This is a genomic window from Mycobacterium sp. 1274761.0 (assembly GCF_001668615.1).
In the GTDB taxonomy this organism is placed as follows: domain Bacteria; phylum Actinomycetota; class Actinomycetes; order Mycobacteriales; family Mycobacteriaceae; genus Mycobacterium.
The window spans coordinates 1-56,562 of record NZ_LZMC01000111.1; the positions used below are offsets into that span (position 1 = coordinate 1).

A 56,562-nucleotide genomic window follows, 5' to 3' on the forward strand; every position below is an offset into this window, starting at 1 on the left:
CGCCTTTTGCATGGCGGTGAGCCAGTCCGACCGAATGTCATTGTCCACGAATGCCTTGACCTGCTGATCGATCAACTCGCTGGCCACTGCGCGGTCTCCCGCTCCGGTGGTCAGGGTGTTGGAGGCGGCCAGCCAGTCGGGGCGTTGCGCCTCTCGGCGGCCGTCGATCGCGACTGCAGCGGCGACTTTGTCGTCGACCGCCCGCCACAGTTCGTCGCGCAGCGTGGCGAGCGCGTCCACCGCCTTTCGCACCGCTTCCGCTGCGCTGTCCGATGCCACGCCGTGATGATGAAGAAACTCGCGGGACGCGTCGCCGCCGCGTCCCTGCCACGCCCCGGCCAACACGTCGAGCTGCTCGTTCTGGAGTTGCCGAGCGCTGTCGGTAGCCGTTGCGACGGCGTCCAGCGCCGCCCGATCGTCGTCGAGCGCCCGTAAGTCCATGCCGTCTTCGCTTGCGTACCAGTCGCTCACCTGTGCGGCATGCAGGGTGAGGTCCGGGTTCTGGTAGCCGAGCAGACGGCATGCCCGCACATATTCACCGATCGTGTCGACGGCGGGTCTGCCCTCTGCCAGCCGAGCGGCGACATCGAGTGGCTCGGCCATGTCAACCGAGCCGATGGGCGCCGCGGGCGTCGGCCTCGAGGTAGCGATCTGCACTTGAGCGCAGTTCTGCAGCGATTTCCGTTGCGGCGCGCGCCCATTGGTGCAGACGTTGAACGACACCATCGACGGCGATACGCAATGCGTCGCCCTGAGCGGTGTGCACTCGCCCAGCGACGGCGCCGTCGAAGCGCAGCCCCGTCAGATTGGTCCGGATGGCAGTGTCGAGAATGTCGGCCGCGGCATCGTAGCGTCCCGCAGCATAACGCACCGCCGCGACATCGACACGGGTGATATCAGGTTCTCCCACATAGGCTACGACGTCGGCGAAACCCTTCGGGTTCCACCGGGTTCAGCCCTGCTCGCTGACCGACTCCGCGACCCTGATGGCCCACTGGCGAGCCGTGTCCTCGTCGGCTGCTTCCACCATCACCCGCACCATCTGCTCGGTTCCCGAGGGCCGCAACAGAATTCGGCCGGTATCACCCAGCTGGGCTTCGGCTTCTGCCACCGCAGAACGCACCGACGGCGCGTCGGCCACAGTCGCCTTGTCGTCGACCTCGACGTTGATCAGCACCTGGGGCAGCTGCTGCATGCTCGACGCCAGCCTGGCAAGCGGGGTGTGGGTCTGGGCCACCCGGGACATCAGCCGCAACCCGGTGACGATACCGTCCCCGGTGGTGCCCAGTGCGGGCATCACGATGTGACCGGATTGCTCGCCGCCGAGCGAGTACTCACCGGCGCGCAGTTCCTCGAGCACATAGCGGTCGCCGACGCCGGTCGTGCGGACCTCGATGCCCGCGGCACGCATCGCCAGATGCAGTCCCAGGTTGCTCATCACGGTCGCAACCAGTGTGTTGGACGCGAGCTCACCGGCCTCTTGCATGGCCAGAGCCAGGATCACCATGATCGCGTCACCGTCGACGATATTGCCCTCGGCGTCCACCGCCAGGCAGCGGTCGGCGTCGCCGTCATGGGCCAGGCCGAGGTCAGCGCCGTGAGCCAGCACGGCCTTCTGCAAGACCTCGATGTGGGTGGAGCCGCAGCCGTCGTTGATGTTCAGCCCATTGGGTGCGGCGTTGATCGCGATGACGTTGGCGCCTGCGGCGCGGTATGCGCGCGGAGCGGCGGCTGATGCGGCTCCGTTGGCGCAGTCGACCACGACGGTCAGCTCGTCCAGCCGGGTGGTCAGCGCCTTTCCGACGTGGCGGAGGTACCGGTCCAGCGCGTCGCCGGCGTCGACGACCCGTCCGATGGCGGCGCCGGTGGGACGCTCCCCCGACCCGGCTGCGAGCAGTTCTTCGATGCGGTCTTCGGTGGCGTCGTCGAGTTTGTGCCCGCCCGCGCCGAAGATCTTGATGCCGTTGTCGGGCATCGGATTGTGCGACGCCGAGATCATCACCCCGAAGTCGGCGTCGTAGGCGCTGGTCAAATAGGCCACGGCAGGGGTGGGGAGCACGCCAACGCGTAGTGCGTCGACGCCCTCGCTGGTCAGCCCGGCTATGACCGCGGCCTCGAGCATTTCGCCGCTGGCACGAGGATCGCGACCGACCACGGCCACCCGCCGGCGGGCGTGGGAGGAGTTTCCGAGTCGACGCGCCGCCGCTGAGCCCAGCCCAAGCGCCAGCTCAGCGGTCAGATTGCGATTCGCGACCCCACGTACTCCGTCGGTGCCGAACAGCCGACCCATCGCACAAATTTCTCATAAATGCGGTCGAATGACACAACCGTCGACGTCAGAGCGCGTGGTGTCGCCGATTCGGTATCGCCTCGCGACCCGAAAACGCCTCACCGCCCGCATCCAGGTGGGATGCGGGCGGTGAGTGCTAGGGCCGAACGTTACCTCGAGCCGTCGGGCGCCGGGCTGGGGCTCGACGGGCTGCTCGGGCTCGACGGCATGGCGCCGTTCTGCCGAGCAGGGGTATTCTCCGAGTTACCCGGGCTGTTCTGAACGAACGCGAAAGACAGACCCTCCGGGCTGGTGCACAGCGGCACCGGCGTGCCGTTGGCGTCGAGCGCATTCAGCGCCTCTGGGGTGATCCCCACGCCATTGGGGCACGCAGAGGCGACGAGCGTCTGTGCCTTGTCCAGCGTCAGGTTCTGCAGAACGCCGATTTCCTGGTTGTCGGCAGTCACGGTGACGTTGACCTTTTCGTCGTTGACGACGGACTCCGGCTGAGGAGCTGCCTGGGCCAGGCCGAAGCCACCCGCTGCCAGCAGCGCTCCACCAAGAACCGCGCCTGCGGCCGTCTTTTTGATCGTGTTCATACTCGCTCCCTTTCTTCCTGTTCTGGCAGGGATCCAGAGCTGCGCGAGGTCTACACCACACAGCCCCGAAGGGGGCCGGTTGGCCCCCAATCGGTCCGCCCCCCCAATTTCGGGTGGTCGACAACACTGCCAACCGGACGGGCTTGCCGTTTCACGTGCAAACTAAACCCGCAGCAGTGTCGTGTGACCGTTGTTGCCCACAGTGCTGGGGCGGCTGACGGGCATATACCCACTGACCCGTTGAACGGCTTGTGAAGAGGTTCACGGCCGCGCGGCGAGATAGGGAAACGCCCTATTTTTCCGGCGACGGCCGGTCGATAACGTCCCCATCGGCGAAAGGATCCCTATGCGCAGCGACTTGTTTTCCCCGGAGAATGCCGAAGCCCGGATGCCGCAGCCGGGCATGACGTTGCAGAACGGGAAGATGCTTAAGGTCTCGCTCAGTGGGGAGATCCTGGTGCGTCAGGGCGCGATGGTGGCCTATCAGGGCAATGTCCAATTCCAGGGGTTGGGCGCCGGCGGCGTCGGCCAGTTCATCAAGCAGCACGTCACCGGCGACGGTGTGCCGTTGATGAAGTGCAGCGGCGTTGGCGACATCTTCCTGGCCGATCTGGCCTCCGACATCCATCTCATTGATCTCGAGGGCCCGCAAGACGGCCTGACCATCAACGGCAAGAACGTGCTTGCATTCGATCCGGGCCTGTCCTACGACATCCGACGGGTGCAGGGCGCCGGGATGCTGTCCAACGCCGGCCTGTTCAACTGCGTGTTCTCCGGCCGCGGTCGGATCGCGATCACCACCAAGGGCACCCCGGTCGTGTTGCAAGTCGACCAGCCGACCTACGCCGATCCGCAGGCCGCGGTGTGCTGGTCGGCGTCATTGCAGACGGGCTTTCACCGCGCCGATCAGTTGGGGCTGGGCACATTGATCGGACGCACGACGGGCGAGGCGTTCACGATGTCGTTCTCCGGGCGTGGCTTCGTTGTCGTGCAACCGTCGGAAGAGGTGCCCGGATCGTTTGTCAGCGGCACCGGTGGCGGCCAGCAGGCCGGTAGCGCCGGCTCGGCCGCGGCGGGGATCCTCGGAAACTTCCTGGGCCGCTGAAAGGCACCGCGCACGCAAGGAGCAAAAAACCACCGCGCACGCGAGGAGCGAAAAGCAACACCGCGCACGCGAGGAGCACCAAAGCACACCGCCCGGCATGCAGGTCGCATACCGGGCGGTGAGGTAGAGCAGATCAGCGCTTGGAGTACTGAGGCGCCTTGCGGGCCTTCTTCAGTCCGTACTTCTTGCGCTCGATGGCCCGCGGGTCGCGGGTCAGGAAGCCGGCCTTCTTCAGCGCAGGCCGGTCCTCGGGCTGCACCAGGATCAGCGCGCGGGCGATGGCCAGGCGAAGCGCGCCTGCCTGCCCGGACGGCCCGCCACCGTCGAGGTGGGCGTAGATGTCGAAGCTGTCGACCCGGTCCACAGTCACCAGCGGAGCCTTGATCAGCTGCTGATGCACCTTGTTCGGGAAGTAGGCCTCGAGCGAGCGGCCGTCCAGGTTGAACTGGCCGGTGCCGGGAACCAGACGCACCCGCACCACGGCCTCCTTGCGGCGGCCGACGGTCTGGATCGGGCGGTCGATGATGACCGGTTCGCGCGGCTCACGCGGCTCGGCGGCGGCCTCGGTGGACGTGGCTTCCGGAGCGTCCACGGTTTCGGTCGTGTCGGTTGTCTCGGTCACTGGCTCACCTGCTTGATCTCGTACGGCACCGGCTTCTGTGCGGTGTGCGGATGCTCCGGCCCGGCGTAGACCTTCAGCTTCTTCTGCACCTGACGGCCGAGCTTCGTGTGCGGGAGCATGCCGACGATGGCCTTCTCGACCACGCGGTCGGGATGGCGCTGCATCTCGTCGCCGAGCGAACGGCGGTGGAGACCACCCGGGAAACCCGAGTGCCGGTAGCTGAACTTCTTCTGCAGCTTGTCACCTCCGATGGCGACCTTGTCTGCGTTGATGACGATGACGAAATCGCCGCCGTCGACATTCGGCGTGAATGTCGGCTTGTGCTTGCCGCGCAACAGATTTGCTGCCGCGACGGCGAGCCGGCCGAGCACCACGTCGGTGGCGTCGATGACGTACCACGTGCGCGTGGTGTCACCCGCCTTCGGCGTGTACGTAGGCACAGCGCTTACCCTCTCGTTTCGGGGTCTCCGCCCCGGATGGTGGTTCCCGGGGTGAGCCGGGTGCCGGTCAGGCATAACGGCTGGGGTGATCCCGGCGACCGACGTTGACCCGAGACCCGCGTGCTCGAAGGCTTACCGCATGCCAACGGAGCAGCATACCGGCGGCCGTCGCCGCAGGTCAAAACGCGTTCGCCGGAGCTCCTGCGCACTCTCGCCGAGTTTTGCCCTAGGGCTGTCACCGCGGCGTGAAAACGACCCTCTCGCAGAACTCGGCGACACGAGTGCGCTACTGTCCCGAACTGTTTACGACCACGTCAATTTCGAGCCAAAGGCAGGACATGATTCGCGCTCTTCTCGTCGCGGCGGCCATCGGTGCCGCTGCTGTAGGCCTCGCTCCGCTCGCTAGCGCCAGCTCGCCATACGCCAACTGCACGCAGGCCCATAAAGACGGCCGCTGGGACATTCCCAAGGGTGACGACGCCTACTGGGCGGGCGGCGATCGCGATGGTGACGGCATCGCCTGCGAGAGCTGACCCGCTACGTCGAATTCTGCGCCGGGGCTGCGCCCGGCGCGGGAGAACGACCCTCCTGCAGATCTCGGCGACAAAGACGCGGACATAGCGAACAGAACTGTGCGGTCCCGTGGGCTCCCCTCCCGACGGGACCGCACAGTGGTCTGTGACCGCTAGACGCCCCAGGCGCTGGCCGCGCTGCGGTCGGTGGCCGCGACGTCGTCGGCGCCGTCGCGCACCGCGTTGCCGAGGTTGAACAGAATCTCGTTCAGGGCGGCCGCGGCCTGATCCCACTTGGCTTGCTCAATGCGATACGCCTCGGCCGCCTCGCGGGTCCAGATTTCCTGCAGCGGGGCGATCTGTGCCCGCAGGTCGTCGAGTGCGGCGTTGAGACGCGCCGACGTGGAGTGGATCTCCTGCCGGACAGTGTGCTCGATCTGGTCGAAGTTGTACGACAGAACCGGTTCCATGCTCACGCTCCCTCGATGGTGGCGCCGACGGCGCCGATCTGGTGCGAATGGCTGTCGGCGGCCTCACGCAGCGTTCGTTCGTTGAGCCGCATCGTCTCGGCGATCCCCTCCAGGGCGACGTGGAGCCTGTTCGACTCGGCGTTCCAGCGGTCAACGACGTCTCGGAACCGTGTTGCCGCAACGCCTCCCCACACGGACGGCGGCACGCTGCTCATCCGTCCGATGAACGACTGCAACATCGCGCGCAGTTCATCGTTGCGGCTACCGATCTTGCCGGCGACGGCCGTCATGAGGTCGAAGTCGGTGTTGAGCGATCCACCTACAGGTGTCGACATCTGAACCCTTCCTGTTTTCCATCGATATGTGTTTCGACGGAGCCGGGCCGCGTTTGGTTCCGCACGTCAGACAACCGCGTGTGCAGACCGGATGGCTTCGTCGCACGCATAGCTCACGACGTGCTCACCACCGGGCGCGCTCTGGCAGCCGATACCAATGCGCACGATGCCGTCGACGAACACCGCCCAGTCGACCTGGCGGTCCGGCCGGGTCTCTCGATACGTGGCGACGGACCGGTCCGCCCGGCGGCCGTCAGCGACGAAATCGCCGAACACGCCTGGCCGCTGTTCGTCGAGCGCGCCTCGCAGCGCTGCGGCCGTCTCCGCCAGGGATTCTCCGCCGGGGACCTGCGACTGGGTGAGCAAGACGGCCGCCGCTTTATCGGGCCCTGTCACAGCGACCCTGGCTGAACCCGGTCCGGACGTGATGCGCTGCACCGTCCACAGCGCAGGGACCATCAGCGCCACCCTCCCCTCCACGAGCAGCGTCATCGGCAAGGTCGCCTCGGCGGACTGGGACGTTTCGGAAGCCAGACCGACCCCACAGCAGAGCAGCGCGACCGACGCCGCGGCCGCCGCCAGCATCACGCGACGCGGCTGACGGCGCCCGCGTGACGACGGCACGGCACGCCCAGCACATCGCTCCGCCAGCAGCCGGTCCGGCGAAACAGTCGTTACCGCAACGCCGTTCGTCAGAAGACGGGTACCGACTGCGTCTGCCAGTCTGTCAGCCCCCGCAACGCCGATGGGGGCGTCGATCAATACCGTGGCCGCAGAGCCGATGCTGTCGACGGCCGCACTGACGAGGTCTGCCGTTGGACCTTCTCGCGGACAGACACCGACCACGCTGCCTGCCCGCGAGATCGCGACCAGGTCTGCTGCGATCTCCGTAATCGTCGGCACTCCCGGTACGTCACGGGCCAATACGTCCGCACGGAGCAGGACCGAGACGTCCGCCGATCTGCCGGATGCCGCTACCTCTACCCGTTCGACCCACATCGGCGGCCACCATGTGGGGCAGACGAGTACCACGGCGTCAACCTGCTCCGGCACCACGGCGCGAAAGACTTCGCGCCAGATCGCGGTGACGGCTACGGGTTGTTCGTCGAGCAGAGCGATATCGTCATCCAGGCAATCCAAAGCGGCAGACACCAAATCCATTGCCGCAGAACCAGGCCCGCGCACCGTCGCGGGACCTACCTCGACCACACATGCAGTCATACCGGCTCACACCAGGTGATCTGAACGAGTTGTTCCGGATAGGACCGACTGACGAGCGTCGCGCGACCCGGCGGAAGCGGTGATGGACGAACGGAGCCGAGCAGCACACCTTCCTCCGGGCTGGCGCTCATCATCAGGCCCATGCATCCCACGTCTCGCATTCGAGCCAGCACCGGGTCGAACATCGCTCGCGCCGCCCCACCCGAACGCCGCGCCACTACGACATGCAGTCCGAGATCCTTTGCGTGCGGTAGGAAGTCAGCCAGTGGCGCAAGCGCGTTGACACCGCTCGGCGGGGCGATCAGGTCGTAGTCGTCGATGACGACGTAGATCTCGGGGCCCGACCACCATGAGCGTTCGCGCAACTGCTGCTGGGTGACGTTCTCCCCGGGCAGCCGCGCCTGCAGTAACTCCATCAAGGCCCGTAATTGTGGCGCGAGTGCCTGCGCCGATGCGGCGTAGCCCGAAACGTGGTCCGATTCGACGACGCCCAGCAGCGTCCGTCGAACATCGACGAGGAACAGTTGAGCCGCCTCCGGGGTGTTCACCCGAACGATCTCGCGGCACAGCGTCCGCAGCGTCGCCGTCTTGCCGCATTCGCCTTGGCCGAGAACGATGAGATGACCCTCGGCCGCGAAATCCAATGTCAACGGCTGCAGTTCGATTTCGCCGAGGCCCAGCACGATCTCGGTCGCGAGGCCCTTATCCGCGATCACCGCGGTGTAGTCGACCCGCTCCGGCAGAACCAGAATCGGCGGTGCGACGCGTTGCGCATACCGCGCGCTCAGCCTGCTGGCGACGGTACCGTCGGCGGCCGCCGTCGCGACGACGAATTCGCGTCCGTCTCGCGTGATTCCCCGGCCGGGCGGAGAATTCACCAGCTGCCGCGCGCGCTTGCGGTCCATCTCCGACTCCGCAGGATCGCCCAGCCGCAGTTCGATACGGGTACCGGTCTGGTCCTTGAACGCCGGCCGGATTTCGGCCCACCGTGACGCCGATATCACGACGTGGATGCCGTATGAAAGTCCTTGGGATGCCAGCGCGGTGATCGGTGCCTCCAAGCTGTCGAACTCGTGCCGAACCGTGGCCCAACCGTCGATGACGAGAAACACCTCGCCATACACGTCGCCCGCAACTCCCGACGCGCGTTGGGCTTCACGGCTTCGTAGAATCGATTCCAGCTGTGCAACCGTTCGCCGCACCAGGTCGATCTCGCGTCGGGTGGCGACCGACCCGACATGGGGCACCGATCTCAGTGAGGACAATGTGCCGCCGCCGAAGTCGAGGCAGTAGACCTGAACGTCGCGCGGATCGTGAGTCTCGGCCAACGCCAGTATCAGCGTGCGCAGCGCTGTCGACTTGCCCGATTGGGGGCCGCCGACGACGGCGACGTTGCCTGCGGCCCCGGCAAGTTGGGCTACCAACAGCTCACGGCGCTGCTCGAACGGGCAGTCGACGAGACCGACGGGAACGGTGAGACGAAGCTGCGGCCCGGCATGGTGAAGAAGGACTGCGAGATCGGGTGATTCGGCAAGCGGAGGCAGCCATACCTGGTGGGCGCGTGTTCCATGGCCCTGAATCTGATCGACGACCGTGTCCAGTACCGTCCGGGATGCTGCGCTGCGCTTCTCGTCCTCGACCGTGACGCAGCCCGTCCGTGCGGCGGTGAAGAGCTGCGGGGCGGCGATGGTCACCGCTCCCCCGGAGCGGGCTGGCTTTGGTCTGCAGGGGCCGGACACAAACGCCGTCTGGAACCGCACCGGTTCACCGGCACCGGTTTTCAGGAAGGCCGCCCCTGGCGTGCTGGGTAGCTGAAAGGCATCGGATACCCCGAGCACTGAACGTGATTCGCTGGCGGAGAAAGTTTTCAGACAGACCCGGTAGGACAAGTGTGAGTCGAGCCCCCGCAGTCGGCCCTCGTCCACCCGCTGGCTTGCCAGCAGAAGATGCATGCCCAGCGACCGCCCCAGCCTACCGATCGCGATGAACAGATCGATGAAGTCGGGCTGTTGGCTGAGCAACTCCGAGAACTCGTCGACGATGATGAACAAAGTCGGCAACGCAGCCAACCCAGCACCCTGGCTGCAAGCACGGTTGTATTCTCCGATGTTGGCGAATCTGCCTGCTGCCCTGAGCAGTTCCTGCCGACGAGTGACCTCTCCCGACAGCGCTTCCTTCATCCGCGCGACGAGATGCGCTTCATCTGCGAGGTTGGTGATGACCGCTGCCACGTGCGGTGCGCGCTCCAAGCCCAGGAAGGTGGCGCCGCCTTTGAAGTCGACCAGAACAAGGTTCAGCATGTGGGGCGGATGTGCGGCGATCATGCCCAAGGTCAGCGTTCGGAGAAACTCCGATTTACCCGATCCCGTCGCGCCAACGCACAGACCGTGTGGCCCCATGCCGTTCGCGGCGGCCTCCTTGATGTCGAGTTCCGCCGCATCGCCATGTTCGGCGATGCCGATCGGCACGCGCAACACCTGCTCAGGTCGACGGACCGACCGCCAGCGGGTCGTGACGTCGATCGATCCGACGTCATCGAACCCCATCAGCTCCGGCCAGCCAGACGTCGAGGCGATCCTGTCTCCTGCGGCGGATGTGCCGGCGGGCCGAAAAGGTGACAGGCGGCGGGCACACGAAATCGCCTGCCCGACGGTCATCGCGTCCGGACGCGCACGAACTTCGTCGCCGATTACCGCATCATCGCTGACGACCAACGTCAGCTCGGCGCCCCCGTCGCACGCCGCGTCGAGCGCAACAACTGTCAGACTCGCTTGCTCAGAAACGAAGGGGTCGGCGAGTCCGCCGTCGACCAGCAGCACCGTGCGCGCCGTGCGGCAGCCGACGAGATCGGTTTGCGCCGTCGGCAGATCACGGTAGGTTAGCCGCGCAGAGCCGGCGCCATCGGCTTCGGATGGATGCTGGTGGTGCGGCAGCCATTTCAGCCAATCCCAGTTTTCCGCGGTAATGGGGTCGACGACGGCGGCGATGCGTAGGTCGTTGGGGCTGTGCATCACCGCCAGCTGGCAGATCATCGCGCGAAGAAGGCGGCGGGCGGCGACCGTGTCTCCGCTGAGCGAGATCGCGGTGAAGTCAGTCAGCGGGATAGACACAGGCAGATCGGGCACCGTGGAGCGGTGGAGAACCAGCCGTTGTAATTCTGTTGATGTGACGGGATCGCGCTGCTGCAGCGGTTCGAGGTCGGGAGCGATGAGCCGGGTGGACACACGCCGAGGACCGAGGCCGATGCGGACGTGACCGAAATCGGCGTCATCCGGCCTGCGCTCCCACATGCGTCTGCCGCCGATGATCATCCACAGCGCGCAGGGGTCGGGGTGCTGCCACACCAACGAGACGCGTTGTTCATCAGCTGTGTTCAGCATCTTGGCGTCAACCGAAGCGAGGTAATTGAGGTAATCGCGGCGGCTGAGGTTGATTTCGGCGACGCGGCTACCGCCACGTGAGCCCGTGGCCACCGTTCCGAGCATGGAGAGGACCATCATCACCGGGAAGAACAAAAACATCGGGCTACGGGTCGCCGAGGCGCCGGAGGTGAAATAGAGGGTCATCATGCCGATGCTCGCCGCCGCCATCGCCATGGGTAGCACCCTGGTGAGGGGATTGACCGGCGCCTCGCTGCGAATGTCGGGCGGAGGCCTGACAACGACCTCCTCGTCGGCCACCGGTGGGCCGGTCAAGCGCGGCTGAATCGAGAACTCCATCGGGAGATAGACGCCGCAGCAGGTGATCTCGTTCCCTATCCATAGCACGAGAATTGGCGCGCTGAACCATGTCGGACCCCGGTTACGGTGATCGACGGGGGTGGACATGACGGTGGTAAACCTGTGTCGGGTCACAGTGTGCAGGCACGATCGGAGCACGGCAGCGGGAGTCGACCTTGCCGTCCCGGCGTGGATGGAGATCGCGGAGATACTTCCGCGGGTCGTCGCTCTCGCCGGTGTCGCCGATATCGATCTCACCGAGCGATGGATGCTGTCGCGCGTCGACGGCTCCCCGCTCGATGAATCGCTGTCGTTGGCAGACAACGGTATTGGCGATGGCGACATCTTGGTGCTCAGCGCCGAGCCGATCGCCGTTCCGCATCTGAACGACATGAGCCACTATGTGGCCGAGGCGTCGCGCGAGGACGACGTCGGTCGACGACTCGGTCCGCTTGCAGGCGTCTGGTCGCTGGGGACAGGCGCGGCGGTACTGGCCTTTCCCGGTCCGACGGCGCCAGGCATCCGTGCTGTCGTCGCGGCGGTCGCGGCTCTTTCGACCGCGGTCGCCGCCGCCGTCTACGACCGCATCGGCGCCGATTCACTGCCGACGTTGAGCCTCGGGACAGGCGCCGTCGCCCTGGGTGCCGTTGCCGGCTACCTAATGGTGCCGGGTGGTCCCGCCCCGCCGAATTTCTTTCTGGGAGCGACGGTGTGCACCGCGTTGTCGACTATGCTGCTTCACCTGACATCGCGCGGGACGACGTTGTTCGTCGCGATCGCGGCGCTGTCGGCGATCGTCGCGATTGCCGCGGCAGCGGTGACGGTATGGCCGGCGCCAACGGCGTCCCTCGGAGCCGCACTCGCTGCCGGATCCTTGGCCATGCTCGGTGCCGCCGCCAGGCTGTCGGTCATCCTGACCGGGCTGGCGCCGCGAATGCCTGATACAGGCGGCGCACCCGGCACCGAGATGGTCGCACCCGCCGTGGGTGCCGCACGTGCCGTCCGGGGCCATCATACGGCGACAGGACTGATGGCCGGCTTCTCGATATCGACGGCACTCGGCACGGTCCTGGTCGCCTCCGGCCACGGCCGTTGGAGCGGCGTCGCACTCACCGCCGCGGTCTCCGTCGCGCTGCTGTTTCGCGCCGCTCAACAACGCGGAGCGATCCGGACCGCGGTGATCTTCAGCGCCGGGATGATCAGCGCCACAGCAAGTCTCACACTGGCTGGCCTTCTGGCGCCGCAGCAATCCGTCTGGCTCAGCGTCGTCGTGATCGTCGCCGGCCTCGGGGGCTTGTGGGCAACTCTCACCGAGGTCGGCTCACGGCTGAGTCCGTTCGCCCGCCGCGGTTTGGAGGTGGTCGACTACCTCGCGCTGGCGGCGGTTGTTCCGCTGGCGTGTTGGGTCATCGGGGTGTTCGGCTTCGTCCGTGGATTGAGCCTGACATGACGTCGCGGCTGGCGCGGGCGGCCGCGGCCCTGACGCTGGCGTCGATCCCGGTGTGGTCGCCGCCGGCAGCCGCGGCGGTTACACCACCGGCGGTCGATGACTCACTGCTGCCCAAACCACGAACGCCCTCGCCCCCGCAGCCAACTGAGCTCCGGCAGCAGTGTCTGGTCTCCGCTCCGATCCGCGACAGTTCGTCCGCGCGTCAACTCGACGGACTGGACCTGGCGGCGGCCTGGCGGCTCAGCCGGGGCGCCGGCCAGACCGTGGCGGTCGTCGACACCGGCGTGGCGCGGCATCGCTTGCTGCCGCATCTGGTGCCGGGCGGTGACTACGTTTCCACCGGCGACGGCACCGACGACTGCGACGGTCACGGAACGGTGGTCGCCGGCATCGTCGGTGCGGCCGAACAACTCGGCGCCGGAACGCAATTCAGCGGTGTCGCACCCGACGCGACGATCATAGGCATTCGTCAGTCGAGCGTGAAATATGCGCCGGCCGGTCAGAGCGCACCGGGCTTCGGCGACGTCGACACGCTCGCGATGGCGATACGGACCGCCGCCGATATGGGTGCGTCGGTGATCAACGTGTCGTCCATCGCCTGTGTTCCGGCCGCCGCGGCGTTGGACGATCGGGCGTTGGGTGCCGCGCTGGCGTATGCGGTAGATGTCAAAAACGTCGTCGTGGTCGCGGCGGCGGGAAACGTTGGCGGTCTCGGTCAGTGTCCGGATCAGAACCCGCCCGCTGACCCCGCACGACCCGGCAGGCCGGACTGGGATTCGGTGAAAGTCGTTGTGACTCCGGCATGGTACGACGACTACGTGCTCACGGTCGGATCGGTTGATCCCCATGGCGCGCCGTCACGGTTCACCCTTGCCGGTCCCTGGGTGGACGTCGCCGCACCGGGCGAGGGCGTGGTATCGCTCGACGCGGACGGGGAAGGGTTGATCGACTCGTTGCCGGTGCTGGGCGAGGAGATGCCGATCGTGGGAACCAGCTACGCCGCACCGGTGGTGAGCGCGATCGCCGCGCTTGTGCGGGCGAGGTCGCCGCATATGACTGCGCGGCAGGTGATGCAGCGCATCAAGGACACGGCGCATCGACCGCCCGCGGGCTGGGACCCGTTTGTCGGTCACGGTGTCGTCGACGCCGTTGCCGCGGTGAGCGGTGTCAGCGACGCGACGAACATGGTCGTCGTCACAGATGAGGCACCGCAGCACGACGACCCGTCACCCCCCGACCTTGTGGTCACGCCCGACGAGAGTGGACGAAAGGTGGCATTCGGCGGCGCGGGCGTGTGCGTGGCCGTGGTGGCCGCCGCGGTGGCAATGACTGCCTCCATGGGTCGACTACGGCGGCAACGGGATACTGTCACGCGCGAATAGCGCACTGTCCCTGCTCAATTCGGGCCCGCGGGGCAGCCGCGACAACACCGGCCATGGCGCCGCGACCGGATCACCCTCGATACCGAGGACGCGTGCGGTGGCTTCGTCGCGAAGGCCGTAGAGCACACCGTTCTCGGTGATCACGTACAACGGGCCGCCGCCCTGTGCACCCGTGATCGCGGTCGTCCGCACGTATGCGCTTCGACCCGACGGCATCACGATGCCGTCGACGTTGGGGCCCTCACCGTCATGTTGTGCCAGCTCGACCGGATGTCCGTCCACCGGGAGCGAGTCGCCCTGCCATAGGACGGTTGTCGGCCCATCGGGCAGCCACTGTCCGCACAGCACTCCTGGCTCGGCGCCGGTCGTCTGGCCCGCGTGCGACGGAAAGCTTGACACCGCAAGCGGACTGACTGGGGGCGCATCTGCGATGACATCAGGCGTGACGGCCGTGATGCCGTTTCTGTCGTCACCGATACGGATGAGGTTCGCCGCCACTTCGCCGATGCGTTGAATGCCGTTGGCCAGCACAACGAAGTAGTCGTTCCCGTCGACCCGTGTCACGCGGATCACGTCCCCGACCCGAAACCCCGCGATCACGCCGGGTCCGCCTGCACCCGCAATCTTCGGCGAAGCGATCGGCGGAGCCTCGGGGATGGCTTCGAGCAGCGCGAGCGAGACGGGCAGGGGCTCAACACCGTCGAGCCGCAGGGCCCATACGACGCCCGGATTGCGCAGATCGACCTCGGCGCGCCACCCGTTGTACAGCAGATAGGTCGCGGCGGCGCTCTCCGATCGGGCGGTGACGAGGACGCTCGGCTGGCGGTCTCGTCGGTCCAGGTCTACCGCGCCGGCGATCACGGTCATGGTGGTGTCGTCGCACACGGTCCAGCTGGACTCGTGTTCGGACAGCGGTCGGCCGATGACGGCTGGCGCGCCGGGGATGCCGAGCAGTGGCCCGCGGTTGGCCGAGTCCACGTCGGCGCCGCTGACCGTTCGCGGTGTTAGGGCACTTCCGGCCACCAAGCGAGCGGACGACAGGTTCATCACGGGGTGCCACGTGTCACCGACGCGGACGTACAGCGCTCCTGAGTCGCGGGTCATGACGATGGCGGCGTCGCCCAGGCCGGGGCTCGGCCGCAGAAAAGCCAGGATCGCGACCGCCGCGACTACGACGACGGCCAGTACGCAGCCCGCGGTGAACGCCAAGGACTGTGACCGCATCGGGTCGTGCAGCATCCGGAGGTCACCACGCAGCAGCGCGTGTTCCATCCGCCGCAGCAGGAATCGGTAGCCGCTGACGTGCAGCCGCGTGGTCGGTTGACGAGTCATACTCCCCCTGTGCCAAACCTACTGGCGTAGGAGAGGTGGTCCCGTCACGAATTTTTCGTGACGTCTACCGCCACCTGGCCCAGACATACGGCACCAGCGACCGGAGAAAGTCCAGGTCGGGGCCGGGTTCGGCGTCGGCGAAAGCCTCCGCGAAGTATTCCTCCGCCACCAGCAGAATGCCCTCGGCGTACTCGCCGGCGAAGGTGATGCTGCCGTAATCGTCCATCAGGGCGCGGACCCGGGCGACGAGGTCGGGCGACCGCTCGCCGCGCGTCCGGCCCAAATAGTCGCGCACCAGCACCGCATCGGCGCCCTCGGCGTTGTTCAGCAGGTGCATGAGCGGCAGCGTCCGCTTGCCTTCGTAGAGATCGCCGAGGATCTCCTTGCCGTAAGTCCGCTCATTGCCGACCAGGTTGAGCAGGTCATCACGGATCTGGAACGCCGCACCGAAGTGAAACCCGAAGCGCACCAACGGCGCCGGATCGCACGCGCCGTTCGAACCGACGATCGCGCCGACCCGCAGCGGGTGAATCGTCGTGTACCAACACGTCTTGTGCATGATCAGCTCGAGATAGTTGGACGGTCCGAGGCCCTCGACCTCGTCGAGTTGCCAGCCTGCTTCTGTCGCTTGACCTTCCAACGTGCGCAGCGCCATCATGTCGAACTCGGCCCACACGCGGTCGGCGATGTCCTGATCGAACCGCCGGGTGGCCCGCCGCAGCACCTGCCCGGCGATCACCGCCAGGCCGTCGCCGGCATTGAGCGCCGCCGCAGTTCCATGAGTTGCTGACAACGTCGGTCTACCCCTGCGCATTTCGCTGCCGTCGGCGACGTCGTCGTGCACGAGAAAGGCGTTGTGCATCATCTCGATCGCCACGGCGACGCCCAGCAGGTCCTCGGTCTCGCCGCCGAAAGCACGACCGGTCGCCAGGCAGAGCGCCGGCCGCAGCGCCTTACCCGGACGCGAGGGATACTCCCGCATCGGCGCATACAGCCAGCGAGCAGGTTCGCCGTCGGGGATGGCGTCGAGCATCGCCCGTCGGACGATCTTGGCCACCTGCCGCAGTCGATCCTCCACACCCGCGATCGGATCGGCCCGATCTGCAGTGTCGGTCATCAGAGGGCTTCCCGGACCGTGACGATCACCGGAATCGCCAAATCGGGAAACCCTTCCGCCAGCAGCGTTCCGCAGTACCGGGCGGGCGGAACTTCTTGGTCGACAAGCACTTTCACCGATACCCCGCGACTCGACCTGCCGGGCATCGGTACGGCCTGCGGGTCGAACGTGATGGCCGCCGCGCTGATCACGTGGCCGTCGTGGGCAAGCAGCTCGCTGCACCGCAGCCGGATATCGCCGAGATTGCCCAGTCCCCTGTTGTGCAACCAGACCTCGCCCCTGGCGCAACCGGGAGACACCGACTCCAGCTCGAGAGTTCCTTGCGCTTGCACCTTTTCGAGATCGATGGTTGCCGGGCCGTCGCGTTGCTCGTCGACTAAGCGCGTCGAGCCGCGCAGGAACTGATCAGTCAGCGATAGCCAGGACTGCAGCAGCGGTTCGATCACCGCGGGCCCAGGGCTTTCCTTGCCGTCGGGCGCATTGACGGAATGTTTCTTGGAGTGATCCGTACCGTTGCTGGACGGTGTGGCTATACGGATGAAGCGATCAACCAGTTCGCTTGCCGCACGGAAACCTTCGGCCTGGATCGCCGTCAACCGGCGAACGTTCGCTTCGGGATCCAGCAGCGAGGCGAAGAACATGTCGGCGAAGTTGCCGTTATCACCAGTTTCGCGTTCTGGCACGGGTTCCTCCTACACCGACTAAAGACCTGCTGACGTCGATTTATGACGGTATGCTATGCGCAATTCCGCGGCAGGAGGGGAAATGACCTCAAGGGTCGAGTCGCAAATGTCTGCGCCGCTGTCGATGTTGAGTCTCTTCGGCTCACTCGACCTGGCGGTCTCCCAAGCCATCGAGTCCGGCGACGCGGTTACGGCGACCATCATCGAGCAATATCTGCCCGGCGCGATCGAAAATCGCGGTTGGTCCGAACAACTCTACGACCTGTTTCTGCCAGGACAGCAACGTTCGACCGACGTAGGTTTCAACGTCAACGTGGCGCTACGGGATCTCGTGGAGTACGACAAGACCCATGCCGTCAGCGAGTTGACGATTCCCGATCTGGCCAACCTGGTCTATGTCATCGGCGCGCTCAAACACATTCCCGCCATCGCCGACGTTGAAGCCAACACCCCGGTCATGTCGGAAGCCCTCGCGCTCGCCGTGCCCCCGGAAGGCTTGAACGACGAGGAGCGCGTATCCCGCGCGTTGACCTTCCTCAACGGCGATCTGACCGAAAGCTTCACCGGGTGGCAATCGTGGGCCGGCTTCATAAAGAAAGCGGCCGACGACGGCTACGTCCTCGACCTGGTGTCGAAGGTGCCTCAATGTCGCACGTCGGTGGTCACCGTCAACGGACTGACATGCGTCGTCATCGACGCTGACATCGAGTCGGACACACTGACGTTCGACAACGTGATTGCCGTCGTCGATCCCCGTAACTGGCCGAAGGCCTATCCCGGCTTCTTCTGTGGAATGAAGAACTACACCGCCAGGACGCCGCCCGACGGTTGGTACAACATCGTCGAGACAGCCGGACTCTGCAAAGTCATCGGCGGATACAAGCTGGTCCAGCGCCTGAGATTCCTCAAGTCTGACCTACTCAGAGGAGACGCCCGCCTCGATTACGACCTTGCCGAGAACCAAGAGGGCGACGGCTGCACCAAGAAGGTCCTTGTCGACCGCGGGTTTGTGAACGTGAGCTGCACCCGTTCCGACGGTGAGACCAGCAAGCCCGGTGTTCGGATGCAGACCCGCAAGGTCGCCCACGTCACCGATATCAGCCCATACGCGCAGGCGTTCTTACTCTGCAAGATGGGCTACGGGTGGGCGGCGGTGCAGCTCTTCTTCGGGCCCGCGCGCAAACCCCCGCCGGGCTACGTCGGGTGGAAGGAGCCCCCCTGGATGCAGCAACCGAATACTCTGCCGCAGCCGCCGACGGGCGCCTCGGGCGCCACGGGAAAGACCCCCACTCAGGCCGGCGGCAACGCCCCGTCGACCGGTAAACCACAAGTCGCCACCAAGACGGCGAAGGCGTTGGCCGATGTCGCCAACTACCTGACTTCGACCAATCTCGAGATCACCAAGAAGTGGTTGGCCGGCCAGCTCAGCTTTGGCGACCTGGCGAAATATGGCCAGGAGGTCGGCGGACGCCTAGCCAGCGAACCGTGGAAGTGGCTGGCTGACATCACCACCGATACCTCGTCCGGGGGCTCGGGTGGAGGCACGCCGTGACTCAGCCCCCTGCGCCGAACGAGACCTTCGAGAAGTTCTCCAAACAGCTGAAAGAGCACATCGACAAGGCCTTCCAGATGGGCGTCGACGCCGCCAAACGCGCCGACGACGACGATTTCGGGATCGATGCGCGCATCACCGTGGCGCACGACTTCGTCGACCTCGAAGTCAAGGGGCACGCCGAGCTTCTCAAGACGCTCATCGCCGGCCCGTGGTGCACTCCGGGCGGGACTCAGGATTCCCAGACAATCAAGATCCCGGCGGCGGCGTTCAACCGCGAAGTCGCAATCGGCTCGGATTTCCAACGGGTGGGCTGGCCGACCGTGGTCATCGAAGCCGCAAAGTTGACAGTGACGCCCGCGGTCCTGCCCGCGGGGGCGACGGACATCACCATCACACTGCTCGACCTCAACTACATCGGCGCCAATTACCGCGGAAAGGTGAAACTGAAGAAGGCCGCGGCCGCCGATCCGCCCGAAGAAATCCTCGTGACAGCGGGGCTGTGAACGACTCGCAACATCCGCCGGCAGTCGATGAGCTTCTCGATCGCGCGGTACAGGCGATCAACAGTGGGGACCGCGCCACCGCCGATGCACTCGCCGAGCAGGTGCTGGCCGTCGATGACACCAATGCCGACGCCGAGGAGTTGCTTGCAGCACCTCAGGAGAGCGGCGAAATTCGCAGGCTGACAATACTTTTCGCTGATCTCGTTGACTCCACCGCGCTATCCACCCGCATCGAGCCCGAGGTGTACCGCACCGTCGTCGGCAACTACAAGCAGCTCGTGCGCACGATCGTCGACCGCTACGAGGGACACATCGGCTCGACGAAGGGCGACGGTCTGCTGGCGGTCTTCGGCCACCCGCGCGCCCACGAGAACGACGGACAACGCGCCGTGCTGGCCGGGCTCGACATCACCCGCGAAGTGTCTGTGCTCAGCGGCAAGGTGCGGCAGCGCTTCGGCTTCGACATCGACGTCCGGGTGGGCGTGCACCGCGGCGTGGTCTACCTCGACACCGAGCAGGACGACGTATACGGCCTCGGGGCCAACCTCGCCGCCCGCATGTGCAGTCTCGCCGCGCCTGGCAGCGTCGCCGTCTCAGCCACGATCGCCCACATCGTGGGTGACTATTTCGAGCTCAACAGTCTGCCCGCCCGGCCCGTCAAGGGCGTCGAAGGCGAGATCGACCACTATCGCGTCATCGCCGAACGCGACAGCGGAGAGATCTCGCGTGGACCGCTCATCGGGCGCGAGGAGGAGATCCGCTATCTCGAGGACGTCTGGGCGCAGGCAGAACGCGGCGCGCTGACGACTCCCGGCGTGGTGTTCCGGGGCGAGGCCGGTATCGGCAAGAGCCGGTTGGCCGGCGCGGCGATCGAGATGGCCGAACGCTCGCACGCGATCATCCTCGGCTTGTTCGGCTCGCCCTTCCACACCGACATCGGGTTGCGCCCGGTCCGAAGGATGATCGAGCGGCACTGCGGCATCGACCGGGACACCGAGCCCGTCGATCGGCTCCGGCGCCTGGAGAACGAAGTGACGGTGCGCGGCATGGATCCCACCGAGACGGTGCCCTTGCTCGCACCGGTGCTCGGAATCTCTCAGCGGGTCGGGTATCAACCCGCAAAAGCGGAGGGGCCCAAGCTCTTCGGCCAGATCAACGCTGCCGTGCGGGCGTATCTGGCGGCCTGTTTCGGCGAGAGCCCGGGCCTGCTGCTCGTTGACGACATGCACTGGTTCGACGAGGACACCGTCGAACTCATCGCCTCGCTGCTCGACACGCGCCCGGGCAAGCTCCTGGTCGTCGTCACGGCCCGGGAATTGGACCCGGTCCCTCCTGGCGCCCGGGTCTTCGACCTCAGACCGCTCAGTGACGACCAGGCCGACCGGCTGATCGCGGCGCTGGGTCCCGAACTGCACTCCGACGCCCGCACCGCGGTGCGGGCGCGATGCGACGGCATCCCGCTCTACATCGAAGAGGTCGTCACGAAACTCAAGGAGCAGCCGTCGGATGCGGCCGAAGGCGGCGGCGTGCCCGACACCATCTACGAGGCACTCTTCGCCCGTCTCCGATCCAGCGAGAACGCCGTGCGCATCGTCGAGGCGGCGGCCATCTGCGGTGGTCGCTTCGACCGCAATCTGCTGGTGACCGCCTCGGAGATCGACGAGGACAGCGTCGAGCAGGTGATCGCCGAACTCGTCAAGGGCCGCGTCTTCGTCGCGCTGGACGAGAAGAGTTTTCGCTTTCGCCACGAACTCCTGCGTGAGCTCGCCGCGGAGCTGCCCCCACCCAGCCTGCGACGGCGGCTGCACAGCCGAATCGCCGACGCGCTGGCGTCACCGCAGGCGCCCGGCAACCCCGACTGGCCGCTGATCGCCACGCATTACCACGAGGCCGGGCGGTTCGACGACGCCGTCTGGGCCTACCAACGGGCCTCCGCGGACGCCCGCCGGCGCGGTGCCCTCGCCGAAGCGCGCAGCCACCTCAACCGGGCGATCGAACACGTCGAGCGCATCCCCGCCGGTCGATCCCGCGACAAGCGCGAAGTCGCCGTGCGGCTCGAGCGCGGCTTCCTTGCCTCGGCGGCGCAGGGGCACACCAGTCCCGAGGCGCTCGCCGAATTCGAACGGTGTCTCGAGCTGATCGACGGCGAGCCGGGCCCCGCGCTGTACGCGACGTTCAACGCCCTCTGGTTCCACTACTCCTCGCGTGGCGACCTGCGTCGCGGGCAGAAGCTCGTCGAATCCATGAAGCGACGTCCCCTCGGGGCCGCTGATGCGACCAGCGCCGTCAGCGAAGCAGCGCTTGGCGTACTGGCCGCATTCCGTGGCGAATTGGATGTCGCCCGTCGCACGTTCGAGGCGGCCGCCACCGCGCTCGAGACCACCGGCACACCGGAGGTACAAACCTGGTATTCACCCAACGACCCGATTGCAGGCATGTATTCGTTCCTGGCGCTGACCCGGTTCCTGCAAGGCGATCCCGGCGGCGCCGCGGCCGCGCTGACGATTCTCGAAAAGCGTTGCCAGACACTGGAATTCCCGCGCGGCCCCTCGAGTCTGTGCTACGGCCGTGCGCTTGAATCCTGGATACACATCGAAGCCAACCAGTTGGACCGCGCGGCCGACATCGTCGACGAGCTCCGAACACGCAGCGAGCAGGACGGATTCGGCGAATGGGTGATGATCGCGACCAGCAACCAGGCCGTCATCGACAGCAAGCGGGCTCTGGCCGCCGGTGACCGCGACGCCTTGGCGGCCCAGATCCAGGCGCTGACGTCGGTGACCCGGTTGTGGCGTGCTCTCGAGTTGCGGACATGGCTGGCGTTCTACGACGCAGCGCTGGTGCGGGCCCTCATCGGGTCGGGCGATCTGGATGCCGCACATGCGCACGTAAGGCTCTCGCTGCGGATGGCCGATGAAACCGACATCCATTTCTATGACGCCGAACTGATCCGGTTGCGTGCCCAGACCTCCGCTGACCCCGCCGAGCAGAAGGCGGATCTGCTCACCGCGATCGCCCTAGCCCGCCGTCAGGGTGCCCGGTTGTTCGAATTACGGTCAGCCACCGACTATTTCGAGCTCGCCGGCGAATCGGCGCGACAACAATTGGCCGAGGTGACCGACCGCTTGTCGGACTCCGCAGGCTGGCCGGAGCTGGCGCACGCACGAGCGCTGCTCGGGTGAGCCGTTCCAAATCCCGCATCGCCATTTTGGGTGGCGGCGTGGCGGGCCTCGCCGCTGCGTGGCGGCTCAGCGAACCCGGCTGGCAAGACCGCTTCGAGTCGATCACCGTCTACCAACGCGGTTTCCGGCTCGGCGGCAAGGGGGCGTCCAGCCGTGGTGAGCATGGCCGTATCGAAGAGCACGGTCTGCATGTCTGGCTGGGGTCCTACGAGAACGCGTTCGCGCTGCTGCGCGATTGTTATGCCCAACTCGACCGGACGACAACCGATCCCGAGTCGCCGATCCGCACCTGGGATCAGGCGCTGGTCCCGGCCGACAATCTGGGATTGGCGGATCGGTGGGGCAGCGACTGGCTGGTGTGGCCGGGGCGGCTCTCGCGCACAGACGGGCTGCCCGGTGATCCGGACGCCTCCGGCCGGGAGCTGACAGTCGTCGACTTCCTCCGCCGCGCCATGCAGCTGCTGCTGGACTTCGCCGAATCGGTGGACTCCGCAACCGAACTCGGTCTGGTCCTCACAACCTCGCCCGACCCACCGCGCGCCTCGATAGAAGCGGTACAGACCGCGACGCTCGCGGCCGCCGCAGCACTGGCCACCCAGGCGCCGGCCGACGACGTCGTCGCGCTCGTCGACCAGGTCCTCGACGTCGTCAACGACGTGCTCGACGGCGAACAGGCCCCCGATCAGCGACGCTCGTGGTTGTTGTTGTCGATGGTCACCGCAACTGCGCGGGGGCTGATCGCCGACGGACTGGTGTCCGATCCGCGGGGCTTCCGCGCGCTCAACGACGAAGACTTCTGCGACTGGATCAGCCGCCACCGCGCCCATCCCGATGTCGCGCAGTTCCCGTTGGTGCGCGCGATGTACGACATGGTGTTCGGATATACCGACGGGGACCCGGGTCGCCCGGCCTTCGGCGCCGGGGTGGCAATCTTTCTGACCGGAGTGATCCTGTTCGGCTACAAGGGCGCGTTCTTCTGGAAGATGACCGCGGGGATGGGCGATGTCGTCATCGCTCCCCTGTATCAGGCGCTGCGACACCGCGGAGTCGCCTTCGAGTTCTTCCACCGCGTCGACGAGCTCCATCTGGACGCCGATCGACGGGCCGTCGAAGCGATCACCATGGGCAGGCAGGTCCGGCTCGCCGACAGTATCGAGTCCTACGAACCGTTGACCCGCGTGCGTGGTCTGCCGGTGTTTCCTGACCGCCCGCTGGACGAGCAGATCGAATCCGGTGTAACCGATTCGCTCGAAACTTATTTCGGCCCCCGCCACGACGTCGAAACGCGGGTGCTGCGCCGCGGTGTCGACTTCGATCACGTCGTGTTGGCGGTGTCTTTGGGCATGATCCCGTTCGTCGCCAAGGAGCTGATCGAGGACCGGCCGGACTGGCGGGAGATGACAGCCCACGTCCGCACCGTGGCTACGCAGTCGTTCCAGATCTGGTGGCGGCCAGACGATCACGCGCTCGGCTGGCACCACCCCGGCGTCACGACGAGTGCCTACGTCCCGCCGTTCGACACCTGGGCGTCGATGCCTCAGACGCTGTGGGCCGAAGACTGGCCTGACAATGATCGACCTGCCGCAGTCGGATACTTCTGTGGCAGCCTGGAAACCACATGGCCGACAACGATGGATGCCGCCCACTACATCAGCGACTGCCACAACCGGGTACGTGCGGACGTGCTTCGGTTCCTCGACGACCACATCGGCTTGTATCTGCCGCACGCGGTGACCGAGGACGGATTCGCCTGGCACCTGGTCAGTGGGGTGAACGGTGCACGCAGTGCCGCCGCGCTGGCCACTCAGCACGTGAGCGTGAACATCGATCCCTCCGACCGGTATGTGCAGTCGGTGCCCGGATCTGACTGCTACCGCCTGCGCTGCGACGAAAGCGGTTACGACAACGTGGTTCTCGCCGGTGACTGGACCGACTGCGGCATGAATGCCGGCTGCATCGAGGCGGCGGTGATGTCCGGACTGCAAGCAGCGAACGCGCTGCTGGGCCGCAGCAGGTTCCACCGCATCCGCGGCTACTACCTGCCGTGATCAGTCTTCCTGTGCGCGCCGTTCGCGGTAGGCCGCAACATGCTGTCGGTTGCCGCAGTTGCCGGTGTCGCAGAACTTCCCGGATCGGTTGCGGGACAGATCAATAAGCACCGCCGCACAGTCGGGCGCGGCGCAGGTCTTGAGCCGTCGCAGCTCGCCGCCACGGATCAGGTCGGCCAGCGCCATCGCCATCTCGGCGCCCATGCGTTGCCACAGCGGGTCGTCGACCGACGCCAGATGAAGGTGCCATTCGGGCATTTCGGGGTGTCTGGTCAGCCACGGCTGCGCCTTGGTGTCGCTCAGCAGAGCATTCACCTGCGCGACAGCGGCCTCCTCGTCTGCGGCGGCCGCCCAGATGTCGGCCAGGCGCTCACGCAGCCGGTGAACGGCTGATAGCTCGGCGCTGTCGTGGTCGCGCCGGCCGGTCCAGCCGAAGCTGTCCAGGTAACCGTCGAGCGCTGGGAGGTCGCCCAGCTGCTCGCCGTCGACCCGATCCGAGTTGATCAACACACACGCCGCCCGCAAGGTGAGCTCGGTGTCATAAGTAAAAAGCATTTGACTCATGACCTCCCCTCCGGCTAGCGTCATGACCAAATCCGATTTTACTCATTACAAGCCTGGAGAGGCCCCGATGACAACACAGCCGAGCCATTTCCGGGTCGGGCTGCTGTTCGCCGTCGCCTCCGCGCTCAGCTTTGGAATGTCCGGCCCACTGGCCAAGGCGCTGATGGACGTCGGCTGGAGCCCCACCGGCGCCGTCACCGCACGCCTGGCCGTCGGCGCGGGCACAGTGGCGGTGTTCGCGACCGTCGTCAGACCAGGCTGGGTCCGCAATGCTGTGACCCACCGCAGGATGGTGCTCGCCTACGGCGTCGTGCCCATTGCAGGGGCCCAGCTGTGCTACTACCAAGCCGTCGCGCGGCTGTCGGTCGGCGTCGCGCTCCTGCTCGAATACACAGCCCCGGTGCTGGTGGTCGGATGGGTGTGGGCCACCACGCGGCGCAGGCCCAGCACACTGACGCTGGCCGGGGTCGCACTCGCGGTCGCCGGAATCATGTTGGTGCTCGACGTATTCGCCGGCGCGCACGTCAACGCCGCCGGCGTCGGATGGGGATTCGCCGCCGCGGTATGCGCCGCAAGCTATTTCATGCTCTCCGACGGAGTCAGCGCTAACAAGGTCGACGGCAGCCTGAACGCGACGACGCTCGCTGCGGGCGGATTGGTTGTCGGCGCGGTCGCGACCGCAGGCCTCGGCCTCGCTGGGGTCATGCCGTTGACGTTTACGGCGAAGGACACCGTCATCGCCGGGTGGGCGATGACCTGGGCCGTGCCCGTCGTCGCGCTCGGCGTGATCACCACGGCGGTCGCCTACACGCTGGGCATCCTAGGTATCGCGCGGCTGCGGCCCCGGTTCGCGTCCCTGGTCGGGCTGTCCGAGGTGATGTTCGCCATCCTGGCCGCGTGGCTGCTTCTCGGCGAGGCGATCACGCCGACGCAGGCGCTCGGTGGCGGCGTCGTCCTGGCGGGTCTGGCGCTGGCGCGCCACGGCGACCGGAGCGAGGCGGTCGAGGCCGCCACCTGGCCAGATGCCGGCGCCGTGGAACAACTGACACCCTGTCGCGAGGCAAAAAGTTAGTCCGTCTTATCCCGGTATGGAACTATGTGCGCGTGACTCTGCCACGTAGAACGGCCCGGGTGGCCGCCCTCCTCGCCACTGTTTCATCCGCGGCCGCGGGCGTTCTGGCTACCGCTCCGAGCGCCGTGGCGGTGCCCTGCCCCGACGTCGAGGTCGTCTTCGCGCGCGGCACCGGCGAGCCAGCAGGCGTCGGCCGGGTGGGCCAGGCGCTTACCGACGCGCTGGCCGCGCAGATCGCGCCGCGCACCGTCGGGTCGTACTCGGTGAACTACCCCGCCGACTATGATTTCCTCACCGCCGCTGACGGCGCCACCGATGCGACCAGCCACATCGCCGCCATGGCGCTCTCGTGCCCGTCCACCAAAATCGTGCTCGGCGGCTACTCGCAGGGCGCCGCGGTGGTGGACATGTTGGCGGGCGTCCCGCCGCTCGGCAACAAGATAGGCAGCATCGGGTCGGCGCCGCCGTTGTCGCCGACCGCCGCGGTCACGGTGGCCGCCGTCACCGTGTTCGGCAACCCGGCGGCTAAGTTTGGTCAGCCGCTGTCGTCGGTCGGCATGTTCGCCGGCCGGTCGATCGACCTGTGCAAGGACGGCGACCCGATCTGTTCTGGTGGGCGGAATCCCCTCGCCCACAGGGGTTACGAGGACGCGATGGCGCAACAGGCAGCCAGTTTCGCAGCCGGAAGGATATAGAGAATGCGCGTAGCTGAGAAAACAGCTGCCCTGCTCGTCGGAGCGGCCGCGGCCCTCACATCGTCGATCGCCTTCGCGCCGACGGCGTCTGCGGACTGCCCGGATATCGAGGTGATCTTCGCCCGTGGCACCGACGACACCGGCGGGCTCGGAACCGTTGGTGGAGCGTTCGTCAACGCGCTACGGGGCAAGGTCGGAGGCCGATCGGTCGGCTCGTATGCGGTGAACTATCCCGCGAACTACGACTTTCTGGCCGCCGCAGACGGCGCAAACGACGCCAGCGCACACGTGCAGTACATGATGGGCGCCTGCCCGAACACGCGATTGGTGCTCGGTGGCTATTCGCAGGGTGCAGCGGTGATGGATGTCATTGCCGCAGTTCCCATTCCGGCGATCGGCTTCACCAACCCGCTGCCGCCCAATGCGCCCGACTTCGTCGCGGCGATCGCGGTGTTCGGGAACCCGTCGGCGAAGCTCGGCCTTCCGTTGACGATGAGCCCGGTATGGGGCGGACTGTCGATCGACCTGTGCAACGGCGGCGACCCCATCTGCCAGACTGACGGTGAGAGCGTCGCGGCGCACAGGTCACCGAGTTACACAGGCGGATTCGTCAACACCGCCGCCGACTTCGTTGCTGGACGTGTGTAGCGCACACCTGGTCGTTCGAACGGGTGCGTCAATTCGTCGGCTAACATCGGCGAGGTGGTGCTCAGACGCGTTGAACGCAGCGGTAATCGGATACGGCGCGGCCTTGCCGTCGCGATCACATCGACTCTTGTAGCAGCAGGCCTGCTGCTCGGCCCGTCAATCGTGCCTGGTAACAACATGATTCCGGCGGCATCGGCCGCCTGTCCGCAGGTCGAGCTGGTTTTCGCCCGCGGCCGCCTCGAACCGGCCGGGCCGGGATCGATCGGCAATGCCCTGATCAGCGCGCTGCGGTCCAAGGTGAACAAGAACATCGGTATGTATGCGGTGCGTTACCCCGCCGACAACGAAATCGACATCGGCGCCAATGACATGAGCGCCCACATCCAGAACATGGCCAAGAACTGTCCCGACACCCGGCTGGTTCTCGGGGGCTATTCGCTTGGTGCCGCGGTCACCGATGTCGTGCTCGCGCTGCCATTTACGTTCTTCGGATTCACCAACCCGCTGCCCGAGGGCATGGATCAGAAGATCGCCGCGGTCTCGTTGTTCGGCAACGGCGCTGCGTGGGTGGGCCCGATCACCAACTTCAACCCGCTGTATTCCGAGCGGACCATCGAGTTGTGCCATGGAGCCGACCCGATCTGCAACCCGGCCGATCCCAACACCTGGGAGCAGAACTGGTCCCAGCATCTGGCGAAGGAATACATTGCCGCGGGCATGGTGAACCAGGCTGCAGACTTCATCGCGGCCAGGATCAACTGATCAATGTCGCCGACGCGGCACTAATCCAGTCGACGCAGGTCGCGGGTCACAGTGATGCGCGCTTCGAGTTGATCGTCGGGCGGGTAGTCGACGCCTACGAGGGTCAGCCCCTGCGGCGGCGCGGCGGCGAAATCGCTGGACCGCCGCGGCTGGGTCAATAGCTCTGCGCACCACGCCGGTTCGCGACGCCCCTCCCCCACCGCGAGCAGCGCACCGACCAGCGAGCGCACCATCGACCAGCAAAACGCGTCGGCGGTGACGTGCGCCGTGACGAGATCGCCCGATTGCATCCAGTCCAGCCGTTGAAGGTCCCTGACCGTGGTCGCCCCTTCACGGTGCCGGCAGAACGCGGCGAAGTCGTGCAGCCCCACGAGTTCGCTGGACGCCGCCGTCATCGCATCGATGTCCAGCGCGCGCGGCCATGGCGTCACGAAGCGCGCGGTCTGCGGCTCGGCGCCGTACGGCGCGGTGGTCAACCGGTACTCGTAGTGCCGGCGCAGCGCCGAGAATCGCGCGTCGAAACCCGCAGGGGCGCGGGCGATGTCGCGAACCCTGACATCGGTCGGCACGAGCCGCGCCAGCCGCCGCACCAGGGGTGCGAACTCCGTGTCACCGGGTCGGGTGGTTCGCGGGTAGGCATGCGGGATCGCCTCGACCGGTATGTCGACGTGCGCGACCTGACCCGAGGCGTGCACACCGGTGTCGGTGCGTCCAGCGGCGCGAAGCTGCACCGGCGTCCGGAACACCGTCGTCAACGCTTCCTCGAGCACCCCCGCCACCGTGCGCTGATCCGACTGCACCGCCCAGCCCGCGAATGCGGTTCCGTCGTAGGCGATATCGAGCCGAAGACGAGTCACACCACGCGAGGAGGACGAAAAATGACGAAGCCCGCCACCGGAATCGATGGCGGGCTTGTCGTTCACTTCACTAGGACTTGTCGTCGGCATCCTCGTCGGCGGCAGCCTCCTCAGCGACCTCTTCGGCAGCCTCAGCTTCCTGCGCCTCCTCGATCGCCGAATCCTCAACCTTGACGTCAGAGACCGATTCCTCGGTCGGACCCTCGGTGGCTTCGGGCTCGACAGCGGCCTGCGGCGCCGCAGCGGCCGCGACCGGCGCGGCCTTCCTCGCCGTACCCGCGCCCGAACCACTATCGCCAGCGGAGCGGCTGCGGCGGGCGCGGTTGGCCTCCGACGTCACCGTCTTCTCCCGCACCAGCTCGATGACCGCCATCGGGGCGTTGTCGCCCTGACGTGGCTCCACCTTGATGATGCGGGTGTAGCCGCCCGCGCGGTCCGCGTAGAAGGGTCCGATCTCGGCGAACAGGGTGTGCACGACATCCTTGTCCCGGATCTTCTTGAGCACCTCACGCCGATTGTGCAGCGTGCCCTTCTTGGCGTGGGTGATCAGCTTCTCCGCGTACGGACGCAGCGCCCGTGCCTTGGGCTCGGTGGTCTTGATCCGGCCATGCTCGAACAGCGATGTGGCCAGGTTGGCCAGCAGCGCCTTCTGATGCGACGACGACCCGCCGAGGCGACGGCCCTTGGTGGGCTTGGGCATTGCGACTATCTCCTAATTGGGGCCGGTCCCCGTATCAGGTAGGACCGGGACGGTCCGGGCGGGCCCGGGGTTTTATCTGCGTTCTTAGAGTTGTTCGGTTTCGGCGTAGTCCTGGTTGTCCTCGAGGTCATAGCTGGCGTCGCTGTTCCACGTGCCGGTGGCGACGTCGTAGCCGGCGACCTCGGACGGATCAAACGTGGCCGGGCTGTCCTTCAGCGACAGACCGAGTTGATGCAGCTTGATCTTCACCTCGTCGATGGACTTCTGGCCGAAGTTGCGGATGTCCAGAAGATCGGACTCCGTGCGGGCGACGAGCTCGCCCACCGTGTGCACACCCTCGCGCTTGAGGCAGTTGTACGACCGGACGGTGAGGTCCAGATCGTCGATCGGCAGGGCGAACGACGCGATGTGGTCGGCCTCAGCCGGCGACGGGCCGATCTCGATGCCCTCGGCCTCAACGTTGAGTTCGCGTGCCAGACCGAACAATTCGACCAGAGTCTTGCCCGCCGACGCCAGCGCGTCACGCGCGGTGATCGAGCTCTTGGTCTCGACATCGAGGATCAGCTTGTCGAAGTCGGTGCGCTGCTCGACGCGAGTGGCCTCCACCTTGTAGGTGACCTTCAGCACCGGCGAGTAGATGGAATCGACCGGGATACGGCCGATTTCGGCGCCCGACGCCTTGTTCTGCACGGCGGGGACGTAGCCGCGGCCGCGCTCGACCACGAGCTCGACCTCGAGCTTGCCCTTGTCGTTGAGGGTGGCGATGTGCATCTCGGGGTTGTGCACCGTCACACCGGCGGGCGGCACGATGTCACCGGCGGTGACCGCACCGGGGCCCTGCTTGCGCAGGTACATGGTGACCGGCTCGTCCTCCTCAGAGGACACGACCAGCCCCTTGAGATTCAGGATGATGTCGGTGACGTCTTCCTTGACACCGGGCACGGTGGTGAACTCGTGCAGCACGCCGTCGATGCGGATGCTGGTGATCGCTGCGCCGGGAATCGACGACAGCAGCGTGCGCCGAAGCGAATTGCCAAGCGTGTAGCCAAATCCGGGCTCCAACGGTTCGATGACGAACTGGGACCGGTTCTCGGAGATGACCTCTTCCGACAATGTGGGTCGCTGAGAAATCAGCATGGTGTTTCTTTCCTCCTTCGTGGCAACCGCTATTTGATGCCACGTATCTCCCCGGCTAAGCCGGGAACATCCCCAGCCGCCATCCGGACGGCCGGAAGCCTTACTTCGAGTAGAGCTCGACGATCAGTTGCTCGGTGAGCGGGATGTCGATCTGCGCCCGCTCGGGCAGCTGGTGCACCAGGATGCGCTGGCGCTCGCCGACCACCTGCAGCCACGCCGGGATCGGCCGGTCGCCTGCGGTCTCGCGCGCGATCTGGAACGGCAGCGTGTTCAGCGACTTCTCTCTCACGTCGATGATGTCGTACTGCGACACCCGGTAGCTCGGGATGTCGACCTTGACGCCGTTGACGGTGAAGTGGCCGTGGCTGACCAGCTGGCGGGCCATCCGACGAGTACGCGCCAGGCCGGCGCGGTACACCACGTTGTCCAGCCGGCTCTCCAGGATGCGGAGCAGATTGTCGCCGGTCTTGCCGTCCTGGCGGACCGCCTCTTCGTAGTAGCGGCGGAACTGCTTTTCCATCACGCCGTAGGTGAAGCGGGCCTTCTGCTTCTCCTGCAGCTGCTGGCGGTATTCGCTTTCCTTGATCCGCGCGCGGCCGTGCTGGCCGGGCGGGTAGGGCCGCTTCTCGAAGGCCTGGTCGCCGCCGACGAGGTCGACGCCGAGGCGGCGCGACTTGCGGGTTGCGGGTCCGGTGTAACGAGCCATGTCTGTCTATCCCTCCTAGACCCGGCGCCGCTTGGGCGGACGGCAGCCGTTGTGCGGCTGCGGGGTGACGTCGGAAATCGCGCCGACCTCGAGGCCGGCGGCCTGCAGCGACCGGATCGCGGTCTCGCGGCCCGAGCCGGGGCCCTTGACGAACACGTCGACCTTCTTCACGCCGTGCTCCTGCGCCTTGCGGGCGGCGTTCTCGGCGGCCAGCTGCGCGGCGAACGGCGTCGACTTACGCGATCCCTTGAAGCCGACATGGCCCGAGGATGCCCAGGCGATGACGTTGCCCTGCGGATCGGTGATCGACACGATCGTGTTGTTGAACGTGCTCTTGATGTGGGCGGCGCCGTGCGGGACGTTCTTCTTTTCCCTGCGGCGGGTCTTCTGACCCTTCTTCGGTGAGGCTGCGCCCTTTTTGGCTGGTGGCATCGGCGGTTACCTGGCCTTCTTCTTGCCGGCGATGGTGCGCTTGGGGCCCTTGCGGGTACGCGCGTTGGTCTTGGTCCTCTGGCCGCGCACCGGCAGGCCACGGCGATGCCGAATGCCCTGGTAGCAGCCGATCTCGATCTTGCGGCGGATATCGGCCTGCACCTCGCGGCGCAGATCGCCCTCCACCTTGAGGTTGCCCTCGATGTAGTCGCGCAGCTGGGTCACCTGATCGTCGGTCAGGTCCTTGGTGCGCAGGTCCCGGCTGATGCCGGTGGCGTCCAGGATCTCCTGGGAGCGGGTACGGCCGATGCCGTAGATGTAGGTCAGCGCAATCTCCATGCGCTTGTCGCGCGGGAGGTCGACGCCCACTAGACGTGCCACAGTGGTGTGTTCCTTCTTCGTTGCGGAGGTCTGGTCCCAGTCCGCCCCGACCTCGTCGGGGTCCGGCCTCCGTACCGGACGTATGCGAGCGGCGCTGATTCGTCTTTTTGGCGCTTGGCGCCGGGCAGCTCAGTGGTACTGGGATTTCGTCATTAAGTTGTCGATGCCGGGGCTTGAATCAGCCCTGACGCTGCTTGTGTCGCGGATCTGAGCAGATCACCATGACCCGCCCATGCCGGCGGATCACCCTGCACTTATCGCAAATGGGCTTGACGCTCGGGTTCACCTTCACGGCTTCGTCGATCCTTCTGGGTCAGTGTGTCTACTTGTACCGATAAACGATGCGGCCCCGGGACAGGTCGTAGGGAGAAAGCTCCACCACCACCCGGTCCTCGGGCAGGATGCGGATGTAGTGCTGCCGCATCTTGCCGCTGATGTGGGCGAGCACCTTGTGTCCGTTCTCCAGCTCAATGCGAAACATCGCATTGGGCAGGGGTTCGACCACCCGGCCCTCGACCTCGATGGCACCGTCTTTCTTGGCCATTGTGTTTCGGAGATCCTCCGTGTCCTTGTCTGGCGCCTTCCCGCCGCGAGCGGCGGATACTGCTCCCGCCGCGAGCGGCGGATACTGCTCCCGCCGCGAGCGGCGAGTACTACTTGAGCGCAGAATTCGCTCCGACTGCAAAACGTGGGCCGGTAGCTAGAAATTCCAGAACTGGGGCACGCAAGAGCCGGCGCGGATGCCGCACCGTTGGTCCATATTACCTGCTGGAGCGTCTGGCCCAAAATCGCCGAACGACCCCGTCACAGGCGCCGACTTAGCCACCATAACCGCTGGACATCGGGCGCATACTGAGCGTGATGACCGGCCCAACCCCCCAGCCACGCAAACCCGTGATCCTCACCGTCGACGACGACCCCGCTGTCTCGCGTGCCGTCGCCCGCGACCTGCGTCGTCACTACGGCGAGAACTACCGCATCGTGCGTGCCGAAAGCGGACCCGACGCCCTCGAGACGATCAACCAGTTGAAGCTGCGGGGCGAGACCGTCGCAGTGTTGGTCGCCGACTACCGGATGCCGCACATGAGCGGCATCGAATTCCTCGAAGAGGCGATGGACGTCTTCCCGATGGCCCGCCGCGTGCTGCTCACCGCCTACGCCGACACGCACGCTGCGATCGACGCGATCAACGTCGTCGACCTCGACCACTACCTGCTCAAGCCTTGGGACCCGCCCCAGGAGAAGCTCTACCCGGTCATCGACGCGCTGCTCGAGGCGTGGCGCGAGACCGGCGACCGCGCGATCCCGCACACCAAGGTGATCGGCCACCGCTGGAGCGAGCGGTCCTGGCAGGTGCGCCAATTCCTCGCTCGCAACCAGCATTCGTTCCGCTCATTCATGGCCGACGAACAGAAGGGCAAGCAGCTTCTCGACGCGGCCGGCCTCGATGAGTACCGGCTTCCCGTGGTGATCACCGAGCAGGGCGAGACGCTTGTCCAGCCCTCCGATGCGGAGCTGGCGGCGATGCTCGGGCTGTCGACCAATCCTGCGCTGGAGCTCTACGACTTGGCCGTCATCGGTGGCGGACCCGCGGGCCTGGCCGCCGCGGTGTACGGCGCATCCGAGGGCCTGAAGACGGTCCTGATCGAGGAAACGACGACCGGTGGGCAAGCCGGGCGCAGCTCGAAGATCGAGAACTATCTCGGGTTCCCTCGCGGGGTCTCGGGCGCTGAGCTGACCACGTCCGCGCGGTTGCAGGCCGAGCGCTTCGGCGCCGAAGTCATCACCACGCGCAAGGCGGTCCGGCTGCACGCCGACGACAGCGGTTCGGCGCGCACGATCGAGTTCGAAGACGGCGGCAGCATCGCGGCCCAGGCGGTCATCCTCGCCACCGGCGTCGCCTACCGCCAGCTCCGCAACGTCCCCGGCTGTTGGGATGACCCCAGCGAAGACGCGTGCAACTACATCGGCCGCGGCGTCTTCTACGGCGCCTCAGTCTCGCAGACGTCGGAATGCGAGAACGAGGACGTCTACATCGTCGGCGGCGCCAACTCGGCCGGCCAGGCCGCGATCTTCATGTCGGAGAAGGCGAAGTCGGTGACGCTGCTCGTCCGCGGGTCATCGCTGGCCGCGTCGATGTCGCACTATCTGGTGGAACGCATCGAGAAGAACCCGAAGATCTTCGTGCGCACCTGCACCGAGGTTGTCGACACCGTCGGAGAGGACGGCCATCTCGCCGGCCTGGTGCTGCTCGACAAGCAGACGGGTGCCACCGAGCGGGTCAACTGCGACCGGATGTGCTGCTTCATCGGCGCCGAGCCGCGCACCGATTGGCTCGACCTCGTCGCCAAGGACGACCACGGGTTCATCCTCTCCGGACCGGATGTGAGCAAAGTCGCCGGCTGGACGCTGGACCGTCCCCCTCACCATCTGGAAACAAGCGTGCCCGGTGTGTTTGTTGCAGGAGACGTGCGCTCCGAATCCGCCAAACGTGTGGCGGCCGCCGTCGGCGAAGGGTCGATGGCAGTGATGTTGGTGCACCGGTACCTGGCGGAGGCTTAGGAATATGGGCGAAACGTGCCTGCCCGACGAACTGAGGACGCTGTTCCTGTTCGAGAAGCTGTCCGATGAGCAGCTGCAGACGCTGTGCGAGAACGGGCATATCGCGACGTTCGAGCCCGGCCCGGTCGTCGTCGAGGGCGAGCCGGCCACCTGCCTCTATGTCCTGCTCGACGGTGAGCTGGTGATGTCCAAGCGTTCCGGCGGGGTCGACATCGAAACCAACCGCACGTCGCAGCGGGGCGTGTACTGCGGGGCTTGGTCGGCTTATATCCCCGACGAGGAACAGATTTATCAAGCGTCGGTACGGGTGACGAAGCCGTCGCGGTTCTTCGTTCTCGACGCCGAGGCGTTCGCACGGTTCATGCGGACCGAGTTCCCGATGGCCGTGCACCTGCTCGAGGGCCACATGGTCGGCGGGCGGCGGCAGAGCCAGATCATCGGTCAGCGCCAGAAACTGCTCGCGCTGGGCACCATCACCGCGGGGCTGACCCACCAGCTCAACAATCCCGCCGCGGCTGCCGCGCGGGCAGTGGCTGATCTGCGCGAGGGCGTCGGAAAGATGCGCCACAAGCTCGCGATGCTGGCCGACGGCAAGTTCACCCCGGAAGCGCTGCGGATGCTGGTGAGCATCCAGGATGAAGTCGCCGAGCAGGTGGCCAAGTCGAAGGCCAAGGAACTGTCCGCGCTTGAGACCTCTGACCGCGAAGAACAAATCGGCGACTGGTTGGAAGATCACGGCATCGTCGGCGCCTGGGACTACGCGCCGACGTTCGTGGAGGCGGGCCTGGACGTCGACTGGCTGGAACGCGTCGAGGCCTCCATTGATGCGGTCGACTGCTCGGCGACGCTGCAGAGCGCCCTCGGCTGGCTGAAATACACCATCGACACCGAACTGCGGATGAACGAGATCGCCGACGCCAGCGAGCGCATTTCGGGCCTGCTCGCCAGCGCCAAGAAGTACTCACAGATGGACCGGGCCGAGTACCAGGTGGTCAACGTCCACGAACTGCTGTACAGCACGCTCAAGACGCTCTTCGGCGACAAGGTCGGTCCCGACAAACCCGTCCAGCTGGTCAAGGACTGGGACAAGTCGATACCAGAAATCGCTTGCTACCCACGCGGTTTGAACGAGGTATGGGACGTCATCATCAACAACGCCATCCAGGCGATGGGCGGCAAGGGCACGCTGACGATCCGAACGGCGCGCCAGGGCAGCGACATGATCCGCGTCGAGATCGGCGACGACGGTCCAGGCATCCCCGAAGACATCGTCGACCGGATCTTCACCGCGTTCTTCACGACGAAACCCTTCGGCGAGGGCGACGGCCTCGGCCTCGATCTGGCCCGCCGGATCGTCGTCGAGAAGCACCAGGGCGACATCCGCGTCGAGTCCCGCCCTGGCGACACGCGCTTCATCATCCTGTTGCCGCTGGTGGCACCGGCACCGCTGGACGCGACGCCGAATGAACTCGCCGAGGCGGGCACGGAATAGCCTCCGCCACGCCCTAGGTTGGAGGTGAAATGACAAAACCCAACTTCGGCGCGTTCGGTGTATTCGGTCACCATTCGTTGTGGCAACAACTGTCCGGTCAGCAGCTGCGGGACATCGAATCTCTCGGCTACGGAGCCATCTGGGCCGGTGGTTCGCCCGCGGCCGATCTCTCGTTTGTCGATCCCATCCTCGAGCAGACCGACGCACTGAAGGTGGCGACCGGCATCGTCAACGTCTGGACGGCCGAGCCTGGCCCCACCGCCGAATCGTTTCACCGCATCGAGAAGGCCTTCCCCGGGCGGTTCGTGCTGGGAATCGGTGTCGGCCATCCCGAGGCGCACCAGCAATACCGCAAACCCGTCGACGCGCTGACCGAGTACCTCGACAAGCTCGACGAATACGGCGTCGGTAAGGACAGCCGGGTGGTGGCCGCCCTCGGCCCGAAGGTGCTGAAGCTGTCGGCGGAACGGTCTGCCGGGGCCCACCCCTACTTGACGACACCCGAGCACACGGCCCAGGCCCGTGAACTGATCGGCGCCGAGGCGTTCCTCGCGCCCGAGCACAAGGTGGTGCTGACCACCGAAGCGGAGAAGGCCCGCGCCACCGGGCGCAAGGTGCTGGCGATCTACTTGACCTTGGCCAACTATGCGAACAACTGGAAGCGGCTCGGCTTCACCGACTCCGACATCGCGAAGCCGGGCAGCGACCGGCTGGTCGACGCCGTCGTTGCCTACGGCACGCCGGATGACATCGCCGCACGGCTCAAGGAGCACGTCACGGCGGGGGCCGACCACGTGCCGGTGCAGGTGTTGACCGGACCTGACAAGCTGGTGGCTGCACTCGGCGAACTCGCCGCACCGCTGGGCCTGCAGTAGAGCGCCGATACAAGATTTCTATATAAGGGGGACTCCGCATGACTGACGCCGTCTCGCTCAAGCCAGATTTCGGCCGATACGGGGTGTGGACTTTCGGTGCGCCCAAACCCGAACAGGCGGCCGCGATCGAGAAGCTGGGCTACAGCGCCCTCTGGATCGGCGGGTCTCCTGCCGGCAACCTCGCCTACGTTGAGCCGATCCTCGAGCAGACCGAGACGCTGCAGGTGGCCACCGGCATCGTCAACGTGTGGTCCGCGTCTGCCGCCGAAGTCGCCGAGGCCTACCACCGTGTGGAGGATGCCTATCCCGGCCGGTTTCTGCTGGGCATCGGCATCGGTCACCCGGAGCACACCGACGAATATCGCAAGCCCTACGACGTCCTCGTCGAGTACCTCGACGCGCTGGACGCCGCGAGCGTGCCGACCAGCAGGCGCGTCGTGGCCGCGCTCGGCCCCAAGGTGCTCAAGCTCGCCGCTTCGCGCAGCGCCGGTGCGCACCCGTATCTGACGACGCCCGAGCACACCGGTTCGGCGCGCGAATTGGTCGGTCCCACGGTGTTTTTGGCCCCCGAGCACAAGGTGGTGCTGACCACCGATGCGGAGGAGGGTCGCCAGATCGGCCGCCAGTCGGTGGACTTCTACCTGAATCTGAGCAATTACCTGAACAATTGGAAACGGCTCGGGTTCACCGACAAAGACCTGGCCAAGCCCGGCAGCGACCGGCTGATCGATGAACTGGTGGCCCACGGGACCGGCGACGACATCGCCAGGCGCCTCAACGAACACCTGGAAGCCGGGGCGGACCACGTGGCGATCCAGGTGCTCGGCGGGTGGGACAAGCTGCTGCCGACCCTCGAGGAACTGGCGGGGCCGCTGGGGCTTCAGGGTTAACGAATCCGTTAGCCGATACGGTAACTCCATGCGGTTGCTCGTGACTGGGGGCGCAGGGTTTATCGGCGCCAATTTCGTGCACAATGCGGTGGGTGAGCATGCCGTGACGGTGCTCGATGCGCTCACCTACGCGGGAAGCCACGAATCTCTTGCGCCCGTCGAAGACGCCATCAGACTGGTTCAGGGTGACATCGCCGATGCCGACCTGATGACGAAGTTGGTTGCCGAGGCGGACGCGGTGGTGCACTTCGCCGCCGAGACGCACGTGGACAATTCACTGGCCAATCCCGAGCCGTTCCTGCGGTCCAACGTGGTCGGCACGTACACGGTGTTGGAAGCGGTGCGGCGGCACGGAGTTCGGCTGCATCACATTTCAACCGATGAGGTGTACGGCGATCTCGAACTCGACGAGGACCGCCGCTTTACCGAAGGGACGCCGTACAACCCGTCGAGCCCGTATTCGTCGACCAAGGCCGCGGCCGACATGCTGGTCCGGGCCTGGGTCCGCTCCTACGGCGTGCGCGCAACGATTTCCAACTGCTCCAACAACTATGGGCCATACCAGCACGTGGAGAAGTTCATTCCGCGCCAGATCACCAATGTGCTCACGGGCAGACGGCCCAAGCTGTACGGCAGCGGCCACAATGTGCGCGACTGGATCCACGTCGACGACCACAACAGCGCTGTGTGGCGCATCCTCTCCGACGGCCAGATCGGGCGCACGTATTTGATCGGCGCCGAGGGTGAGCGCGACAACCTGACGGTGCTGCGCACGATTCTGAGGCTGATGGACCGCGACCCCAACGACTTCGATCATGTCACCGACCGCGTAGGCCACGACCTGCGCTACGCGATCGACCCCTCGACGTTGCAGGATGAGCTTGGCTGGGGGCCCAAGCACACTGACTTCGAGGAGGGGCTGAGTGCGACTATCGACTGGTACCGCAACAACGAATCATGGTGGGGTCCATTGAAAGAGGCCGTGGAAGCCACCTACGAGAAACAGGGGCAGTGAGGTGGAGGTACGCGAGCTGTCCGTCCCCGGCGCATGGGAGATCACGCCGAAACAACACACCGATGACCGCGGCGTGTTCTTCGAATGGTTCACCGATTCCGGGTTCCGCACGATCACCGGACATCGACTGGACCTGCGGCAGGCGAACTGCTCGGTCTCTGCCGCCGGCGTCCTTCGCGGGCTGCACTTCTCTGAGTTGCCCCCGAGCCAGGCCAAGTACGTCACCTGCGTTCGCGGCACGGTGTGGGACGTCGTCGTCGACATCCGGGTCGGCTCACCAACTTTCGGCAAGTGGGACTCGGTGCTTCTCGACGACCATAGCCGTCGCTCGGTGTACATCAGCGAGGGTCTGGCACACGGTTTCCTTGCGCTGCAGGATGATTCGACGGTGATGTATCTGTGCTCGTCTGGATACGATCCCGCCCGCGAGCACACTATCCGCGCCACCGACCCGGCGCTGGATATCCAGTGGCCCGGCACCGGAAGCGTGCTGTCGGACCGCGACGCCGAGGCGCCGATGCTCGAGGACGTCAAGGCGGCCGGCCTGCTGCCGACGTGGGACGACACCCTCGCGTTCACCGAGCAACTCCGCCGCCGCGACGCCTGACCCGCCAGCCCGCCGGCTTGCGGTACGACCTTGCCAGCGCCGCTCAGCGATTACTAGGATGTCCAAGTATCCGCAATCAAGGGGCTATGTCATGACCACACAGATTCCACACTTCATCGACGGACGCCGCAGTAATTTGGCCTCGAGCCGAACCGCCGACGTCATGAACCCCAGCACCGGCGAGGTGGCTGCTCAGGTCTTGCTGGCCTCGACCGCCGACGTCGACAGGGCGGTGGCCTCGGCAGTCGAGGCCCAGAAAGAGTGGGCGGCCTGGAATCCTCAGCGCCGCGCCCGCATCATGATGAAGTTCATCGAGCTGGTCAACGCCAACGTCGACGAGCTTGCCCAACTGCTCTCGCTCGAGCACGGCAAGACAATCGCCGACTCCAAGGGCGACATCCAGCGCGGTATCGAGGTCATCGAGTTCGCGATCGGCATCCCGCACCTGCTGAAGGGCGAGTTCACCGAGGGCGCCGGCACCGGCATCGACGTGTACTCCCTCCGGCAGCCGCTGGGCGTGGTCGCGGGCATCACACCGTTCAACTTCCCGGCGATGATCCCGCTGTGGAAGGCGGGTCCGGCGCTCGCCTGCGGCAACGCCTTCATCCTCAAGCCCTCGGAACGGGACCCGTCGGTGCCGGTACGGCTGGCCGAACTCTTCGCCGAGGCCGGTCTGCCACCGGGTGTCTTCCAGGTCGTGCATGGCGACAAGGAGGCCGTCGACGCGATCCTCGCCCATCCCGACATCCAAGCCGTCGGCTTCGTCGGCAGCTCCGACATCGCGCAGTACATCTACGCCAACGCCGCCGCCAACGGTAAGCGCTCGCAGTGCTTCGGCGGTGCGAAGAACCACATGGTCGTGATGCCCGACGCCGATCTCGATCAGGCCGTCGACGCGCTTATCGGCGCGGGATACGGCAGCGCCGGTGAGCGGTGTATGGCAATCAGCGTCGCGGTGCCCGTCGGTGACGAGACGGCAAACCGGTTGCGCGCCAGGCTCGTCGAGCGCATCAACCAGTTACGCGTCGGCCACAGCCTCGACCCCAAGGCCGACTACGGGCCGCTGGTAACCGAGGCCGCCCTCAATCGCGTGCGCGACTACATCGCCCAAGGCATCGAAGCCGGCGCCGAGGCCGTCGTCGACGGACGCGAACGCGCAAGCGACGAGCTGACGTTCGACGAAGCCGATCTGTCGAAGGGCTACTTCATCGGTCCGACGCTGTTCGATCACGTCACCCCGGACATGTCGATCTACACCGACGAGATCTTCGGCCCGGTGCTGTGCATCGTGCGCGCCGCGGATTACGAAGAGGCACTGCGGCTGCCGAGCGAACACGAATACGGCAACGGCGTCGCCGTGTTCACCCGTGACGGCGACACCGCCCGCGATTTTGTGTCACGGGTGCAGGTCGGCATGGTCGGGGTCAACGTGCCGATCCCGGTTCCGGTGGCTTACCACACGTTCGGCGGCTGGAAGCGGTCCGGCTTCGGCGACCTCAACCAGCACGGCCCAGCGTCGATCATCTTCTACACGAAGGTCAAGACCGTGACCCAGCGATGGCCGTCGGGCATCAAGGATGGCGCCGAATTCGTCATCCCCACAATGAAATAAGTCGTGCGCTTCTTCGACCTGGACGACGACGAACGCGTGATCGCCGAGACGGCGGCGGCGTTCGCCGAGAAACGTCTGGCCCCTTACGCGTTGGAGTGGGACAAGACGCATCATTTCCCGGTCGAGGAATTGCGCGAAGCCGCCGAACTGGGCATGGCGGCGATCTACTGCCGCGAGGACGCGGGCGGCAGCGGTCTGCGCCGTCTCGACGCCGTCCGCATCTTCGAGTGCCTCGCCGCAGCTGATCCCACCGTGGCGGCCTTTCTGTCCATCCACAACATGTGCGCGTGGATGGTCGACACCTACGGCACTCACGAACAGCGCAAGTCGTGGGTGCCGAAATTGGCGTCGATGGAGGCCATCGCGAGCTATTGCCTAACCGAACCTGGTGCGGGATCGGACGCCGCGGCGCTGCGCACCAAGGCCGTCCGGGACGGCGGGAATTATGTGCTCGACGGCGTCAAGCAGTTCATCTCCGGGGCGGGCGAATCGGACGTCTACATCGTGATGGCCCGCACCGGCGACCCAGAGTCCAAACCAGGGCCGCGCGGCATTTCGGCGTTCATCGTCGAAAAGGGCACTCCGGGCCTGAGTTTCGGCGCCAACGAGGAGAAGATGGGTTGGAACGCCCAACCCACCGCCCAGGTGATCTTCGAGGGCGTACGCGTGCCCGCCGAGGCGATGCTCGGCGGCACCGACGGCGAAGGCACCGGTTTCTCCATCGCCATGAACGGGCTCAACGGCGGGCGCATCAACATCGCGGCCTGCTCGCTCGGCGGGGCGCAGACCGCATACGAGAAGGCGTCGGCCTATCTGGCCGACCGTGAGGCATTCGGGGGTCCGCTGCTCGACGAGCCGACCATCCGATTCACCCTCGCCGACATGGCCACCGCGCTGGAGACGTCGCGAACCCTGTTGTGGCGGGCGGCCGTTGCGCTCGATACCAACCACCCCGACAAGGTCGAACTGTGCGCGATGGCCAAGCGCTACGTGACCGACGCCTGCTTCCATGTCGCCGATCAAGCGCTGCAGCTGCACGGTGGCTACGGCTACCTCAACGAGTACGGGCTGGAGAAGATCGTCCGCGATCTTCGGGTACACCGAATCCTCGAGGGAACGAACGAAATAATGCGGGTGGTCATCGGTCGGGCGGCCGCGGGCCGAGCCCGCAATGCGACTTCCGCGGGCCGAGCCCGCAATTCGACTTCCACGGGCCGAGCCCACGTGTCATAACCAGGAGGGTCAATGGACATCGCGTTTCTGGGACTGGGCAACATGGGTGGGCCGATGGCGGCCAACCTCGTCGCGGCCGGTCACACCGTGCATGGATTCGACCCAGTGCAAGCGCTCAAAGAGGCCGCAGAAGCCAAGGGCGTCAAGGTTTTCGACTCGGGTCCCGCGGCGGTGGCCGACGCCGGCGTGGTGATCACGTCGCTGCCCAACGGCGCGATCGTCAAGGCCTGCTACGACGAGGTGCTACCGGCAGCCAAACACGGTGCGCTGTTCATCGACACCTCGACCATCTCGGTCGCCGACGCCCGCGACATTCACGCCCAAGCAACCGAGCGCGGTTTCGCGCAGTTGGATGCGCCGGTGTCCGGCGGTGTCAAGGGCGCCACCGCGGGCACGCTGGCGTTCATGGTGGGTGGCGAGGACGACGCGGTGGAACGCGCGAGGCCGGTACTGGAACCGTTGGCCGGCAAGATCATTCACTGCGGCGGTTCCGGGAACGGCCAAAGCGCCAAGCTGTGCAACAACATGGTGCTGGCGGTGCAGCAGATCGTCGTCGGAGAAGCCTTCGTGCTGGCCGAGAAGCTCGGCCTGTCCGCGCAGTCGTTGTTCGACGTCATCACCGGCGCGACCGGCAACTGCTGGTCGGTGCACACCAACTGCCCCGTGCCGGGGCCTGTGCCGACGTCGCCCGCCAACAACGACTTCAAGCCGGGGTTCGCGACCGCGTTGATGAACAAGGACCTCGGCCTGGCGATGGACGCCGTCAAGTCGACGGGGTCGGCGGCGCCGCTGGGCAGTCACGCCGCCGAGATCTACGCGCAGTTCGCGGCCGACCGCGCAGACAAGGACTTCAGCGCGGTGATCGAACTGCTGCGCGGTAGCTGATAGGCCGCGAATGCCGTTTCTTCAGGCGGCGTCGGCAGGCTTGTGCAGCGCGCACCAACGGCGGTGCATCCGTTGGCAATCCGCTATCCGCATCGGCTCGTCGCCGGCGTAATCAGGCCGCACAGAAACCGCGGCGGGAATGTCGGGGGCGCCGTCCCCGGTGATCACAGCCGTCGCCAGACCCGTCGACGTCGCCGCGCGCAGCCCCGATGCGGACCCGGTGATGGCAAGCGCATCCTCAGCCTGTATCCCCAGCTCCCACAGCGCCGTTCGGAATACCTCCGGGTCGGGCATGGATTTCTTGACGTCATCGGCGGTCACCACCGTCTCGACGATGCCGTCGCCGACCAGTTGGCGCACCAGCGGCTCGGCCCAGCTGCGCCGGCCACTGGTGACCACCGCGACGGCCACGCCCGCGGTGAACGCTTCGGTGACGAGGTCGGCCAGACCCGGCCGCGGCGTCAGCCCGGCGTCGAGGATCATCTCGTCGAGCATCATCGTCTTGGTGTTGAAGATGTCGTCGGCGAGCAACTGGGTCAGCACATCGGACTCGGTAGAGACGCTGCGCTTGCGCAGCTCGGCCGAAATGCGCTGGCGCTCATCCGACAGGGCCAGCAGCTGCCGATACCTCGTCACGGACCATTCGAAATTCAGCCCGTGCTCGGCGAAGGCGGCGTTATACGCGAGGCGGTGCCCGTCGCACTCGACGTCCGCCAGCGCGTCGAGGTCGAAGATCAGCGCTCGCAGCGAATCCACCTCGGCGCCGACAGGCGACGCGCAATCCCACCAGAACCGTCCGGCACGCCATGTCTTCTGCTGTGTCATAGGCACGTTGATTAGGGTGGCCCACACCACACGTTGGCTGCCTCCCCCATTGGGGGGATTGGCCAGGCCAAGTTGTGGGGGTGTGCTCTCCCCCGGCTCTAAGGTATTGCCATGGCCTCCGACACCCCGCCAGTACGAATCGTGCTGGTAGACGACCACGAGATGGTCATCGAGGGACTCAAGGCGATGCTCGCTGCCTTCGCCGACCGGGTGGAGGTAGTGGGGCAGGCCGTCGGTGCTGAGCGAGCGCTCAGCGTGGTTGACGAACTCGATCCCGACATCGTGCTTTCCGACGTGCGGATGCAGGGTTCGTCCGGACTGGACCTGTGCCAGGCCCTGCGGGAGCGTAAGCAAGACCGCAAAGTCGTCATGCTGTCGGTCTACGACGATGAGCAGTACCTGTTCCAGGCCCTGCGCGTAGGCGCGGCCGGCTACCTGTTGAAGAGCATCAGCAGCGACGAGCTGGTGCGGCAGCTCGAGTTCGCTCACCGCGGCGCGACAGCCATCGATCCGGGCATGGCAGCCCGTGCCGCCGACACCGCCGCCAGGATGCAGCGCGACGAGTTCTGGCCCGGTGCCCGCCAAGGCCTCACCCAGCGCGAGAGCGAGATCCTCTCCCTGGTCGTCAACGGGCTGTCCAACCGGGGTATCGCGGCCAGGCTCGTCATCAGCGACGAGACGGTGAAAACCCACCTGCGGTCGATCTATCGCAAGCTGGGTGTCAGCGATCGCACCGGCGCCGTCGCCACCGCTCTGCGGGAAGGTATCTACCAATGAGTCCGGTCGGCGGAGGTCCGTTGCGTCCCAACGCTGTTCGCGATCTCGTCGACGCCGACCGTGAGCTCGCCCTCTTGCGTGAGCTGATCCAGGCGGCTTCCAGCGGCCCCGGTGTCGAGCCGCTCGCCGCGGCGGCCGCCCGGATGATCACCGCCGCCACCGCTACCGATGTCTGCTTCGTGCACGTGCTCGACGACAGCGATCGGTCGCTGACGCTGGCCGGTGCGACGCCGCCGTTCGACAGCGAGGTGGGCAAGATCCGGCTTCCGTTGGGCTCCGGTGTATCCGGCTGGGTCGCCAGCCATCGTGAACCGGTCGTCATCACCCACGACAAGGAATCCGACCCGCGGTACATGCCGTTCCAGTCGCTTCGCGGGTCCGACTTCACGTCGATGGTGTCGGTGCCGATGGAGACCGACCCCGGCGGCCTGGTCGGCGTGCTCAACGTGCACACCGTCGAGCGGCGGGAGTTCACGCCCGGCGATGTCGAACTGCTGCTGGTGATCGGCCGGCTCATCGCAGGGGCGCTGCACCAAGCGCGGTTGCACCGGCAACTCGTCGCCCGCGAACGCGCGCACGAGAACTTCGTCGAGCAGGTCATCGAGGCCCAGGAGCTCGAACGTCGCCGGTTGGCCGGTGATATTCACGACGGCATCTCGCAGCGGTTGATCACACTGTCCTACCGGCTCGACGCAGCGACGCGCGCGACCGATTCCGCCGCAATGGCCGAACAACTGGGTATGGCAAGGGAACTCGTCGAGCTCACCCTGCAGGAGGCGCGCGCGGCGATCAGCGGGCTGCGTCCTCCGGTGCTCGATGACCTGGGGCTGGCAGGCGGACTGGCCAGCCTCGCGCGTTCGATCGGCCAGATCGACGTGAAGGTCGACCTCGCCGACACGCGGTTGCCCGACCACATCGAGCTCGCGTTGTACCGCATCGCCCAGGAATGCCTGCAGAACGTCGTCAAACACGCACAGGCGTCGACGGCGCGGTTGTTGTTCGTGGTCGAGGACGACACGGCCCGGCTCGAAATCGTCGACGACGGAGTGGGTTTCGATACGTTCGAGCACCCGCTGGGTGGCGACGAGATGGGCGGCTATGGTCTGCTGTCGATGGCCGAGCGCGCCGAGATCGTCGGCGGCCGGCTCAACATCCGGTCGCGCCCCGGTGCGGGCACCGCCGTCACGGCGACCATCCCGCTACCCAACGTCGCCGACTAGCGATGCACCGCTGGTTTGTGAACTTGACGACGTTTTTCGGCGTTTTTCCGTCGTCAGATTCGCAAACGAAGGCGCTAGAAGTCGCCCGCTTGGCGGCGCAAGGTTTCGATCGAGGCGGCCAGCGCCCGCGACTCCTCGTCGGAGATGCCGATGTCGGCGAAGACGTCGTTGTTGAGCGTGACGGTCGCATCTTCGACGGTGGACCGGCCGAGCTCGGTGATCTGCACCAGCGTGGTGCGCCCGTCGGTGGGGTGCGGCAGCCGCTTAACCAGCCCATGTGCCTCCAGCCGCCGGATCGCATGCGTGACGCTGGTGACATGGACTTGCAGCCGGTCGGAGGCCTTGGTGATCGGCAGCGCGCCGTTGCGGGTGAATGCCAGCAGCCGCAGCAGCTCGTAGCGCGCGAAGCTGAGGTCATAGGGCCGCAGCGCGTTCTCGACACGAGCCAACAGGATCTGGTGCGCACGCATGACCGAGGTGACCGCGACCATGCCGTCGGCCACATCTGCCCACCCGGCACGCTCCCAGTTGGCTCGCGCGAGCTCGATGGGGTCCCGCTTGCGCCCGGAGGGTTCTGAGGCCACGCCTCTTCATACCGCAGCCCACGGGGAACGAGGCGGGATTTAGGTCGACGCGAACGGCTCCAGCGCGCTCAGCACGGCCCGCGTCGACTGGCGGTTGCCCACAGTGATCCTCACGCTGCCGTTGGCGTATTCGCGGACCTGGAGGCCGGTGTTTTCGAAGAACTGCCGCCACGGCGTGCTGTTGGCCGGCAAGTACACGAAATTGGCGTGCCCATCGGTGCTGTAGATCCCCATCGAGTGCAGCCGCATCCGCAGATAGCGTCGTTCCGACGAGATCATCTGGATCCGTTGCTGCAGTTGACTTTCCGCATCATAGGAGGCAGCGACCGCCACCAGACTGGTGATGCCGATGCCGAACGGCAACTGCATCGTCCACAGTTTCCTGGCTAGATCGGGCGCACAGAAGCCGTACCCGATGCGCAGCCCGGCCAGTCCGTAAGCCTTCGAAAAGGTGCGCAGCACCACCAGATTGGGGAACCGCTTGACCAGCGCAAGCGCGTCGAGCTGGTGCTCTGGGGCGAGGAATTCGACGTAGGCCTCGTCGAGCAGGACGACGGTGTCCGACGGCACGCGGGTCAAGAACTGCTCGACGTCGCCGGCCGGTTCGATGGTGCCGGTCGGATTGTGCGGACGGCAGAGCACCACCACGCGTGCGTCTGCGGCCGCCTCGGCCATGCCATTTAGGTCATGGTGACCGTGTTCGTCCAGGTCGACGGTCACCGAAACCAGCCGGGCCATCTGCGCGAAGATCGGGTAGCCGTCGAACGTCGGCGACGTCATCACCATCCGGTCGCCCGGGCTGGTCACCGCGCGCAACACCTGCATGATCACCCCGGTCGCGCCGGCGCCGATCACCACCTGCTCCTCACCGACCCCGACATGCGCGGCGATCAACGCGCGCAGCCGCTCGGGCAGAAATTCTGGATAGCGATTGGCGACATCGAGTGACTCGGTCAGCGCCGACCGAACCCCGGGCAGCGGCGGGAACGGATTCTCGTTGAGCGACAACGCCAGCGGGTTCACCGCGCTCGGCAACGCGGATACCGCTTCGGTCAGCTCGCTCTGCGCCGAGCCCATCATCCCCGACCGCCCCACCGAATGGCGGCCGCGCCCGCGAAGTCACCCGCATGGGCGAAGGCAGCCATAAGCGCCACGTCGCCCGCCTTGAGCTGGCCGTCGGAGATCGCGGCCTCCAGGTTCACCGGGATCCCTGCGGCGAACAGGTTGCCGCACCGGTCGAACGTGTCGCGATGCTTTTCTCGCGGCAGCTCCAACGCCTCGCGCCAGTTCCGCAGGAACGCCCGGTTGGGCTGGTTGGTCACCAACAGGTCCAGATCCTTCGGCTTGACGCCGATCCGGTCGCAGACGGCGTAGGAGACTTCGGGCACCTGCCGGTTACCCCGCGCGAGCACCTTGGTGATCTTGCTTTCGGTGAAGCCGATACAGCCCTCGCCGGGACCCGCTTGCCACCACTTGCGGTATGGGTCGACCGCGATGGTCATGTCGCCGGCGAACTCGCCGTAGGTACGGCATTCGATGTCGAGAATCGGCGACGTGTCCGACCGCGCGAGCAGGCCGACGGCCGCGCCGTCCCCGGGCACCGACGCCTGCGCCTTCGCGCGAACGGTCGCCTGGTCGAAGATGGTGCCCGCCGCATTCTGGACGACGGCGATCAGCGCCGTCTCCGCTTGGCCCGACTCGATCAGCGACCGAGCTACGTTCATGGCGAGCAGGAACGCCGCACACCCGCCGTTGTGCAGATCGAGCACCCAGTTGGGTTTCATGCCGAGCCGATGCGCGACGCCACCGCCGCTGCCGTAGAACGGCATGTCCGGCAACTGAACATGAGTGATCAGCACGTCGACGTTGGCTATTGTGTCCTGGCCGTGACGTTCGACCAGTCCGGCCGTCGCACGCTCGACCATGTCGATGGCCGTCTCGTCCTCGGCCACATGGTGGCGAAGCCTCGGGGCCCGGAACATCACGTTGTCGCGCAGGTCGTCGGTTTCGGCGAACCCGGCGTAGTAGTCGGCGCTGACCGGTTCGCCCGGCAGGTACGTCGAAATATCCAACAAGCTGGTTGTCATTGTGCTCCTCGCGTCCGCGTGGTCATCATGTTCCTCACTTCATCCACGCCGGAGTGACCGGCAAGCCGTTGTGATGCCTGTATTCGGCAATTGCCTTGAGGTTCTTCAGCTCCAGTAGATGACCGGGACCGAACATCTCCCAGAAGTCGCCTACCCACACCGGTCGCGCCGGTGGCGCGGTCTCGGGGTACGGATTCTTGTCGTAGAACGGGTGATGGCAGTTGGTCCACAGCACAACCGATCCCGGCTTGTCGAATACCAGCTGCGCATCGACAATGCGCATCAAATAGATCATCCATAGGTGCTTGCCCTGATCCCACGCGCAGTGATAGTCGACCGTACGGGCCTCTTTGTTGGCGACGGTGCGGGTGAAGATCGGGCTTCCTTTGTCACCGCCCAGCTTGTCGTATGCCACCCAGAGTCCCGGTTCCTCGGTCGGTGCGAAACCCCGCAGGCTGTAAGTCCACTCTTCCAGGCAGCGGGTATCGGACATGTAGTCGAACAGCTCGTCAGGCGGACAGTCGATGTAATCGTTGACAGTGCAATAGGTTCCGAACACCTCGTCGTGCGGATAAACCGACCGCATCATGTCCATGATGATCGGGGTGGCCTTCTCCCTTGGCATGTCCTCAACACGGATCAACCCGTCGATCGGGTCTGCCGAGCCACGGTGGGCGGTGATGTCATCAAGCGCGGGCAGCGACATTGGAACTGGTCTCCTCTGCGATAACGGACTTCTTCACGGCCCCCTTGCCGAGAAAGTTTGCAAACGGCGGGATTTCGTCTGCCGAGCATTCGACCGCGACCACCGACGGGCCGTCGATATCGAGTGCGGTCTGCACGGCCATCGGCAGCGCGTCGATCGTGTCGACGTCGACGGAGAAAAGCCCAGGGAACATGGCCGCGAGACCGGCGCCGAGCCGGCTCGGGCCGAAGCGGTTGTAGCTGTAAAGATCGTCATAGAACAGCTGCTCTCGCGTCACGCACATTGCGTGCGCGTGATTGTCGAACAGCAGGAAGGTGACCGGCAGTCCGTACTGGACAGCGGTATGAATCTCCATGCCGTGCATGAAGAATGAGCCGTCGCCGGCTATGACCACGGTGCGGCGCCCGCGCCCGAATGCCATTCCGAGCGCGGCCCCGAAGCTGTACCCCATGCCGCCCATGCCCAGCGCGACGACGAAGCGGCCGTCCCGGCGGGCGGGCAGGTGGTGGATCGCCGATGCGCCGATGTTGCCTGCATCGGCGACGATGTCGACGCCGTCGGGTAGCGCGGCGTCGAGCACAGCCATCGCCTCGCGGTAGCGCACCCCCGGTCCGTCGTGCGGAGGAGGCTGCAGCTCGACCTTGGGCACCGCATCGGGGACCCGCACACGCGTCGGGCGGCCGTTGCCGTTCAACTCCTGGGCCAGCAGGCGCAGCGATCCTCGCAGATCCTCGGTGTGGACATGCGTGGAGGGGACGAACGGGACCGCCGACCCGAGCGAATAGATGGGTACCGAGGCCAGCGCGTCGTCGAGTCCGGCCCGCGCGGTGACGGTCAGCCGGGTGCCGACGATCAGACACAACGCGCTGTCGGCGATCGCTGCGGCCACACCGGGATGTCCCATGACACCGGTTACGCCGAGCGACGACGACGACCCCAGCCCCGGTGTGCCGGCGACATCCTTGGCGTCGGGCACGGTGGCCACCCGGGCGCGCAGCATCGAACGCAGCTGCGCGAGTTCGGCGCGGGCGTCGTCGCGGGCGACCTGCTCACCGGCGATGATCGTGATCGGTCCGTCGGCTCGCCGCAGTGCCCGTGCGATGGTCTGCGGATTGCCCATTGCACCGCCTGCGGCGAAGCCGTTGACAGGGGCGAAGGTAGCCAGTTCGGCCTGCTGGATGTCCTTGGGCAGCAACAGCACTGCCGGTCCGCCGCGCCTGGCGGCCGCGATAGCTTCGGGCAGGCTCGTGATGATCTGCTCGGGTGTGACGATCCGTCGGCAGAACACGGAGACCGCGGAGAACAGCGCCTCACCGTCCAGCGCGCCGTTACGCCCGCTGGTGTCCTGGAAGGCGCCGCAGCCGTCAAGCGTGCTCGGGGGTTGGCCGATCAGCGCGAGCACCGGAACCCGGCTGGCCAGCGCCTCGCCAAGTCCGGCAACGGTATTCAGGCATCCGCCGCCCGACGTCGCGGCCACCACGCCCAGTCCGGAGCCGCCGCGGCTGAACCCGTCGGCCATGGTCGCTGCGGAGAACTCGTGCTTGGCCAATACCGCGGTGATGCCGTCGTGGAAGTGCGCGGCGTCGTAGAGATCCTCGATGTTGGCACCGTCGACTCCGAAGATGTAGTCGACCCCGGTGGCCGCCAGCTGACCGACGATGTGATCAACAACCCTGCCGACCACTCGATCGCGATGAGCCATTCATTCACCTGCTTCCGCACCTGCAAGTGACACGGCTCATGAGCAACCACGGTTCAATCCGTGACCGGGCTCACAGATCTGTTTGCAACAACACCGCTCGCGTATCAGTGTCGACGAGTTGGACCGACTTGATCTGGTCCTTCTGCATCGTCGTGTTGCCGCTCGGCATGGCGGTGGCACCGTTCACGCCGATCCAGGTTGCGACCTCGCTCTGAGTTCCGTTGTGCCCCACAAGAACCATGCCCAGGTTCGCCGTCGTCGCCTCACCGCGGCTGGCGTAGTCACCGTAGGTGCAGACCATGTCGATGCGGGTGCCCCAACCGAAACCGGTCAACGTGACCGTGGCGTTGATGGGTGTCTGCGCGACCTTGCTCATCGTGACGGCCGACGCCATCGGGGTTTCATCGCCGCCGTTGCCGCGGATGCCGGGCAGGATCGCAATGACCACCGCGACGACCAGCACCGCCGCTGCGGCCGCCAGCGTGATGACGCTGAACCGGCGCGTGCGTCGCCGTCGCCACTGCACTTTATGCAGCAGCTCGTCGAGCACCTCGGGGCGCAGCGGCGGATCACCTGCTGCGGGCTCGTCAAGTGCCTGCACTTCGTCGGCGGTCAGCTGCGCCAGGATCGCGGGCATGCCGCTCAGCTCGGCGACTGCCGCGCTGCAGCGCGCGCAGGTGGCCAGATGCGCCTCGTAATCTCGTCGTTCCGTTCCCGACAGCGAGCCAAGCACGTAGGAGGCGTCCCACATTTCGTAGGGATCGTCGCCGCGCGGATCGTCGTCGCGGTTCGCGTGTTGCGTCATCGGGTCACCCCCATTTCCTGCAGACTGAGGCGCAGCGCGCGCACGGCGTAGTGCAGCCTCGATTTCACGGTCCCCTCGGCAATGTCCAGGTCGGCAGCGATCTGGGAGGTCGTCCATCCCTGGTAGTACGACCGATTGATCACTGCGCGGTGTTCGGGGGAGAGCTGTGCCAGGGCCCCGCTCAACATCATTCGGTCCAAGGCGGAATCCACCTCATCCGGGCCGGCGCGATCGTAGGTCTTCTCCGGGTCCGGGGTTCCGGACTCGCTGCGAAACCTAGCGCTGCGCCGCTCATCGATAATCATATTTCGGGCGACAGTGAACAGCCAGGCTCGTGCCGACCGCTCGCCGTCGGTTACTTCGGGATGCTGCCACGCCCGCAGCAAAGTTTCTTGCACCACATCCTCTGCTCGCGCTCGATCTCCGGTGAGCCGCACCGCATAGCGCCACAACGCGGGACCGTGCTCCTGGTAGAGCACACGCATCAATGCGGCCTCGGGATCGTCCATTCATACCTCCCTCGTTATTACGAGACAGAGGCCGACGAAGTTCACAGGTTTTCCCCAAACTTCGAAGGAAATCCGCTGATCTAGCGGGTCAGGATGCGGGGCCCCTCGTCGGTGACGGCCACGGTGTGTTCCCAGTGGGCGGCTCGGGATCCGTCAGCGGTGACCACCGTCCAGTGGTCGTCCAGCTCGACGGTCTTGGTGGTGCCGAGGGTGAGCATCGGCTCGATTGCCAGCACCGAGCCGGCAACCAGATAGGGCCCGCGCCCGGGCTGGCCCTCATTGGGCAGGAACGGATCCATGTGCATGCGCCTGCCGATGCCGTGGCCGCCGTAGCCGGCCACGATGGCGAACGTGCGGCCGTGCCGCTTCTCAGCCTCGCGGGTACCGGTCTCGATGGCGTGGGACACGTCGGTCAGCCGATTGCCGGGCACCATCGCGGCGATGCCCGCTTCCATGGACTCCTTGGTGGCGTGCGACAGCGCCTGGTCGGCCGGGGCCAGCTCGCCGACCCCGAACGTGATTGCCGAGTCGCCGTGCCAGCCGTCGACGATCGCGCCGCAGTCGATCGACACCAGGTCAGCGGCCGCCAATGTCTCGGTAGCCGACGGGATCCCGTGGACGACACGGTCGTTGATCGACGAGCAGATGCTGGCGGGGAAGCCGTGATAGCCGAGAAACGACGGAACACCGCCTCCGTCGCGGATCACCGCTTCGGCGATCTGGTCGAGCTCCAGGGTGGACACTCCCGGCACGGCGGCGGCGCGCACGGACTGAAGGGCGCTGGCCACCAGCGCGCCGGCGACAGCCATCGCGTCGAGTTCGCCCGGGGTACGCGGGTCGACCACCTTACGGGTGCGCAATCCCGGCAGCGAGATCACTTGCCCAGTGCGCGCAGGGCGCGACCGAAGACCTCGTCGAGACCCCCGACCGCGTCGACCGTCTGCAGGTTGTTCTTGCTGTAGTACTCCAGCAGCGGCTTGGTTTCGTCCGCGTACACCTTCATCCGGTTGTGGATGACCTCTTCGGTGTCGTCGGCACGGCCGCGCGCCTTGAGCCGCTCGAACAGCTCCTCCTCGGAGACCACGAACTCCAGCACGGCGTCGAGCTTGGTGTTGTGGTTCTTGAGCATTTCGTCGAGCGCTCGCGCCTGTTCCACCGAACGCGGATAGCCGTCGAGGATGAACCCGTCGGCGGCATCGGGCTGCTCGATGCGGTCCTCGACCAGCTTGTTCGTCAGCTCGGACGGCACCAGGTCGCCCGCGTCGAGGTAGCGCTTGGCTTCCAGACCAAGCTCGGTGCCGTTGCTGATGTTCTCGCGGAAGAGGTCACCGGTCGAGATCTGCGGAATGCCGAGCTTCTCGGACAGCTTCTCCGCCTGCGTCCCTTTGCCCGCCCCCGGCGGCCCGAGCAGTACGACTCTCACTTCAGGAACCCTTCGTAGTTGCGCTGCATCAGCTGGCTCTCAATTTGTTTGACCGTATCCAAACCGACGCCAACCATGATCAGAACCGCTGTGCCACCGAACGGCAAGTTCTGCACGCCGCCGGTGTTTCCGATCTCGAGGAACAGGTTCGGCAAGACGGCGATGACGCCCAGGTAGATCGAGCCGGGCAGGGTGATCCGGTTGAGCACGAAGCGCAGATAGTCAGCGGTTGGTTTGCCGGGCCGGATGCCGGGGATGAAGCCGCCGTACTTCTTCATCTCGTCGGCGCGCTCGTCGACGTTGAACTGGACCGAGACGTAGAAGTAGGTGAAGAAGACGATCAGTGCGAAGTAGATCGTGATGTAGGACCAGCTAGCCGGGTTGGTGAGGTAGTTAGCGACGAGCTTGTCCCACCAGCCGGTTGACTGGTTGGTGCGCCCGCTCTGGATCAGCTGCGTGATCAAGTGCGGGATGTAGATCAGCGAGGACGCGAAGATCACCGGGATGACGCCCGCCTGGTTGACCTTCAGCGGCAGATAGGTCGACGTGCCGCCGTACATCTTGCGGCCCACCATGCGCTTGGCGTATTGCACCGGAATGCGGCGCTGGCCCTGCTCGACGAAGACCACGCCGATGATGATCACCAGCGCGGCCACCAGGACCGCGGTGAAGACCACCGGACCGCGGCTGTCGAGAATGCTCTTGCCCTCCGACGGGATACGGGCGGCGATGCTGGCGAAGATCAGCAGCGACATGCCGTTGCCGATGCCGCGCTCCTGGATCAGCTCGCCCATCCACATCACCAGCGACGCCCCGGCGGTCATCACCACGACGATGACGGCCAGGCTGAAGATCGACGAGTCCTCGATGATGTCGAGGGTGCAGCCCTGCAGCAGCCCGCCGTTGGCGGCCAGCGCGACGATGCTCGTCGCCTGGAGCAGCGCCAGCGCGATCGACAGGTAGCGGGTGTACTGGGTCAGCTTCGCCTGACCGGCCTGGCCCTCCTTGCGCAGCTCCTCGAAGCGAGGGATCACCACACCGAGCAACTGCACGATGATGCTCGCGGTGATGTAGGGCATGATGCCGATCGCGAACACCGCGAGCTTCAGCAGCGCGCCGCCGGAGAACAGGTTGATCAGCGAGTAGATCTGCGCGGAGTCGCCACCGCTGAGCTGCGTGATGCACTTTTCGACGTTCGGGTAGTTGACACCGGGAGACGGGATCGACGCGCCGATCCGGTAGAGGATCAGAATGGCGAGCGTGAAGAGGATCTTGCGTCGGAGGTCAGCTGTCCGCAGCGATGAGATGAAAGCCGAAAGCACTCTTCCTCCTGCGCAGCCGGGCTGATATCGCGGCGTGCCAAATGGGCTGGTCTCTACCAGCGTCGGTCAAGTCAATATGGCGAGTCCTGACAGCCTGGGTGCTGCGGAGTCGCGCAGTCTACGAGAGTAACAGTTATGGCCCATCGGCCCTGCATCCACAGGTGCCGGCGGTGAGCTCAAGCCACCTTTCAGGATCGGAGCGTACAGTCGAGACGGCTTGTTATAACAGCTAACTAATCGATGTATTTGACGAGCGAATAGGAATACCGCATGGCGCGCACAGACGACGACAGCTGGGACCTGGCCTCCAGCGTCGGAGCGACCGCGACGATGGTGGCAGCCGCCCGCGCGATGGCGACCAGGATCGACGGCTCCCTGATCAGCGACCCCTACGCCGAGCCGCTGGTTCGCGCCGTCGGCGTCGACGTGTTCACCAGGCTGGCGACGGGTGACCTCGATCCCTCGGCCCTCGAGGTCGACGCCGACAACAGCGCCGGGATGGACCGCATGGTCGACAACATGGCGGTCCGCACGAAGTTCTTCGACGACTTCTTCCTCGAGGCCGCAGGCGCCGGCATCCGTCAGGTCGTCATCCTGGCCTCGGGCCTGGACTCACGGGCATATCGCCTGGAGTGGCCGGCGGACACCGTCGTCTACGAGGTCGACCAGCCGCAGGTGATCGCGTTCAAGACACAGGCGCTCGCCGACATCGGCGCCGAACCCACCGCAGACCGCCGCGTGGTAGCCGTCGACCTGCGGTTGGACTGGCCGGCCGCGCTGAAGGAAGCTGGATTCGACCCCGGTCAGCCGACGGCGTGGAGCGCCGAGGGGCTGCTGGGGTATCTGCCGCCCGATGCCCAGGACCGGCTGCTGGACACCATCACCGAGTTGAGCGCGCCGGGCAGCCGCTTGGCCACCGAAAGCACACCGCCC

General features: G+C 66.1%; 56 protein-coding genes and 1 pseudogene (1 of these 57 only partly in view). 24 read left to right on the top strand and 33 right to left on the bottom strand.

All coding sequences use genetic code 11. The features are described 5' to 3' along the window. The 4 genes and pseudogenes from A5651_RS23135 to A5651_RS23150 form a co-directional block, all read right to left on the bottom strand. A pseudogene (locus tag A5651_RS23135) lies at nucleotides 1-603 on the bottom strand (hypothetical protein); the annotation flags it as partial. A 1-nt stretch (nucleotide 604) separates the two neighbouring features. After that, nucleotides 605-910: a type VII secretion target gene (locus tag A5651_RS23140; RefSeq protein WP_066986689.1), complete on the bottom strand. Its 306-nt coding sequence runs from the start codon at nucleotides 908-910 to the stop codon at nucleotides 605-607. Nucleotides 911-952: 42 nt separating this feature from the next. Continuing rightward, a complete protein-coding gene (gene glmM, locus A5651_RS23145; protein WP_066986692.1) occupies nucleotides 953-2,290 on the bottom strand; it encodes a phosphoglucosamine mutase in 1,338 nt (445 codons plus the stop codon). Nucleotides 2,291-2,439: 149 nt separating this feature from the next. Continuing rightward, entirely contained in the window at nucleotides 2,440-2,868 is a 429-nt protein-coding gene (locus tag A5651_RS23150; RefSeq protein WP_066986695.1) for a hypothetical protein, read from the bottom strand. A 346-nt stretch (nucleotides 2,869-3,214) separates the two neighbouring features. Between A5651_RS23150 and A5651_RS23155 the strand changes: the two genes are divergently transcribed. Next, nucleotides 3,215-3,973 (top strand): AIM24 family protein, encoded by a 759-nt coding sequence (locus A5651_RS23155; RefSeq protein WP_066986698.1) that lies wholly within the window; start codon nucleotides 3,215-3,217, stop codon nucleotides 3,971-3,973. A gap of 133 nt (nucleotides 3,974-4,106) precedes the next feature. Here A5651_RS23155 and rpsI read toward each other — a convergent pair whose 3' ends face one another. Together rpsI and rplM are read right to left on the bottom strand one after the other, a co-directional pair. Next, nucleotides 4,107-4,595: a 30S ribosomal protein S9 gene (gene rpsI, locus A5651_RS23160; RefSeq protein ID WP_066986701.1), complete on the bottom strand. Its 489-nt coding sequence runs from the start codon at nucleotides 4,593-4,595 to the stop codon at nucleotides 4,107-4,109. Continuing rightward, nucleotides 4,592-5,035, bottom strand: coding sequence for a 50S ribosomal protein L13 (gene rplM, locus A5651_RS23165; RefSeq protein WP_066986705.1), 444 nt, complete (start codon nucleotides 5,033-5,035; stop codon nucleotides 4,592-4,594). The genes rpsI and rplM overlap by 4 nt, the downstream gene beginning before the upstream one ends. Before the next feature lie 338 nt (nucleotides 5,036-5,373). On the opposite strand from rplM, the gene A5651_RS23170 reads away from it, so the two are divergent. Then, on the top strand, nucleotides 5,374-5,568 hold the full coding sequence (locus A5651_RS23170) for an excalibur calcium-binding domain-containing protein (RefSeq protein WP_066986707.1): 195 nt from the start codon (nucleotides 5,374-5,376) through the stop codon (nucleotides 5,566-5,568). A 152-nt stretch (nucleotides 5,569-5,720) separates the two neighbouring features. On the opposite strand, the gene A5651_RS23175 is transcribed toward A5651_RS23170, so the two are convergent. The 4 genes from A5651_RS23175 to eccCa all read right to left on the bottom strand — a co-directional run bounded on the left by A5651_RS23175 (nucleotide 5,721) and on the right by eccCa (nucleotide 11,292). Then, nucleotides 5,721-6,017 (bottom strand): WXG100 family type VII secretion target, encoded by a 297-nt coding sequence (locus tag A5651_RS23175; protein WP_066986710.1) that lies wholly within the window; start codon nucleotides 6,015-6,017, stop codon nucleotides 5,721-5,723. Nucleotides 6,018-6,019: 2 nt separating this feature from the next. Beyond that, on the bottom strand, nucleotides 6,020-6,352 hold the full coding sequence (locus A5651_RS23180; protein ID WP_066986714.1) for a WXG100 family type VII secretion target: 333 nt from the start codon (nucleotides 6,350-6,352) through the stop codon (nucleotides 6,020-6,022). 66 nt (nucleotides 6,353-6,418) lie between these two features. After that, entirely contained in the window at nucleotides 6,419-7,573 is a 1,155-nt protein-coding gene (locus A5651_RS23185; RefSeq protein ID WP_082943935.1) for a type VII secretion-associated protein, read from the bottom strand. Further along, entirely contained in the window at nucleotides 7,570-11,292 is a 3,723-nt protein-coding gene (gene eccCa, locus A5651_RS23190; RefSeq protein WP_066986717.1) for a type VII secretion protein EccCa, read from the bottom strand. The genes A5651_RS23185 and eccCa overlap by 4 nt, the downstream gene beginning before the upstream one ends. A 106-nt stretch (nucleotides 11,293-11,398) precedes the next feature. Between eccCa and eccD the strand changes: the two genes are divergently transcribed. Then, a complete protein-coding gene (gene eccD / locus A5651_RS23195) occupies nucleotides 11,399-12,742 on the top strand; it encodes a type VII secretion integral membrane protein EccD (protein WP_156663132.1) in 1,344 nt (447 codons plus the stop codon). Beyond that, a complete protein-coding gene (gene mycP / locus A5651_RS23200; RefSeq protein WP_066986722.1) occupies nucleotides 12,739-14,124 on the top strand; it encodes a type VII secretion-associated serine protease mycosin in 1,386 nt (461 codons plus the stop codon). The genes eccD and mycP overlap by 4 nt, the downstream gene beginning before the upstream one ends. On the opposite strand, the gene eccB is transcribed toward mycP, so the two are convergent. From eccB to A5651_RS23215, 3 genes are all read right to left on the bottom strand, one after another. Further along, on the bottom strand, nucleotides 14,089-15,456 hold the full coding sequence (eccB, locus tag A5651_RS23205; RefSeq protein ID WP_066986725.1) for a type VII secretion protein EccB: 1,368 nt from the start codon (nucleotides 15,454-15,456) through the stop codon (nucleotides 14,089-14,091). The two genes, mycP and eccB, sit on opposite strands and share 36 nt — an antisense overlap. A 64-nt stretch (nucleotides 15,457-15,520) precedes the next feature. Then, nucleotides 15,521-16,573, bottom strand: a complete 1,053-nt coding sequence (locus A5651_RS23210) for a polyprenyl synthetase family protein (protein ID WP_066986728.1) — start codon at nucleotides 16,571-16,573, stop codon at nucleotides 15,521-15,523. Beyond that, nucleotides 16,573-17,256, bottom strand: coding sequence for a hypothetical protein (locus A5651_RS23215; protein ID WP_082943937.1), 684 nt, complete (start codon nucleotides 17,254-17,256; stop codon nucleotides 16,573-16,575). Before A5651_RS23215 ends, A5651_RS23210 begins: the two co-directional genes overlap by 1 nt. A gap of 82 nt (nucleotides 17,257-17,338) precedes the next feature. Here A5651_RS23215 and A5651_RS23220 point away from each other — a divergent pair, with 82 nt between their 5' ends. Genes A5651_RS23220 through A5651_RS23235 form a run of 4 tightly spaced genes read left to right on the top strand, consistent with a single transcriptional unit; the run spans nucleotide 17,339 to nucleotide 24,544 of the window. Beyond that, nucleotides 17,339-18,808 (top strand): hypothetical protein, encoded by a 1,470-nt coding sequence (locus A5651_RS23220; RefSeq protein ID WP_156663133.1) that lies wholly within the window; start codon nucleotides 17,339-17,341, stop codon nucleotides 18,806-18,808. Then, nucleotides 18,805-19,314, top strand: a complete 510-nt coding sequence (locus A5651_RS23225; protein WP_066986734.1) for a hypothetical protein — start codon at nucleotides 18,805-18,807, stop codon at nucleotides 19,312-19,314. The genes A5651_RS23220 and A5651_RS23225 overlap by 4 nt, the downstream gene beginning before the upstream one ends. Beyond that, nucleotides 19,311-22,496, top strand: a complete 3,186-nt coding sequence (locus A5651_RS23230; protein WP_066986737.1) for an adenylate/guanylate cyclase domain-containing protein — start codon at nucleotides 19,311-19,313, stop codon at nucleotides 22,494-22,496. The genes A5651_RS23225 and A5651_RS23230 overlap by 4 nt, the downstream gene beginning before the upstream one ends. Further along, nucleotides 22,493-24,544 (top strand): FAD-dependent oxidoreductase, encoded by a 2,052-nt coding sequence (locus A5651_RS23235; protein ID WP_066986740.1) that lies wholly within the window; start codon nucleotides 22,493-22,495, stop codon nucleotides 24,542-24,544. Before A5651_RS23230 ends, A5651_RS23235 begins: the two co-directional genes overlap by 4 nt. On the opposite strand, the gene A5651_RS23240 is transcribed toward A5651_RS23235, so the two are convergent. Beyond that, nucleotides 24,545-25,099: a CGNR zinc finger domain-containing protein gene (locus tag A5651_RS23240; RefSeq protein ID WP_066986742.1), complete on the bottom strand. Its 555-nt coding sequence runs from the start codon at nucleotides 25,097-25,099 to the stop codon at nucleotides 24,545-24,547. Between the two features lie 76 nt (nucleotides 25,100-25,175). Between A5651_RS23240 and A5651_RS23245 the strand changes: the two genes are divergently transcribed. From A5651_RS23245 to A5651_RS23260, 4 genes are all read left to right on the top strand, one after another. Next, nucleotides 25,176-26,180 carry a DMT family transporter gene (locus tag A5651_RS23245; RefSeq protein WP_066986745.1) on the top strand — a complete coding sequence of 335 codons (1,005 nt, stop codon included), beginning with the start codon at nucleotides 25,176-25,178 and terminating at the stop codon, nucleotides 26,178-26,180. Nucleotides 26,181-26,212: 32 nt separating this feature from the next. Then, nucleotides 26,213-26,875, top strand: coding sequence for a cutinase family protein (locus A5651_RS23250; RefSeq protein WP_156663135.1), 663 nt, complete (start codon nucleotides 26,213-26,215; stop codon nucleotides 26,873-26,875). Nucleotides 26,876-26,878: 3 nt separating this feature from the next. Further along, on the top strand, nucleotides 26,879-27,523 hold the full coding sequence (locus tag A5651_RS23255) for a cutinase family protein (protein WP_066986748.1): 645 nt from the start codon (nucleotides 26,879-26,881) through the stop codon (nucleotides 27,521-27,523). 90 nt (nucleotides 27,524-27,613) lie between these two features. Next, on the top strand, nucleotides 27,614-28,285 hold the full coding sequence (locus tag A5651_RS23260; RefSeq protein ID WP_066987011.1) for a cutinase family protein: 672 nt from the start codon (nucleotides 27,614-27,616) through the stop codon (nucleotides 28,283-28,285). Between the two features lie 20 nt (nucleotides 28,286-28,305). On the opposite strand, the gene truA is transcribed toward A5651_RS23260, so the two are convergent. The 8 genes from truA to infA all read right to left on the bottom strand — a co-directional run bounded on the left by truA (nucleotide 28,306) and on the right by infA (nucleotide 33,042). Next, the gene (gene truA / locus A5651_RS23265; RefSeq protein ID WP_082943938.1) at nucleotides 28,306-29,232 is read right to left on the bottom strand and encodes a tRNA pseudouridine(38-40) synthase TruA; all 927 of its coding nucleotides are present in this window, start codon (nucleotides 29,230-29,232) and stop codon (nucleotides 28,306-28,308) included. Then, nucleotides 29,213-29,842, bottom strand: coding sequence for a 50S ribosomal protein L17 (rplQ, locus tag A5651_RS23270; protein ID WP_066986754.1), 630 nt, complete (start codon nucleotides 29,840-29,842; stop codon nucleotides 29,213-29,215). Before rplQ ends, truA begins: the two co-directional genes overlap by 20 nt. An 84-nt stretch (nucleotides 29,843-29,926) precedes the next feature. Continuing rightward, a complete protein-coding gene (locus A5651_RS23275) occupies nucleotides 29,927-30,979 on the bottom strand; it encodes a DNA-directed RNA polymerase subunit alpha (RefSeq protein ID WP_066986757.1) in 1,053 nt (350 codons plus the stop codon). A gap of 100 nt (nucleotides 30,980-31,079) precedes the next feature. Further along, the gene (rpsD, locus tag A5651_RS23280) at nucleotides 31,080-31,685 is read right to left on the bottom strand and encodes a 30S ribosomal protein S4 (RefSeq protein ID WP_066986759.1); all 606 of its coding nucleotides are present in this window, start codon (nucleotides 31,683-31,685) and stop codon (nucleotides 31,080-31,082) included. A 15-nt stretch (nucleotides 31,686-31,700) separates the two neighbouring features. Next, a complete protein-coding gene (gene rpsK, locus A5651_RS23285) occupies nucleotides 31,701-32,117 on the bottom strand; it encodes a 30S ribosomal protein S11 (protein WP_066986761.1) in 417 nt (138 codons plus the stop codon). Nucleotides 32,118-32,123: 6 nt separating this feature from the next. Next, complete coding sequence (rpsM, locus tag A5651_RS23290; RefSeq protein WP_066986764.1) at nucleotides 32,124-32,498, bottom strand: 30S ribosomal protein S13; 375 nt, start codon at nucleotides 32,496-32,498, stop codon at nucleotides 32,124-32,126. A gap of 178 nt (nucleotides 32,499-32,676) precedes the next feature. Continuing rightward, a complete protein-coding gene (gene rpmJ / locus A5651_RS25095; RefSeq protein ID WP_003879483.1) occupies nucleotides 32,677-32,790 on the bottom strand; it encodes a 50S ribosomal protein L36 in 114 nt (37 codons plus the stop codon). A gap of 30 nt (nucleotides 32,791-32,820) precedes the next feature. Next, on the bottom strand, nucleotides 32,821-33,042 hold the full coding sequence (infA, locus tag A5651_RS23300; RefSeq protein ID WP_003418601.1) for a translation initiation factor IF-1: 222 nt from the start codon (nucleotides 33,040-33,042) through the stop codon (nucleotides 32,821-32,823). Nucleotides 33,043-33,359: 317 nt separating this feature from the next. Between infA and A5651_RS23305 the strand changes: the two genes are divergently transcribed. From A5651_RS23305 to mmsB, 9 genes are all read left to right on the top strand, one after another. Beyond that, complete coding sequence (locus tag A5651_RS23305) at nucleotides 33,360-35,060, top strand: FAD-dependent oxidoreductase (RefSeq protein ID WP_066986770.1); 1,701 nt, start codon at nucleotides 33,360-33,362, stop codon at nucleotides 35,058-35,060. 4 nt (nucleotides 35,061-35,064) lie between these two features. Next, the gene (locus A5651_RS23310; RefSeq protein ID WP_066986773.1) at nucleotides 35,065-36,552 is read left to right on the top strand and encodes an ATP-binding protein; all 1,488 of its coding nucleotides are present in this window, start codon (nucleotides 35,065-35,067) and stop codon (nucleotides 36,550-36,552) included. Nucleotides 36,553-36,581: 29 nt separating this feature from the next. Beyond that, on the top strand, nucleotides 36,582-37,427 hold the full coding sequence (locus tag A5651_RS23315) for an LLM class F420-dependent oxidoreductase (protein WP_066986776.1): 846 nt from the start codon (nucleotides 36,582-36,584) through the stop codon (nucleotides 37,425-37,427). Between the two features lie 38 nt (nucleotides 37,428-37,465). Further along, the gene (locus tag A5651_RS23320; protein WP_066986779.1) at nucleotides 37,466-38,317 is read left to right on the top strand and encodes an LLM class F420-dependent oxidoreductase; all 852 of its coding nucleotides are present in this window, start codon (nucleotides 37,466-37,468) and stop codon (nucleotides 38,315-38,317) included. Nucleotides 38,318-38,345: 28 nt separating this feature from the next. Continuing rightward, nucleotides 38,346-39,332 carry a dTDP-glucose 4,6-dehydratase gene (gene rfbB / locus A5651_RS23325; RefSeq protein WP_066986782.1) on the top strand — a complete coding sequence of 329 codons (987 nt, stop codon included), beginning with the start codon at nucleotides 38,346-38,348 and terminating at the stop codon, nucleotides 39,330-39,332. 1 nt (nucleotide 39,333) lies between these two features. Further along, the gene (gene rfbC / locus A5651_RS23330; protein WP_066986786.1) at nucleotides 39,334-39,939 is read left to right on the top strand and encodes a dTDP-4-dehydrorhamnose 3,5-epimerase; all 606 of its coding nucleotides are present in this window, start codon (nucleotides 39,334-39,336) and stop codon (nucleotides 39,937-39,939) included. Between the two features lie 91 nt (nucleotides 39,940-40,030). Beyond that, a complete protein-coding gene (locus tag A5651_RS23335) occupies nucleotides 40,031-41,551 on the top strand; it encodes a CoA-acylating methylmalonate-semialdehyde dehydrogenase (protein WP_066986789.1) in 1,521 nt (506 codons plus the stop codon). A 3-nt stretch (nucleotides 41,552-41,554) separates the two neighbouring features. After that, complete coding sequence (locus A5651_RS23340) at nucleotides 41,555-42,784, top strand: acyl-CoA dehydrogenase family protein (protein WP_066986792.1); 1,230 nt, start codon at nucleotides 41,555-41,557, stop codon at nucleotides 42,782-42,784. 12 nt (nucleotides 42,785-42,796) lie between these two features. Beyond that, nucleotides 42,797-43,669 carry a 3-hydroxyisobutyrate dehydrogenase gene (gene mmsB, locus A5651_RS23345; RefSeq protein WP_066986794.1) on the top strand — a complete coding sequence of 291 codons (873 nt, stop codon included), beginning with the start codon at nucleotides 42,797-42,799 and terminating at the stop codon, nucleotides 43,667-43,669. Between the two features lie 21 nt (nucleotides 43,670-43,690). Here the strand turns inward: mmsB and A5651_RS23350 are convergent, their stop codons facing one another. After that, nucleotides 43,691-44,500: an HAD family hydrolase gene (locus A5651_RS23350; RefSeq protein ID WP_156663136.1), complete on the bottom strand. Its 810-nt coding sequence runs from the start codon at nucleotides 44,498-44,500 to the stop codon at nucleotides 43,691-43,693. A 105-nt stretch (nucleotides 44,501-44,605) separates the two neighbouring features. Here A5651_RS23350 and A5651_RS23355 point away from each other — a divergent pair, with 105 nt between their 5' ends. Both A5651_RS23355 and A5651_RS23360 read left to right on the top strand, forming a co-directional pair. Next, nucleotides 44,606-45,271 carry a response regulator transcription factor gene (locus A5651_RS23355; RefSeq protein WP_066986800.1) on the top strand — a complete coding sequence of 222 codons (666 nt, stop codon included), beginning with the start codon at nucleotides 44,606-44,608 and terminating at the stop codon, nucleotides 45,269-45,271. Continuing rightward, nucleotides 45,268-46,491: a GAF domain-containing sensor histidine kinase gene (locus A5651_RS23360; protein ID WP_066986803.1), complete on the top strand. Its 1,224-nt coding sequence runs from the start codon at nucleotides 45,268-45,270 to the stop codon at nucleotides 46,489-46,491. Before A5651_RS23355 ends, A5651_RS23360 begins: the two co-directional genes overlap by 4 nt. Nucleotides 46,492-46,565: 74 nt before the next feature. On the opposite strand, the gene A5651_RS23365 is transcribed toward A5651_RS23360, so the two are convergent. The 10 genes from A5651_RS23365 to secY all read right to left on the bottom strand — a co-directional run bounded on the left by A5651_RS23365 (nucleotide 46,566) and on the right by secY (nucleotide 55,629). Beyond that, on the bottom strand, nucleotides 46,566-47,075 hold the full coding sequence (locus A5651_RS23365) for a MarR family transcriptional regulator (RefSeq protein WP_066986806.1): 510 nt from the start codon (nucleotides 47,073-47,075) through the stop codon (nucleotides 46,566-46,568). A gap of 39 nt (nucleotides 47,076-47,114) precedes the next feature. Then, nucleotides 47,115-48,152, bottom strand: a complete 1,038-nt coding sequence (locus tag A5651_RS23370; RefSeq protein WP_066986809.1) for a histidinol-phosphate transaminase — start codon at nucleotides 48,150-48,152, stop codon at nucleotides 47,115-47,117. Beyond that, the gene (locus tag A5651_RS23375) at nucleotides 48,152-49,162 is read right to left on the bottom strand and encodes a 3-oxoacyl-ACP synthase III family protein (RefSeq protein WP_066986812.1); all 1,011 of its coding nucleotides are present in this window, start codon (nucleotides 49,160-49,162) and stop codon (nucleotides 48,152-48,154) included. Before A5651_RS23375 ends, A5651_RS23370 begins: the two co-directional genes overlap by 1 nt. Before the next feature lie 34 nt (nucleotides 49,163-49,196). After that, nucleotides 49,197-49,868 carry a hypothetical protein gene (locus A5651_RS23380; RefSeq protein ID WP_066986815.1) on the bottom strand — a complete coding sequence of 224 codons (672 nt, stop codon included), beginning with the start codon at nucleotides 49,866-49,868 and terminating at the stop codon, nucleotides 49,197-49,199. Beyond that, nucleotides 49,849-51,570 (bottom strand): thiamine pyrophosphate-binding protein, encoded by a 1,722-nt coding sequence (locus A5651_RS23385; RefSeq protein WP_066986818.1) that lies wholly within the window; start codon nucleotides 51,568-51,570, stop codon nucleotides 49,849-49,851. The genes A5651_RS23380 and A5651_RS23385 overlap by 20 nt, the downstream gene beginning before the upstream one ends. A gap of 70 nt (nucleotides 51,571-51,640) precedes the next feature. Continuing rightward, a complete protein-coding gene (locus A5651_RS23390) occupies nucleotides 51,641-52,375 on the bottom strand; it encodes an anti-sigma factor (RefSeq protein WP_066986821.1) in 735 nt (244 codons plus the stop codon). Beyond that, nucleotides 52,372-52,884: a sigma-70 family RNA polymerase sigma factor gene (locus tag A5651_RS23395; RefSeq protein ID WP_066986823.1), complete on the bottom strand. Its 513-nt coding sequence runs from the start codon at nucleotides 52,882-52,884 to the stop codon at nucleotides 52,372-52,374. Before A5651_RS23395 ends, A5651_RS23390 begins: the two co-directional genes overlap by 4 nt. 80 nt (nucleotides 52,885-52,964) lie before the next feature. Beyond that, on the bottom strand, nucleotides 52,965-53,762 hold the full coding sequence (gene map / locus A5651_RS23400) for a type I methionyl aminopeptidase (protein WP_082943939.1): 798 nt from the start codon (nucleotides 53,760-53,762) through the stop codon (nucleotides 52,965-52,967). Next, the gene (locus A5651_RS23405) at nucleotides 53,759-54,307 is read right to left on the bottom strand and encodes an adenylate kinase (protein ID WP_066986826.1); all 549 of its coding nucleotides are present in this window, start codon (nucleotides 54,305-54,307) and stop codon (nucleotides 53,759-53,761) included. The genes map and A5651_RS23405 overlap by 4 nt, the downstream gene beginning before the upstream one ends. Next, a complete protein-coding gene (secY, locus tag A5651_RS23410; protein ID WP_066986828.1) occupies nucleotides 54,304-55,629 on the bottom strand; it encodes a preprotein translocase subunit SecY in 1,326 nt (441 codons plus the stop codon). Before secY ends, A5651_RS23405 begins: the two co-directional genes overlap by 4 nt. 270 nt (nucleotides 55,630-55,899) lie before the next feature. On the opposite strand from secY, the gene A5651_RS23415 reads away from it, so the two are divergent. Then, nucleotides 55,900-56,562, top strand: the 5' portion of a protein-coding gene (locus tag A5651_RS23415) for a class I SAM-dependent methyltransferase (RefSeq protein ID WP_066986831.1). 270 nt of this gene lie beyond the right edge of the window; the window shows 663 of its 933 coding nt (coding positions 1-663); it begins with the start codon at nucleotides 55,900-55,902; its stop codon lies off the right edge, out of view.

Excerpts from the sequence above, each read along its gene's own strand:
- glmM (WP_066986692.1), bottom strand. The coding sequence starts at position 2,290 with ATGGGTCGGCTGTTCGGCACCGACGGAGTACGTGGGGTCGCGAATCGC.
- A5651_RS23150 (WP_066986695.1), bottom strand. The coding sequence starts at position 2,868 with ATGAACACGATCAAAAAGACGGCCGCAGGCGCGGTTCTTGGTGGAGCG.
- A5651_RS23155 (WP_066986698.1), top strand. The coding sequence starts at position 3,215 with ATGCGCAGCGACTTGTTTTCCCCGGAGAATGCCGAAGCCCGGATGCCG.
- A5651_RS23170 (WP_066986707.1), top strand. The coding sequence starts at position 5,374 with ATGATTCGCGCTCTTCTCGTCGCGGCGGCCATCGGTGCCGCTGCTGTA.
- A5651_RS23175 (WP_066986710.1), bottom strand. The coding sequence starts at position 6,017 with ATGGAACCGGTTCTGTCGTACAACTTCGACCAGATCGAGCACACTGTC.
- A5651_RS23180 (WP_066986714.1), bottom strand. The coding sequence starts at position 6,352 with ATGTCGACACCTGTAGGTGGATCGCTCAACACCGACTTCGACCTCATG.
- A5651_RS23185 (WP_082943935.1), bottom strand. The coding sequence starts at position 7,573 with ATGACTGCATGTGTGGTCGAGGTAGGTCCCGCGACGGTGCGCGGGCCT.
- eccCa (WP_066986717.1), bottom strand. The coding sequence starts at position 11,292 with ATGGAGTTCTCGATTCAGCCGCGCTTGACCGGCCCACCGGTGGCCGAC.
- eccD (WP_156663132.1), top strand. The coding sequence starts at position 11,399 with ATGACGGTGGTAAACCTGTGTCGGGTCACAGTGTGCAGGCACGATCGG.
- mycP (WP_066986722.1), top strand. The coding sequence starts at position 12,739 with ATGACGTCGCGGCTGGCGCGGGCGGCCGCGGCCCTGACGCTGGCGTCG.
- eccB (WP_066986725.1), bottom strand. The coding sequence starts at position 15,456 with ATGACTCGTCAACCGACCACGCGGCTGCACGTCAGCGGCTACCGATTC.
- A5651_RS23210 (WP_066986728.1), bottom strand. The coding sequence starts at position 16,573 with ATGACCGACACTGCAGATCGGGCCGATCCGATCGCGGGTGTGGAGGAT.
- A5651_RS23220 (WP_156663133.1), top strand. The coding sequence starts at position 17,339 with ATGACCTCAAGGGTCGAGTCGCAAATGTCTGCGCCGCTGTCGATGTTG.
- A5651_RS23240 (WP_066986742.1), bottom strand. The coding sequence starts at position 25,099 with ATGCTTTTTACTTATGACACCGAGCTCACCTTGCGGGCGGCGTGTGTG.
- A5651_RS23245 (WP_066986745.1), top strand. The coding sequence starts at position 25,176 with ATGACAACACAGCCGAGCCATTTCCGGGTCGGGCTGCTGTTCGCCGTC.
- A5651_RS23255 (WP_066986748.1), top strand. The coding sequence starts at position 26,879 with ATGCGCGTAGCTGAGAAAACAGCTGCCCTGCTCGTCGGAGCGGCCGCG.
- truA (WP_082943938.1), bottom strand. The coding sequence starts at position 29,232 with ATGCCGACGACAAGTCCTAGTGAAGTGAACGACAAGCCCGCCATCGAT.
- rplQ (WP_066986754.1), bottom strand. The coding sequence starts at position 29,842 with ATGCCCAAGCCCACCAAGGGCCGTCGCCTCGGCGGGTCGTCGTCGCAT.
- A5651_RS23275 (WP_066986757.1), bottom strand. The coding sequence starts at position 30,979 with ATGCTGATTTCTCAGCGACCCACATTGTCGGAAGAGGTCATCTCCGAG.
- rpsD (WP_066986759.1), bottom strand. The coding sequence starts at position 31,685 with ATGGCTCGTTACACCGGACCCGCAACCCGCAAGTCGCGCCGCCTCGGC.
- rpsK (WP_066986761.1), bottom strand. The coding sequence starts at position 32,117 with ATGCCACCAGCCAAAAAGGGCGCAGCCTCACCGAAGAAGGGTCAGAAG.
- infA (WP_003418601.1), bottom strand. The coding sequence starts at position 33,042 with ATGGCCAAGAAAGACGGTGCCATCGAGGTCGAGGGCCGGGTGGTCGAA.
- A5651_RS23305 (WP_066986770.1), top strand. The coding sequence starts at position 33,360 with ATGACCGGCCCAACCCCCCAGCCACGCAAACCCGTGATCCTCACCGTC.
- A5651_RS23310 (WP_066986773.1), top strand. The coding sequence starts at position 35,065 with ATGGGCGAAACGTGCCTGCCCGACGAACTGAGGACGCTGTTCCTGTTC.
- A5651_RS23315 (WP_066986776.1), top strand. The coding sequence starts at position 36,582 with ATGACAAAACCCAACTTCGGCGCGTTCGGTGTATTCGGTCACCATTCG.
- A5651_RS23320 (WP_066986779.1), top strand. The coding sequence starts at position 37,466 with ATGACTGACGCCGTCTCGCTCAAGCCAGATTTCGGCCGATACGGGGTG.
- rfbB (WP_066986782.1), top strand. The coding sequence starts at position 38,346 with ATGCGGTTGCTCGTGACTGGGGGCGCAGGGTTTATCGGCGCCAATTTC.
- A5651_RS23335 (WP_066986789.1), top strand. The coding sequence starts at position 40,031 with ATGACCACACAGATTCCACACTTCATCGACGGACGCCGCAGTAATTTG.
- mmsB (WP_066986794.1), top strand. The coding sequence starts at position 42,797 with ATGGACATCGCGTTTCTGGGACTGGGCAACATGGGTGGGCCGATGGCG.
- A5651_RS23355 (WP_066986800.1), top strand. The coding sequence starts at position 44,606 with ATGGCCTCCGACACCCCGCCAGTACGAATCGTGCTGGTAGACGACCAC.
- A5651_RS23360 (WP_066986803.1), top strand. The coding sequence starts at position 45,268 with ATGAGTCCGGTCGGCGGAGGTCCGTTGCGTCCCAACGCTGTTCGCGAT.
- A5651_RS23370 (WP_066986809.1), bottom strand. The coding sequence starts at position 48,152 with ATGGGCTCGGCGCAGAGCGAGCTGACCGAAGCGGTATCCGCGTTGCCG.
- A5651_RS23375 (WP_066986812.1), bottom strand. The coding sequence starts at position 49,162 with ATGACAACCAGCTTGTTGGATATTTCGACGTACCTGCCGGGCGAACCG.
- A5651_RS23380 (WP_066986815.1), bottom strand. The coding sequence starts at position 49,868 with ATGTCGCTGCCCGCGCTTGATGACATCACCGCCCACCGTGGCTCGGCA.
- A5651_RS23385 (WP_066986818.1), bottom strand. The coding sequence starts at position 51,570 with ATGGCTCATCGCGATCGAGTGGTCGGCAGGGTTGTTGATCACATCGTC.
- A5651_RS23390 (WP_066986821.1), bottom strand. The coding sequence starts at position 52,375 with ATGACGCAACACGCGAACCGCGACGACGATCCGCGCGGCGACGATCCC.
- A5651_RS23395 (WP_066986823.1), bottom strand. The coding sequence starts at position 52,884 with ATGGACGATCCCGAGGCCGCATTGATGCGTGTGCTCTACCAGGAGCAC.